34 protein-coding genes and 1 pseudogene are annotated in these 46,177 nt (G+C 67.7%); 17 read left to right on the top strand and 18 right to left on the bottom strand.

Annotation, left to right across the window (positions count from 1 at the left end):
• The 5 genes from AB0C16_RS36160 to AB0C16_RS36140 form a co-directional block, all read right to left on the bottom strand.
• A partial coding sequence (locus AB0C16_RS36160) for a type I polyketide synthase (RefSeq protein WP_357689947.1) occupies positions 1–6,777 on the bottom strand: 6,777 nt, incomplete at its 3' end.
• Between the two features lie 171 nt (positions 6,778–6,948).
• Positions 6,949–8,061, bottom strand: a complete 1,113-nt coding sequence (gene thiO, locus AB0C16_RS36155) for a glycine oxidase ThiO (protein ID WP_357689945.1) — start codon at positions 8,059–8,061, stop codon at positions 6,949–6,951.
• Positions 8,058–10,247: a type I polyketide synthase gene (locus AB0C16_RS36150; protein ID WP_357689943.1), complete on the bottom strand. Its 2,190-nt coding sequence runs from the start codon at positions 10,245–10,247 to the stop codon at positions 8,058–8,060. Before AB0C16_RS36150 ends, thiO begins: the two co-directional genes overlap by 4 nt.
• A complete protein-coding gene (locus AB0C16_RS36145; RefSeq protein WP_357689941.1) occupies positions 10,244–10,831 on the bottom strand; it encodes an FcoT family thioesterase in 588 nt (195 codons plus the stop codon). Before AB0C16_RS36145 ends, AB0C16_RS36150 begins: the two co-directional genes overlap by 4 nt.
• A gap of 77 nt (positions 10,832–10,908) precedes the next feature.
• Positions 10,909–12,501, bottom strand: coding sequence for an AMP-binding protein (locus tag AB0C16_RS36140; RefSeq protein WP_357689939.1), 1,593 nt, complete (start codon positions 12,499–12,501; stop codon positions 10,909–10,911).
• Positions 12,502–12,712: 211 nt separating this feature from the next.
• Here AB0C16_RS36140 and AB0C16_RS36135 point away from each other — a divergent pair, with 211 nt between their 5' ends.
• The gene (locus AB0C16_RS36135) at positions 12,713–13,660 is read left to right on the top strand and encodes an ACP S-malonyltransferase (protein ID WP_357689937.1); all 948 of its coding nucleotides are present in this window, start codon (positions 12,713–12,715) and stop codon (positions 13,658–13,660) included.
• A gap of 34 nt (positions 13,661–13,694) precedes the next feature.
• Here the strand turns inward: AB0C16_RS36135 and AB0C16_RS36130 are convergent, their stop codons facing one another.
• Complete coding sequence (locus AB0C16_RS36130; RefSeq protein ID WP_357689935.1) at positions 13,695–13,940, bottom strand: acyl carrier protein; 246 nt, start codon at positions 13,938–13,940, stop codon at positions 13,695–13,697.
• A 115-nt stretch (positions 13,941–14,055) separates the two neighbouring features.
• On the opposite strand from AB0C16_RS36130, the gene AB0C16_RS36125 reads away from it, so the two are divergent.
• Positions 14,056–15,561, top strand: a complete 1,506-nt coding sequence (locus tag AB0C16_RS36125) for an AMP-binding protein (RefSeq protein ID WP_357689933.1) — start codon at positions 14,056–14,058, stop codon at positions 15,559–15,561.
• Between the two features lie 58 nt (positions 15,562–15,619).
• Here AB0C16_RS36125 and AB0C16_RS36120 read toward each other — a convergent pair whose 3' ends face one another.
• From AB0C16_RS36120 to AB0C16_RS36100, 5 genes are all read right to left on the bottom strand, one after another.
• Positions 15,620–16,471 carry a metallophosphoesterase gene (locus AB0C16_RS36120; RefSeq protein WP_357689931.1) on the bottom strand — a complete coding sequence of 284 codons (852 nt, stop codon included), beginning with the start codon at positions 16,469–16,471 and terminating at the stop codon, positions 15,620–15,622.
• A 60-nt stretch (positions 16,472–16,531) separates the two neighbouring features.
• Complete coding sequence (locus AB0C16_RS36115; protein ID WP_357689929.1) at positions 16,532–17,218, bottom strand: 4'-phosphopantetheinyl transferase superfamily protein; 687 nt, start codon at positions 17,216–17,218, stop codon at positions 16,532–16,534.
• Positions 17,219–17,394: 176 nt separating this feature from the next.
• A complete protein-coding gene (gene prfH / locus AB0C16_RS36110; protein WP_357689927.1) occupies positions 17,395–18,084 on the bottom strand; it encodes a peptide chain release factor H in 690 nt (229 codons plus the stop codon).
• Entirely contained in the window at positions 18,081–19,220 is a 1,140-nt protein-coding gene (locus AB0C16_RS36105) for an RNA ligase RtcB family protein (protein ID WP_357689925.1), read from the bottom strand. The genes prfH and AB0C16_RS36105 overlap by 4 nt, the downstream gene beginning before the upstream one ends.
• Positions 19,221–19,465: 245 nt before the next feature.
• Complete coding sequence (locus AB0C16_RS36100; RefSeq protein WP_357689923.1) at positions 19,466–20,278, bottom strand: hypothetical protein; 813 nt, start codon at positions 20,276–20,278, stop codon at positions 19,466–19,468.
• A 310-nt stretch (positions 20,279–20,588) separates the two neighbouring features.
• Here AB0C16_RS36100 and AB0C16_RS36095 point away from each other — a divergent pair, with 310 nt between their 5' ends.
• Genes AB0C16_RS36095 through AB0C16_RS36075 form a run of 5 tightly spaced genes read left to right on the top strand, consistent with a single transcriptional unit; the run spans position 20,589 to position 25,351 of the window.
• On the top strand, positions 20,589–21,386 hold the full coding sequence (locus AB0C16_RS36095) for a trypsin-like peptidase domain-containing protein (RefSeq protein ID WP_357689921.1): 798 nt from the start codon (positions 20,589–20,591) through the stop codon (positions 21,384–21,386).
• A 25-nt stretch (positions 21,387–21,411) separates the two neighbouring features.
• Positions 21,412–22,401, top strand: a complete 990-nt coding sequence (locus tag AB0C16_RS36090) for a MoxR family ATPase (RefSeq protein WP_357689919.1) — start codon at positions 21,412–21,414, stop codon at positions 22,399–22,401.
• Between the two features lie 3 nt (positions 22,402–22,404).
• Positions 22,405–23,289 carry a DUF58 domain-containing protein gene (locus tag AB0C16_RS36085; protein WP_357689917.1) on the top strand — a complete coding sequence of 295 codons (885 nt, stop codon included), beginning with the start codon at positions 22,405–22,407 and terminating at the stop codon, positions 23,287–23,289.
• A 52-nt stretch (positions 23,290–23,341) separates the two neighbouring features.
• Positions 23,342–24,292, top strand: a complete 951-nt coding sequence (locus tag AB0C16_RS36080) for a VWA domain-containing protein (RefSeq protein ID WP_357689915.1) — start codon at positions 23,342–23,344, stop codon at positions 24,290–24,292.
• On the top strand, positions 24,293–25,351 hold the full coding sequence (locus tag AB0C16_RS36075) for a VWA domain-containing protein (RefSeq protein ID WP_357689913.1): 1,059 nt from the start codon (positions 24,293–24,295) through the stop codon (positions 25,349–25,351).
• 108 nt (positions 25,352–25,459) lie between these two features.
• Here AB0C16_RS36075 and AB0C16_RS36070 read toward each other — a convergent pair whose 3' ends face one another.
• Positions 25,460–26,824, bottom strand: coding sequence for a DUF1266 domain-containing protein (locus tag AB0C16_RS36070; protein WP_357689912.1), 1,365 nt, complete (start codon positions 26,822–26,824; stop codon positions 25,460–25,462).
• 79 nt (positions 26,825–26,903) lie between these two features.
• On the opposite strand from AB0C16_RS36070, the gene AB0C16_RS36065 reads away from it, so the two are divergent.
• Positions 26,904–27,182 (top strand): DivIVA domain-containing protein, encoded by a 279-nt coding sequence (locus tag AB0C16_RS36065; RefSeq protein ID WP_357689911.1) that lies wholly within the window; start codon positions 26,904–26,906, stop codon positions 27,180–27,182.
• Positions 27,183–27,417: 235 nt separating this feature from the next.
• Here AB0C16_RS36065 and AB0C16_RS36060 read toward each other — a convergent pair whose 3' ends face one another.
• The gene (locus tag AB0C16_RS36060; RefSeq protein WP_357689910.1) at positions 27,418–27,894 is read right to left on the bottom strand and encodes a hypothetical protein; all 477 of its coding nucleotides are present in this window, start codon (positions 27,892–27,894) and stop codon (positions 27,418–27,420) included.
• Positions 27,895–27,910: 16 nt separating this feature from the next.
• Positions 27,911–29,167, bottom strand: a complete 1,257-nt coding sequence (locus tag AB0C16_RS36055) for a helix-turn-helix transcriptional regulator (RefSeq protein WP_357689909.1) — start codon at positions 29,165–29,167, stop codon at positions 27,911–27,913.
• Positions 29,168–29,780: 613 nt separating this feature from the next.
• Between AB0C16_RS36055 and AB0C16_RS36050 the strand changes: the two genes are divergently transcribed.
• Together AB0C16_RS36050 and AB0C16_RS36045 are read left to right on the top strand one after the other, a co-directional pair.
• The gene (locus AB0C16_RS36050) at positions 29,781–30,356 is read left to right on the top strand and encodes a nucleoside-diphosphate kinase (RefSeq protein ID WP_357689908.1); all 576 of its coding nucleotides are present in this window, start codon (positions 29,781–29,783) and stop codon (positions 30,354–30,356) included.
• Between the two features lie 271 nt (positions 30,357–30,627).
• Positions 30,628–31,170 (top strand): 3'-5' exonuclease, encoded by a 543-nt coding sequence (locus AB0C16_RS36045; RefSeq protein ID WP_357689907.1) that lies wholly within the window; start codon positions 30,628–30,630, stop codon positions 31,168–31,170.
• A gap of 74 nt (positions 31,171–31,244) precedes the next feature.
• On the opposite strand, the gene AB0C16_RS36040 is transcribed toward AB0C16_RS36045, so the two are convergent.
• Positions 31,245–32,288 carry a saccharopine dehydrogenase NADP-binding domain-containing protein gene (locus tag AB0C16_RS36040; protein WP_357689906.1) on the bottom strand — a complete coding sequence of 348 codons (1,044 nt, stop codon included), beginning with the start codon at positions 32,286–32,288 and terminating at the stop codon, positions 31,245–31,247.
• A gap of 101 nt (positions 32,289–32,389) precedes the next feature.
• Between AB0C16_RS36040 and AB0C16_RS36035 the strand changes: the two genes are divergently transcribed.
• The 7 genes from AB0C16_RS36035 (at position 32,390) to AB0C16_RS36005 (ending at position 43,264) form a co-directional block, all read left to right on the top strand.
• The gene (locus AB0C16_RS36035; RefSeq protein WP_357689905.1) at positions 32,390–33,337 is read left to right on the top strand and encodes a helix-turn-helix domain-containing protein; all 948 of its coding nucleotides are present in this window, start codon (positions 32,390–32,392) and stop codon (positions 33,335–33,337) included.
• A gap of 451 nt (positions 33,338–33,788) precedes the next feature.
• A complete protein-coding gene (locus AB0C16_RS36030) occupies positions 33,789–36,110 on the top strand; it encodes a hypothetical protein (RefSeq protein ID WP_357689904.1) in 2,322 nt (773 codons plus the stop codon).
• Entirely contained in the window at positions 36,107–39,190 is a 3,084-nt protein-coding gene (locus tag AB0C16_RS36025) for a helicase C-terminal domain-containing protein (RefSeq protein WP_357689902.1), read from the top strand. Before AB0C16_RS36030 ends, AB0C16_RS36025 begins: the two co-directional genes overlap by 4 nt.
• Positions 39,190–40,908, top strand: a complete 1,719-nt coding sequence (locus AB0C16_RS36020; RefSeq protein ID WP_357689900.1) for a hypothetical protein — start codon at positions 39,190–39,192, stop codon at positions 40,906–40,908. Before AB0C16_RS36025 ends, AB0C16_RS36020 begins: the two co-directional genes overlap by 1 nt.
• A gap of 10 nt (positions 40,909–40,918) precedes the next feature.
• Positions 40,919–41,659 (top strand): phospholipase D-like domain-containing protein, encoded by a 741-nt coding sequence (locus AB0C16_RS36015; protein WP_357689898.1) that lies wholly within the window; start codon positions 40,919–40,921, stop codon positions 41,657–41,659.
• A gap of 89 nt (positions 41,660–41,748) precedes the next feature.
• Positions 41,749–42,825 carry a hypothetical protein gene (locus tag AB0C16_RS36010; RefSeq protein ID WP_357689896.1) on the top strand — a complete coding sequence of 359 codons (1,077 nt, stop codon included), beginning with the start codon at positions 41,749–41,751 and terminating at the stop codon, positions 42,823–42,825.
• A 16-nt stretch (positions 42,826–42,841) separates the two neighbouring features.
• Positions 42,842–43,264 carry a very short patch repair endonuclease gene (locus AB0C16_RS36005; RefSeq protein WP_357689894.1) on the top strand — a complete coding sequence of 141 codons (423 nt, stop codon included), beginning with the start codon at positions 42,842–42,844 and terminating at the stop codon, positions 43,262–43,264.
• Positions 43,265–43,945: 681 nt separating this feature from the next.
• Here AB0C16_RS36005 and AB0C16_RS36000 read toward each other — a convergent pair.
• The 3 genes and pseudogenes from AB0C16_RS36000 to AB0C16_RS35990 all read right to left on the bottom strand — a co-directional run.
• A complete protein-coding gene (locus AB0C16_RS36000) occupies positions 43,946–44,695 on the bottom strand; it encodes an HNH endonuclease signature motif containing protein (protein WP_357689892.1) in 750 nt (249 codons plus the stop codon).
• Between the two features lie 146 nt (positions 44,696–44,841).
• Complete coding sequence (locus tag AB0C16_RS35995; protein WP_357689949.1) at positions 44,842–46,002, bottom strand: ATP-binding protein; 1,161 nt, start codon at positions 46,000–46,002, stop codon at positions 44,842–44,844.
• 44 nt (positions 46,003–46,046) lie between these two features.
• Positions 46,047–46,177 (bottom strand): annotated as a pseudogene (locus AB0C16_RS35990) (IS5/IS1182 family transposase); the annotation flags it as partial.

The raw sequence follows: 46,177 nt of genomic DNA, 5'->3' as shown, positions 1-46,177 counted from the left end.
AAGCAGCGCCAGCCCGCGCGCGACGGTGTCATGGGCCCGCCCGGGCACCTCTCCTGATGCGACAGGATCACCGGGGAAGGCCACCACGACCTCGTCCGGCACCGCGGCGCCCGATGCCACCGCACGCCGGAGCGCCGCCAGGTCCGGATATCCGTCACCCGGGAGACCGGCCGCCTCAGCGCCCAAAACCGCACGTCTGGCGGGCGCTGCCGGGCCCGGCTCGACGGGTGTCCAGCGCACCTCATGGAGCGAGCCGCCAGCCGTGAGCGCGGACCGGTCGACGGGCAGCATGGTCAGCGCGCCGATCCAGGCCACGACCTCGCCCGTGACGGCGTCGGCTGCGACCACGGCCACCGTGTCGGCCCCGGTACGCGAGATCCGAACCCGCAGCGACGTCGCCGACGAGGCGCTCACCCACACGTCCGACCAGGAGAACGGCAGCCGGAGCACGCCGTCACCCGTGACCAGGACGGCATGCAGAGCGGCGTCGAGGAGCGACGGGTGTACACCGAAACCGCGGCCGTCCAGACCTTCGGGGAGGACCACTTCGGCGACAAGCTCATCCCCGTCTCGCCACAGCCCACGCAGTCCCTGGAAGCGGGGGCCGTAGGCGAAACCCGCCGCCGCCAGCCACTCGTACACGCCATCCAGGTCGACCGGCTCCGCCCCCTCGGGGAGATCCACGAAGGAAGGGACCTCCTTCTCGGCGCCGGCGAGCGTTCCTGACGCATGCCGTACCCACTCAGCGTCACCGCGGGCGTGGACGGTGATCGCCCGCCGCCCCGCCTCATCGGGGGCAGCCACGCTGACCTGCACCTCGACGGCCGTTGTGGCGGACAGGTGGAGCGGGCTGTGTAGCGTCAGCTCCTCGATGCGCGCGCAGCCGGCGCGTTCTCCCGCGTACCGGGCCAGCTCGACGAAGGCGGTGCCCGGGAGCGTCACGTCGTCCGCGATGACGTGGTCGTCCAGCCACGCATGGGTGCCGAGTGCCAGCTGCCCGGTGAGGACGAGGCTATGGCCGTCCACCAGCTCGACGCAGGTCCCGAGGAAGGGGTTCTCGCTCTTGACCGGTCGCGTCGACGCCGTCCCCTGGAGCCAGTAGCGGCTTCGTTGGAACGGGTAGGTGGGCAGGACAGCGAGCGTGGCGCTCCGCGGTGGCCGGAGGTCACGCCACCGGATGGAGTTGTCCGCGCTCGTGGTGTGCACGTCCGCCAGTGCGGTGAGGAGCGCTTGCGCTTCTGGCTGCCCCGCACGCATGGTCGCGGTCGCGGTGACGCCGCCGCCCGCTTGATGCGCGAGCGCGCTCAGGACGGCGTCCGGACCTACCTCAAGGTAGGTCGTGACCCCGTGCGTCTGGAGCGTCTGGAGCGTGTCGGCGAAGCGGACGGGTTGGCGGGCGTGCCGTACCCAGTAATCGGGCGACCCGAGGTCGTCGGCGGCGCGCCCGGTCACGTTGGAGATCACGGGAACGTGCGGCCGGTCGAACGTCAGCCCTTCCGCGACGGCGCGCAGGCCGTCCAGCGCAGGATCCATCAGGGGGGAGTGGAAGGCGTGGCTGACCTGCAGTCTGCGGGTCCTGCGGCCGAGCCCGGCGAAGTGCCCGGCGACGCGGGCGACGGCGGGTTCCGCGCCGGAGACCACCACGGAGTCCGGCGTGTTCACGGACGCGAGGGCGACCTCACCGCCAAGGTGCGGCATCACCTCCGCCTCCGTGGCCTGGACGGCGACCATGGCACCGCCCTCGGGCAGCGCGCCCATCAGCCGGCCGCGGGCCGCGACCAAGGCGGCGGCGTCGGCCAGGGACAGCACGCCCGCGACGTGGGCGGCCACGAGCTCGCCCAGCGAGTGACCGGCGAGGTAGTCGGCCTGCACGCCGAGAGAGGCGAGGTAGTCGTACAGGGCGGTTTCCAGGGCGAACAGCGCAGGCTGCGCATAACGGGTCTGGTTCAGCAACCCGGCGTCCTCGCCCCACATGACGTCGCGCAGCGGCCGGTCCAGATGCACGTCGAGGTGATCCACGATCTCGTCGAAGGCTGCGGCGAAGGCGGGGACGGCGTCGTAGAGCTCCTTGCCCATGCCCGGGTGCTGGGCGCCCTGGCCGGTGAACAGCAGGGCGAGCTTGCCTTCGCGGGCGGTGCCGTAGCGGAGCAGCGGGCTGGACTCGCCGCCGGCGAGTGCCTTGAGCCCGGCCAGCAGGTCGGTACGGCTCGCGCCGACGATGGCGGCGCGGTGGCCGAAGGTGGCCCGCCGGACCAGCGTGCGGTGTGCCTGCGCGGCGGTGATCTCGGGGCGGGCGGTCAGGTGGTCGGCCAGCTGCCGCGCTTGCTCGCGCACCGCCGTCTCGGTCTTCGCCGACAGCGGCCACACGGTCGGCAGGTCCTCGTCCAGGGCCGGCTCATCCTCGGTGGAAGGCGGCTCTTCGAGGATGAGATGCGCGTTGGTGCCGGAGATCCCGAACGACGACACGCCCGCCCGGCGCGTCCGCTCCCCGGCGGGCCACGCCACCTGCTCGGTGAGCAGCCGTACGGCGCCGCCGCGCCAGTCCACGTGTGGCGTCGGCTCGGTCACGTGCAGCGTCCGCGGCAGCATCTCATGCCGCATGGCCAGCACCATCTTGATGACGCCGCCCACCCCGGCGGCGGCCTGGGCGTGCCCGATGCCGGACTTCAGCGACCCCAGCCACAGCGGGCGATTCTCCGGCCGGTCGCGCCCGTAGGTCGCCAGCAGCGTTTCGGCTTCGATCGGGTCGCCCAGCGCGGTCCCCGTGCCGTGCGCCTCGACCGCGTCCACGTCCGTGGCCACGATCCCGGCGTTCGCCAGCGCCGCCTGGATGACGCGTTCCTGCGCGAGCCCGTTGGGAGCCATCAGGCCGTTGCTCGCCCCGTCCTGGTTGATGGCCGTCCCGCGGATGATCGCCAGCACCGGATGTCCGTTGGCCCGTGCGTCGGACAGCCGCTCAAGCACCAGCAGCCCGGCGCCCTCCGACCAGCTGGTGCCGTCGGCCGCGGCGGCGAACGCCTTGCACCGGCCGTCGGGCGCCAGTCCACGCTGCTGGCTGAACTCCACGAACAGGCCGGGCGTCGACATCACCGTGACGCCGCCGGCCAGGGCCATGCCGCACTCCCCCTGGTGGAGCGCCTGCGTGGCGAGGTGTAGCGCCACCAACGAGGACGAGCACGCGGTGTCGACCGTGATCGCCGGGCCCTCGAGCCCGAACGTGTAGGCCAGCCGGCCGGAGCCGACGCTGGCCGTGGTGCCGGTCAGCACGTACCCGGCCACCTCCTCCGGCGCGTCGTGCAGGCGCGGGCCGTACTCCTGGGACATCGCTCCGACGAACACGCCCGTCCGGCTCCCGCGCAGACCGCCGGGGTCGATCCCGGCCCGCTCGAAGGCCTCCCACGCGGTTTCCAGCAGCAGCCGCTGCTGAGGGTCCATCGCGGTCGCCTCGCGCGGACCGATCCCGAAGAAGCCCGCGTCGAACAGCTCGGCGCCCTCGACGAACCCGCCGAGCCGGACATAGGTCTTGCCGGCAACGCCCGGCTCCGGGTCGTAGAGCGCGGTCAGGTCCCACCCGCGCGTCGCCGGGAAGTCACCGATGGCGTCGCGTCCGGCCGCGACCAGCTCCCACAGTTGCTCGGGGCTGCTGACACCGCCGGGGAAGCGGCAGGCCATACCGACGATCGCGATGGGTTCCTCACCGGAGACCGTGCTTCGCGCCTGTCCGGGACCGGGGTCGCTGAGGATCGTGGAGCTCAGGAAGTCGGCCAGCGCGGCAGGGGTCGGGTGGTTGTAGATGATCGTGGCGGGCAGCCGCATGCCGGTCGCTCTGGCCAGCCTGTTGCGGAGTTCGACCGCGGCGGGGGAGTCGAAGCCGAGGTCGCGGAAGGTGAGCCGGAGGTCCACGGCTTCGGGGGTCACATGACCCAGAACGCCGGCGGCATGGGCGCGGACGAGATCGGAGACGGCAAGGCGGCGTTCCGCCTCGGTGAGGGCGGCCAGCCGCCGTCGCCACGAGGGCGTCTCTTCGTCGGCCGCTGGATCGGGCTCCTCCTGGCCGGCCGGCCTGGGTGCGGAGGCGCCGGCCGTGCTCGCGGCCCTGAGCCAGTGGCGCCGACGCTGGAAGGCGTAGGTCGGGAGGGCCTCCCGAGTACGGCGGGCGGCGGGGAAGGCGCTGCTCCACGAGATCGGCACGCCGCTCACGTGCAGCTCCGCGACCGCCTTGAGGAGCTGCTCCATACCTGGGGTGGCCCGGCGGAGGGTGCCCACGACGACCCCGGACGCGGCGACGTCCTCCAGCGTCTCCTGGATGGGCAGCGTGAGCACCGGATGGGCGCTGCTCTCGATGAACGTCCGATGCCCGTCAGCGGCCAGGGCGCGGACCGTCTCCTCGAAGCGCACGGGCTTGCGCAGGTTGGTGAACCAGTATCGGGCGTCGAGGGTCGCGGTGTCGACGCGGGTGCCGGTCACCGTCGAGTAGAAGGCGATGTCGCAGGAGCGCGGCGTGATGGGGGAGAGCTCTTCGAGCAGGCGTCCCTCAATCGTCTCGACCAGGGACGAGTGCGAGGCGTAATCGACCGCGATCCGCCGGGCGCGGACGCCGTGGGCCTGGCACGATTCGACGAGGGCGGCCACCGCCTCCGGAGTGCCGGAGACCACGGTGGCCGAAGGGCTGTTGACACCGGCGATGATCAGCCGGCCGTGCCACGTCGCGAGCCGTTCCTCGACCTGGGCGGCGGGCAGCGCGATCGAGGCCATGGCACCCGTGCCGGAGAGCGCGGTCAGGGCGCGGCTGCGCAGCGCGATGATGCGGGCCGCGTCATCCAGTCGCAGGCCGCCCGCGACGTGAGCCGCGGCGATCTCCCCCTGCGAGTGGCCGACGACCGCGTCCGGCTTGAGGCCCAGCGACTGCCACAGGCGGGCCAGGGAGACCGAGACGGCGAAGAGAAGTGGCTGGACCACGTCGACGCGGTCCAGCTCGGGCGCGCCAGGCGTGCCGCGCAGGACGTCGATCGGAGACCAGTCGACGTACCGGGCCAGGGCCTCGCAGCACTCGGCCAGCGCCGCGCGGAAGACCGGGCTGGAGTCGAGGAGATCGAGCGCCATCCCCGGCCACTGCGACCCCTGGCCGGGGAAGACCAGCACGGTCGCGCCGTGGTCGGCGGCGACGCCCTGGATCAGTCCCGGGGCGCTCTCGTCGTCGATGAGGGCCTGGAGGGACGCCAGCAGGGTCTCGCGGTCGGAGCCGAGGGCGACCGCCCGATGCTCGAACGCGGTCCGCGTGGTGGCGAGTGACCAGCCGATTCCTGCCGGGGTCGCCTCGTGGTGCTCTTCCAGGTGGGTGCTGAGCCGGCGGGCCTGGTCGCGCAGGGCGGCGGCCGTGCGTCCCGAGAGCGGCCACGGCACCGTGCGCACTTCCTCCGTGCGCGCTCCCTCCGTCGCGGAACCCGCCGGCTCGCCGAGCTCGGGGGCTTCGGGCGGCTCGCCGAGCACCACGTGACAGTTGGTCCCGCCCATGCCGAAGGAACTCACCCCGGCCACCAGCGGAAGCTCGGGACGGGGCCACGGTTCCAGCTCCCGCTGGACCCTGATGCGCCGCGCGGTGAAGTCGATCAACGGGTTCGGGGTGGCGAAGTTCAGGCTCGCGGGCAGCAGGCGGCGTCCGATGCTGAGCACGGCCTTGAGCACCCCGGCGATGCCGGCCGCGCCTTCCAAGTGCCCGATGTTGGTCTTGACGGAGCCGACGGCCACCGGAGAGTCTTCCGCCCGGCCGTCCCCCAGGGCCAGCCCCACCCCGGCCGCCTCGACGGGGTCGCCGACCTTGGTGCCGGTCCCGTGCAGCTCCACGTACTGGACGCGCGCGGGCTCCACGCCACCACGCGCGCAGGCCAGGCGGATCACCTCGGCCTGCGCGGCCGGGCTGGGCACCGTCAGGCCGTCCGTCGCGCCGTCGTTGTTGACCGCGCTACCGAGTATGACGCCGTGCACGGCGTCGCCGTCGGCGACGGCCCGCGACAGGAGCTTCAGTACGACGAGGCCGCCGCCCTCGCCGCGTACGTAGCCGTTGGCCCGGGCGTCGAAGGTGAAGCAGCGCCCGTCCGGCGAGAGCGCGCCGAGCCGCTCGACGGCGGTGTCGGCGTCGGGGTCGATGTTCAGCTGCACGCCGCCGGCAAGCGCGAGCGTCGCCTCGCCCCCGCGCAGGCTCTCCGCCGCCAGGTGCACGGCGACCAGCGACGAGGCCTGAGCGGCGTCCACGGTCATGCTCGGGCCGCGCAGTCCGAAAACGTAGGAGACGCGGTTGGCGATGATTCCGCGCTCCAGCCCGGCCAGGGTGTGCTGGGTCACCGCCGGGCCGCCGGCCTTGCGCAGCAGGGCGGCGTAGTCATCCGCGATCGCGCCGACGAAGACGCCGGTACGGCTGCCGCGGAGGCTCTCGGGAAAGATGCCGCCGTGTTCCAGCGCCTCCCACGCCAGCTCGAGCATGAGGCGCTGCTGCGGATCCATGGCCGCGGCCTCGCGCGGGGAGATGCCGAAGAACGCCGCGTCGAAGCCGTCGACGAGGTCGAGGAATCCGCCGCGGCGGAGGGCGGCGCCGTCCGGATGATCGCCGCCTGCCGGCCGATGGGCGGGGATCTCCGCGATCGCGCTCACCCCGTCACGGAGCAGCCGCCAGAAGGAGCCGAGATCCGGCGCCTTCGGGAAGCGGCAGGACATCCCGATGATCGCGACGGGTTCCTGACGCTCGGTCGGGTGAGAGGCGCGATCAAGATCGATTGTCATAGCGCCGAGAGTCTCCCTCGTCGTGAACCGTCTCTAGACGTGAGAGCTAGGCCCAGACCTGATCTGGCACCTGCCGCCGTGGCCTCACGATAGGGCGCGACCAGGTCGGCGGATACCGGTGTTCCGCGGCGCCGACCCCTTATGTGAAGGTGGGGATAGGGGTCCGGTTGTTCAGGAGAACCGCAGAGGCGAGAACGGCTTCACGAGCTCCGGCGTCTCTCCGGTGATCAGCATCTCGGTCATCGTGTCGGCGGTGATGGGGGCGAGCTGAACCCCGATGCGGAAGTGACCCGTGGCCAGGAGCAGGCCCCGCACCGCCGTGTGGCCGATCATCGGCAGGTCATCCGGCGAGCCGGGCCGCAGTCCGGCGCCGAACTCGGCGAAGGCGAGCCGTCCGGCACCGGGCAGCACGTGGCGGACCCTGCCCAGCAGCTCCGTCAACCCCGCCACGGTGGGCGTCGTGTCGTAGCCGGCCTCCTCGTAGGTGGCGCCGACGACCAGTTCGCCGTCGCTCCGCGGCACCAGATACACCGCTGAGCCGCCCACCGTGGCGCGTGTCGCCATGCCGAGCAGCGGGGGGCGCGCGTGCAGACGCAGGATCTGGCCCTTCACCGGGCGCACCTCCGGCACCGTCCCGGGAGGTAGGCCGCCGAGGCGATGCGTCCAGCAGCCGGCCGCCAGCACGACACGGTCCCCGCGCACGGTGTCCCCGCCCCGCAGGCGTACCCCGGTGGCGTGCCTGTCGAGGAGCACCTCGGTCACCTCGGCCTGCCGTACGTCGCCGCCGCGCCTCCGGATCGCCGCCAGCAACGCGGCGTTGAGCTGCCGCGGATTCACGGCCCCGTCGTCCGGCGCGAGCAGCCCGCCGGCCACCGACGGCGCCAGCGCCGGCTCCAGGTCACGGCACTGCTCGCTGCTCAGCGACTCGCACCGGATTTCGCGCGACCGCGCGAAGCGTCCCAGCGCGTCGAGCGCGGCGACGTCGTCGGCGGTGAACGCGACGTCCAGCAGGCCGTCGCCACGAAATCCCGCGCTCATGCCGGAGTCCTCCTCCAGCTCGGCGACGAACGAGCGGTATCGCTCCCGGGAGGCCAAGCACAGGCGCAACAACGGCTCGTCGTCGACCAACAGCTCGTTGAGCGGGGGCAGCATGCCCGCCGAGGCGTGCGAGGCTTTGCTCCCCGGCGCGGGATCCACGATCACCACGGTCAATCCGGCGGTCAGCGACCGCCACGCGGTGGCCAGACCGACGACTCCGGCCCCCACGATCACCACGTCCGTCATCCGCTCACCTCGTGGGGATCCGGCTCGGCCATCAGCAGCTGGTGCAGGTAGGTCGCCAGTTGGATCGGGGTCGGGTGGTCGAAGGCCAGCGTGGCGGGCAGCCGCAGCCCGGTCGCGGTGGCCAGCCGCCGCTTCAGCTCCAGCGTGGACAGCGAGTCGAAGCCGGCGGCGACGAAATCGCGGTCCGGCATCACGGCCTCGGCCGAGGCGTGCCCGAGCACGATCGCCACCTGCGCGCGCACGAACTCCGCCACGGTGGCCGCACGCTCGGCCGCGGGGACCAGGCGCAGCAGCTCACGCAGGTCTCCGGCCGCGCCGCCTCCGCCGCCTCCGACGCCTCCGCCCTGCTGCGCCGGGGACGGGTGCGCGAGGTCGGCCAGCAACGCGTGAAGCCCGGCCCCATTCGCCTGAAGCGCCTCCTCGTCGAGGCGTACCGGAACCAGGACGGCCTCGTCCCTGCCGCGCGCCGCGTCGAGGAGAGCCAGCCCCTGCGCTTCGGTGATGAGGGCGAGCCCAGAGCGTCTCATCCTGGCCACGTCCGTGGCCGAGACCGCGTCCATCATGCCGTCGCCCTCCCACGGGCCCCACGCCAGCGAGACCGCCGGCAGCCCGAGGACCTTGCGCCGGTGTGCGAGCCCGTCCAGGAAGGCGTTCGCCGCGGCGTAGTTGGCCTGTCCTGAGCCGCCCACCACGCCGGAAGCGGAGGAGAACAGCGCGAAGTCGCAGGCGTCGCGATCGCGGGTGACCTCGTGCAGGTTGAGGGCCGAGTCGATCTTGGCGCGGAGGACGCGCTCCAACCGGTGCGGGGTGAGCATGGCGATCGTCCCGTCCTGCACCATCCCGGCGGCGTGGATCACCGCGGTCAACGGCCGGTCGTCCGGGATCTCGCCGATCACCCGCGCCAGCGCCAGTCGGTCGGCGGCGTCACAGGCCACCACCTGGATGTCCGCGCCCAGCTCGCCCAGTTCGCTGACCAGTTCGGCGGCGCCGGGGGCGGCCGACCCGCTGCGGCTGAGGAGCAGCAGATGCCGTACGGCATGGCGGCGTACCAGGTGCCTGGCCACCACCCGGCCGAGCGCGCCCGTGCCACCGGTCACCAGGATCGTGCCGCGCGGATTCCAGCGGACTGCCGTGCCCTGACGCGCCGTGACGGGCGGGCAGCGGCTGAGCCGTGGCCGGAACAACAGGGAGTCCCGCACCGCCACCTGCGGCTCGCTCGATGCCACCGCCGACACCAGCGCCCGGCCCGAGGACTGGGCGTCGTCCAGGTCCACCAGGACGAACCGGCCGGGGTGCTCGGTCTGGGCGCTGCGGACCAGCCCCCACAGCGCCGCGCCGGACAGATCCGCCACATCCTCACCCGGGCGCGCGGCCACGGCACCCTGCGTGACCAGCACGAGCAGGCAGTCCGCCAGCCGCTCGTCGGCGAGCCATTCCTGCACCAGGATGAGCGCTCGCTGGAGGGCGCGTCGCACGCCGGCGGCCTCGTCGCCCTCGTCGGCGCCCGGCAGGGTGCAAGAGACGGCGACGACGTCGGGCACCCGCCGGCCGCGCCGTAACTCGGCGTCGAACGTGTGCAGCGACTGGTGGATCTCGATGGGGCGCCCGGCGGCCTTCAACGCGCCGGTGAGGCCCAGATGGTCGGTGCCGAGCAGGGCCCACTGACCGGCGGACGGCGTCGCCTCTGGTGTCGTGACGGCGCGCCAGGTGAGCCGCAGCAGCCGAGCATGATGGGCGGCGCCGAGCTCGTTGGTCAGCGGGCGCAGCGCCAGCGAGCCGATCGAGGCCACCGGCCTCCCGTCGCCGTCGAGCACCTGGATGGACAGCGCGCTGTCCCCGGACGGGGTGATGCGCACGCGCGCGGTTCGCGCACCCGGCGTGCGCACGCGTACGTTGCGCCAGGTGAACGGCAGCGGCGTGCTGTCGCCTTTCTCCAGGTGCGGGATCAACGCGGCGTGCAGCGCGGAGTCCAGCAGCGCGGGATGCAGGTGGAAGCCGGGCATTCCCGGCGCGTCCGCGTCGAGGCTCACCTCCGCCAGGATGTCGTCCCCGTCGCGCCACGCGGCGCGCAGCCCGCGGAACACCGGCCCATATCGCAGGCCGCGATCGTCGAGGCGGCGGTAGAGATCGCCGATGTCGACGGGTTCGGCGCCCGCCGGCGGCCAGGCGGCGGCCGGGTCGGTCATCGCCACCCGCCCGGGGGCTGCGGCGGGTTGACGATGGCGGCTGTGACCTCGCCCCGCGAGTCGCCCCCGAACTCGTCCCAGTAGCGGCACGTCGTGCGGATCACCACGAGGGGGTCGCGGATGTCGTTGCCGTCCCACTCCCCGACGTCGACCAGGCTGAGCTCGCCCTGGAAGTGCCGCCCGCGCATGGCCGTGCGGAACGCGCTGCGGAAGTCGGTAATGAGGATCTCGCCCAGCTGCCGGGTCCAGAAGTCGTCCATCGTCCACCGCGAGAACGGCTCGATCAATTTCTCTTTGATCGACTTGGCGACCAGGTAGTAGGCCATCTGGTTGTAGCAGATGTTGAACTCGACCGAATTGAAATGACCGGTGTCGTCGATATAGCAGGATTCCGAGATCTCGAGCGTGCAGGTGGCGGTGAGGCGGCCGCCTTCGTGCGGTTGTCCGTTCATCGTCACCGCGGCGGACTTCAAATACTCGCATTTCTTCGCCCGGTAGGGCGTCAGCACTCTGTGGAGCAGCTCAGGGTCGTTCGGATGCGCCACCGCCGGTGCATTCCCGGGCCCATCCGCCAGTTTCGTCATGCCGGCTCCCTCGGGCTAGGCCGTACCAGAGGGGACGGTAACATCGCGGAAAATGCCGCCCCACCCCTGAGCGACCCCTAAGAGAGGCTCAGCCGGGCCGCCAGGGCGTCCCTGTCGACCTTCCCGTTCGCCGTCGTGGGAACGTCCTCGACCACGTGCAGACCCCGCGGCACCATGTAGCCGGGCAGCGCGTCGGCACAGAAGGCGCGCAGCTCCATCGCGTTGAGCGGCGGCGCCTCGCGCTTCATGATCACGCACGCGGCGAGCTCGGCTTCGTCGCCGTCCTTCGGCAGGACCAGCGCGACGGCGGTGGCCACGCCGGGGAACTCGGCCAGACGGCGCTCCAGCTCGCCCAGCTCCACCCGGTTGCCGCGGATCTGCACCTGCGAGTCGCCACGGCCGCGGAAGTAGAGTTCGCCGTCCACGCCCCGGTGGGCCAGGTCGCCGGTGCGCAGCACCCGCCGTCCGGACTGGGGAGTGAACGGGTGCGGCACCAGCGCGGCACCAGTCGCCTCCGGATCGTCCCAGTAGGCGGTGAACAGGGCTGGACTGTCCAGATAGATCTCGCCGACCGTGCCCGGTTCCTCGACCGGCCCGCCGTCCGCGCCGATGAGCAACATCTCGGCGCCCGGGTGGGCGAAGCCGATGGACAGCCTGTCGAGATCCTCTGGCATTGGCCGCGGCACGTCGGTGAAGGAGCACGCCATCGACTCGGTCGCGCCATAGCAGTTGATGAGCCGGGTCTTCGGCCGCAAGCGCTGGAGCCGGCGCAGCTCCGCGAGCGGGAAGTCCTCGCCGGAGAACAGGACGCGCTCCAGCCGATCCAGGCCGGCCAGCAGGTCCGGCTCGTGCCTGAGCACGGGGCCCCAGATCGACGGCACGCCCTGGACGTGCGTCACCTCCGCGTCGCGCAGCAGGGCCAGGAAGAGCCGGGGCCAGTCCAGCCTGCTTCGCGGAATCGGCACGACTGTCGCGCCCTGCCCGAGGGTGAGGCCGATGCCGCCCAGGCAGAAGTCGAAGTGGAACGGCGAGGCGATGCCCACGCGGTCGTGGTCGGCGACTACCCCTTGGTGGAGCGTTCCGCGGTAGAACGCGATGTTCGCGCGGTGGTTCATCACCACGCCCTTGGGCCGGCCCGTCGTGCCGGAGGTGAAGATGATGTAGGCCGTGTCGGTGGCGAGCACCTCGCGGCGGCGCCGTACCCTCGGCTCCGGAGGGGACTCCAGCGCCAGCGCGCCCGCGGCGAACCTGGCCACGCCGACCTCGGGCGGCGTCTCGACACCCTGGCCGGGCAGGTCGTGGACGTACAGCGCCGGCCGTGCCGCGTCGATCACCGCCCGCACCCGCACCACCGGTATCTCGGGACTCACCGGGATGAACGGCAGGCCGAGCGTGGCGCAGGCCAGCAGCATCGCGATGGAGGACGCGGACGTCGTGGAGGCGACCACCACCCGGTCGCCAACGTCCAGCCCCAGGTCGGCGAGCTCCGCGGCGTAGGCGTCGGTGAGCCGCTCGAGCTCGCGGTAGGTGACGGTGCGCAGCTCGCCGTCAGCGTCGAGTTCCACGACCGCCGGATGATCGGGCTTGATCCTGGCCGTGGCCAGCATGAACCAGCGGAGGTTGTCAGCGAAACCGTCGGCGCGGGCCGTGCGCGGGAAATCCTTGCCCATCCGGCACTTCCAGACCTGGAGCGGGGGAGAGATGCAAGCATGCGTGAATTCATCGTATAACACGCCGGAATTCGGCCGGGCAAGCCTGGGCCCGCCGAATTTAGGGGGTATTAGGGGTTCTGGTCGCGCCGCCCCGCAAACAGACTGACCTCGGGAAAGCGGGATTCGCGCGCCACGGAATTCGCGCGCCACGGAAGGAGTGCGTCGAGAAATGCAGACCGACTCCCGAGAGGACTCCGCAATCATTTTCCCCGGAATCAGTCCGGCTCGTTTCGGGGAAACGGCGCGATTCCTGCTGATCGACCCCGTCGCCCGTCGCATGCTGGCCGAGGCGGACGAGGTCCTCGGCTATTCCTTGCTGGATCGCTACCGCGAGGCCGAGGGCGACTACTCGGAAGCGGCCAGGGTCGCGTTCCTGGTGAGCTGCCTGGCCCTGGCGCAGTGGGCGGGGGACACGCTCGGCATCCGGCCGCGGATGGTCGCCGGGCCGAGCTTCGGTGGCATCCCCGCCGCGGTCCATTCCGGCGCGCTCGGCTTCACCGATGCCGTCGCGCTGACCGCGTCGTGGGGGCGCGTGGTGGAGGAGTACTTCACGCGTGAGCACCGCGACGTCGTCACCGTCTCCGTGGCGCGGCTTCCCGAGGAGCGCCTGGCGCGCGTCCTGGAGGAGTTGGTGGGACGCGAGGAGTGGTACGGCACTGCGTGTTTCGTCGACTCGGACTTCCACCTCGTCTCCGTCCATGAGAGCAAGGTGGAGTGGCTGCAGGACCGGATGCGGGCCGAAGGCGGGCTGCCGCTGTCCATCATGCGCCCGCCGATGCATTCGAGCCGGTTCGGCAGCCTGCGCGAGACGATCGAACGTGAGCTCTTCGGCGACCTTAGCTTCGCCGAGCCGGTGATCCCGGTCGTCTCCGACCACGACGGCACGGTTCTGACCAGCGGTGCCCAGCTCCGGGAGCTGGTGCTCGACGCCGTCGTGCGGCCGGTCCGCTGGCCGGTGGTGGTCGACACGTTGCGCCGGGAGGGCATCCGCACCCTCTGCGTCTCGGGGCCCGACGCCATGTGGGGACGAGTGGCGTGCACGAGGAAGAACTTCGAGGTCGTGGCGGTCAAACCGAAGACCGCGCTTCAGCCGCGCCGCAGGTCGGCGCTGGTGTGAGGGTTGGGTGGGCCGGATCGGGGCAGGCCGCCCCTCAGTGGCCACGGTCCAGGTCGCCCAGGGTCTCCCACAGCACCCCGGGCGTCGCGAAGTGCTCAAGCCTCAGGGACTCGTTGGTGAAACGGACCTGGTAGGCGTCCTCCAGCACCGCGAGCAGCTCCACGGTGCCGATGGAGTCGAGCCCGAAGTCGCGCAGGCTGAGGTCGGGGGCGATCTCCGCGCCGGTCGGCAGGAAGGGCAGATGCTGCCGGAGAAGCCCTTCGAATCGCCCGTCCCACATGGCCGCTCCCTCGTCTCGCCGGCCCGGAGCCACCGCGCCCCGGTCGCCGACAACGTAGCCCCGCCCTTTCCGGCCGACAACCCTTATCCAGCCTCGCCGTAGAGGAGAGATGACCATGCCCCAGACGGCGGAACACGCGTTGTATGAGCGCTTCCTGCGAGGTCTCGCCCTCAGCCCGCGGCTGCCCGCGATGCGCGTCGGAGCCGACGTGCTCACCTACGAAGAAGCCTGCGAGCGTGCCCTGCGCCAGGCGGGCGCTCTGCTCGCCGCGTCGCCGTCGCCGCCGCGGGCGGTCTGCGTGCTCGCCGAGCGGGGTTTCTCCGCCTACGTCGGCATCCTCGCCGCCCTGTTCACCGGCGCGGCGGTCGTCCCTCTGCAGCCGGACTTCCCCGCGCTGCGCACCCGGCGCATGCTCGAGGACGCCGGGGTCTCCATCGTGGTGGCCGACGCGCGCGGCAAGGCGGCGCTGGCGGAGGCCGGGCTGGATCTGGCGGTGCTTGACGCCGACCGGTCACCGGCCGCCGGGGTGGCGCTCGACGCCCCGCAGCCGGTGGACGCGGGCGACGTCGCCTACATACTGTTCACCTCCGGGTCGACCGGCCGGCCCAAAGGCGTGCCGATCACCCACGGCAGCACCCATCACTACTTCCAGCTCATGGACAAGCGCTACGACTTCGCGCCGGACGACGTGTTCTCCCAGATCCTCGACCTGAACTTCGACTGCGCGATGTTCGAGCTGTTCTGCGCCTGGGGCGCGGGCGCGAGCGCGCTGGCCGTGCCACCGATCGCCTATCAGGACCTGCCGAAGTTCATCAACGAGTCCGGGATCACGGTGTGGTTCTCGACGCCCAGCGCGATCACGCTGGTGCGCCGCATGTCCGGCCTGGCCCCGGGCACCATGCCCGGGCTGAGGTGGAGCTTCTTCGCCGGAGAGGCGCTGCGGTGCTCCGACGCGGCGGACTGGCAGGCGGCGGCGCCCGGCTCGCACGTGGAGAACCTGTACGGACCTACCGAGCTCACCATTACGATCAGCCGGCATCGCTGGGATCCGGAGACCTCGCCGCGCCTCGGCGTCAACGGGATCGTCCCCATCGGTACGCTCCACGACGGACACGACCGGCTCCTGCTGGCCGACGAGGAGCAGGAGCACCCGGCCGAGGGGGAGCTGTGCATCACCGGGCCGCAGATGAGCCGTGGCTACCTGGACCCCGGCGACGACAAGGGCCGCTTCCTGGAGCGGTACGGCAGGATCTGGTACCGCACGGGCGATCGGGTGCGCCTCCTGCCCGGCGGCGACCTGGCGTACCTGGGGCGGCTGGACTCGCAGGTGCAGGTCCAGGGCTGGCGGGTGGAACTGGCGGAAGTCGATCACGCGGTGCGGGCCTGTGAGGGAGTGGAGGAAGCGGTGACCGTCACCAGGGAGACCGCCCGGGGGCTGGAACTGGTGGTGTTCTACACGGGCGACTCATCGCTCACCGCCGCAGCGCTGGCTCGCCAGGTGCGGACCGTCCTGCCCGCGGGCATGCTGCCCAAGGAATACCGGCACGTGGAGGTCATGCCGCTCAACCGGAACCGCAAGATCGACCGAGGGCGGCTGGCACGTGTGGCCGCTACCGGCTGACCAGGCGTGACTCAGCCGGGCAGAAGGAGGCCGGCAGGCTTTGCCGAGCGTCCTCCGATCACCGGGTGCGCTCCGGCTGGTGGGTGGGCAGGATTCGGCGGTAGCCGGGCTGGGTGCCGCGGGGACGCCATTCGCGTGGGTAGCCGACGGACACCTCTTCGAAGGGGACGCCGTCGTGGATGGTGGTGCGGGGGATGTGGAGGTGGCCGTAGATGGCGGCGGCGGCGTGGTAGCGCCGGTGCCAGTCGGCGGTCAGGTGGGTGCCGCACCATAGGGCGAACTCCGGGTAGCGCAGCACACGGGTCGGGTCGCGGAGCAAGGGATAGTGGTTGATCAGGATGGTGGGTGGGCCGTCGGCCACTGCGGCGAGTCGGGTGGCGGTGTGGTGGACCCGGGCCTGACACCAGGCAACCCGGCTGGGGTAGGGGTCGGGGTGGAGGAGGAATTCGTCGGAGCAGACCACGCCGACGTCGTAGGCGCGGGCAAGTGCGGCTTCCTTGGTGAAGGTGCCGTCGGGGCGGAAGGTGTAGTCGTACAGCAGGAAGAGCGGTGCTACGGTGACCGGCCCGCCCGGGCCGTCCCAGAGCAGGTAAGGGTCTTCGGGGGTTGTCACGCCCAGGCCGCGGCAGAGGGTGATCAGGTGCTCGTAGCGGGCTTGGCCGCGTAGTTGCACGGGGTCGTCTGGCGGAGTCCACAGCTCGTGGTTGCCCGGCGTCCACACCACTTTGGCGAAGCGGGAGCTGAGCAGGCGCAGCGCCCATTCGATGTCCGCCACGTACTCGCCGACGTCTCCGGCCACCAGCAGCCAGTCACCGCTCGAACGGGGATGCAACCCCTCCACGAGCTGCCGGTTCTCGGCATACCGCACATGCAGATCGCTGATGGCCAGCAGGCTCGGCGGGGAACTCATAGGATGATCATAGGTTTGGGCCCGGTCGGGTGTCCCCTCCGGGGAAAAGGATAGGGGGCCTCAGCCGGGCAGGACACAGATGGCGGTCACGACCAGCCCATGGGAGACCGTCCACCGGCCCGTGAAGCCGGCCACCGGTCCTGCTACCAGCAGCCGAGCGTTGAAGGTGCGCTGGTCGGGCTGCACGGTGAGGGTGACGTCCTCGAATCCGAGCCAACGCTGGGTGAGCGGGAACCAGGCCTTGTAGACCGACTCCTTGGCGCTGAACAGCAGCCGGTCCCAGGAGACCCGCGGATCGGCCCGCGCCAGCTCGGCGATCCAGACCCGCTCGGCCGCGTCGGACACCGTGGTCAGCACCCCGTCGGGCAGCGCGCTGTTGGGCTCGGCGTCGATGCCGAGCGCGAGCACCTCGCTCCTCCGGGCGACGGCGCACGCACGGTACCCCTCGCAGTGGGTCATGCTGCCCACGATCCCCGAGGGCCAGATCGGCGCGCCGCGCAGACCGGGGAGGATGGGGGCTGGTGGCAGGCCTAGCTTGCCGAGGGCGATGCGGGCGCAGGCCCGGACGGTGGTGAACTCCCTGCGTCGTTTGTCCACCGCCCTGGTGAGCAGCGCCTCCTCCTCAGGAAAGAGCGTGGCGGCAGGGCCGTCGGCGAAGGCCTCGACCCCGACCACGCCAGGCAGAACTTCCTCGATCACCGGGGTGCGCTCCGGCCGGTGGGTGGGCAGGCTCGGCGGGGGACTCACGGGGTGATCGTAACCTTGCCTTGAACGTCCCGAGTAGAGCGCTCAATGCACTGTTGGTACGGCCATCGTCACCCTCGTGAAGGCAGGCTCAGCGCTTGCCGGTGTTGGGCGGGGCTTCGCAGGGTGCGGACATGGACAGCGCGTGCGCGCCGCCGGCGCGTGCATGGCGAACGATCTCAGGGCTTCCCGGTTCCTTGATCACGGCGCTGTACGCGTGGACTCCGTCGCCGCCGGCGAGTCTGCTCCTGCTTCGACGGTTCTGGACGTTCGACACGGGTGGGGTCTCCGCGTACGAGCTCATCGTGGATGCGCCAGCGGGCGGTGGTGACGGCGCGCGCCGCCGCCTCGTCGTCGTGCTCGATGCGCTCTCGCAGCAGCCGCATGGCGATGCGGCGGTTGAGGCTGAACTGCCGCTCGGTGTCGACCACGACGACGATGCCCGTGGGCCGGTGGGTCGCCCGTACCGCCGTGCTGGCCTTGTTCCGGTGCTGACCGCCGGGGCCGCCGGTGCGGCAGGCGACGATGTCGACATCTGCTTCCGCGAACGTGGTGAGTGAGGTGTCGACCTGGCACGGTTGGGCGATGGCGTACCAGTTCTTCCGGCCGGTGTCGGCCCGGTATGGGCTGGGGGCCTGCCAGCACAGAGTTCCGGTCCACGAGGCGGCGAACGCTTCGGCGCCGGCTCCTGCGATCTGGATGAGGACCGATCGGTAGGTGCCGGGCCGGTCACCGGGCACGGTCTGGGCGCGATGGGTCTGCAGATTCTGCCGGGTGGCGTCGGTTTCCAGGCGGTGCAGCAGCCGGGCCAGCGCCCAGGAACACTCCTGCGGGCCACGTCCGGCGGACAGGAGCAGGTGCACGCTCACGGCCGTCCTCTCTTACGGCGCTGGTCCCTTCTGGGCCTGGACCCGAGGTTGGCCGTCTTGTAGGTGACCAGAGGGACCGTGGTGGCCACGGGCGTGGCCAGGTCATGCTCGACGAGGTCGGCGATCACCTGCTCGATGTGCTTGTAGGCCGTCGGCGCCTCCTCGAAGAGTAACTGGCGGTCACCGCACACCACCAGCGACCCCATCGGGGTGCGGCGCAGCTCCTCGACCGTGTGCTTGGCCCGGCCCCGGCGCAAGGCGTCCGCACGCGACATCTTGCGGCCCGCACCGTGCGCCACGGAATGGCCGGCGTCCGGCCCGGCGTGGGCGGCCACGAGGTAGGAATGGGTGCCTCGCGTACCGGCGATGAGCACGTCACGGCCGTCACCCGGCGCCGCCCCCTTGCGGTGCAGGTAGATCCCGTCGCGGACCTCGACCAGGTTGTGGCACTGGTCGACGACCGGCTCGGCGGGCTCCGTCCCCAGAGCGTGGGCGACCCGGGCGGCCATCAGCCGCCGGTTGAGCGACCCCCACCGTACGGCGTCGTCGTGCATCGCCAGGTAGGCGCCGGGATCAGGGGCGGGGCCCGCGCCGTGCACCGCGGTGTGCGCCCGCAGGATCCGTTCGCCCAGCCCGCGGGAACCGCTGTGGACGATGAGGACCAGGTCGCCGGCGGCCAGCCCGAGACGGCTCGCGTGGTCCGGCTCGAAGACGGTCCCGATCCGCGCCAGCTCGACGAAGTGGTTGCCCCGGCCGACCGTCCCGAGGCCCTCGACGTGACCGGCGGGAATGTCGCCCTGCACAACGGCCCAGGCCGGGTCGTCGGCGTCCCGCTCAGGGTCCAGCGCGCGATCGAGATCGGGGAACCGGGCGGCGAGCTTGGCGGGGTCGGCGCGCTTGAGCTTGATGGGGAACACGGCGATGCCGCAACCGATGTCGGAGCCCACCAGGAACGGGTACAGCGTGGTCGACGCCATGGCGGCGCCGATGGGGGCACCCTTGCCGGGGTGCAGGTCCGGCATGGCGGCGACGTGCATCATGCCGTCGAGGGCGGCCACCTGGTGACACTGCGCGAGGGCGTCGGACTCGATCCAGCTTGTGGGAGAGGCGAACACGGTCACGGTGGCCGAACCCATCGGCAGGGAGTGTTGCTGAGACAAAGACGCTCTCTTCGCTGAACAGGGTGTGGACGGGCGGCATCACGGCGCGAGCCGGCGCCGTGGCATCTCGGATCAGGGGGTGTTGTCCGTTAGAGCATCATGGACACCACGTTCCCGGACGCCCGTCACGCGAGGCAAACGGTTTTCGGTCGTGCGGGCCCGCATGCCCGCACGCACCCTCGACCCGGCTGCCTGGTCTGGTTCCCCAACGATCGTGCTGATCACTTGATGACGGTGTAGGCGGTCGGAGCGGTGATCGTCTGGGATCCGCCCCACTCGTAGAAGCGGATGTCGACGGCCATGGACAGACCGTCTACCGGCTCAGGCTCGACGGAGACCAGAGGGCCGGACGCCTGGACGCGGTGCGGCAGCCCGTCGGAGCCGATCCACAACGACCAGGGGTTCTCCCGGTCGTCCCGCAGGGCCGCCGGGACCACAGTCAGAGGAAGGGCGAGCAGATCCTTGCCGGCGGCCTGGTTGAGTCGCTCGCTGGTGATGACACCGCTGTGCCGTACGGTCCCCGCCCCGGCGGAGGGGTCGGCCGGCGCTGCCGAGACGGACGCGGCGAGCAGCGCCTTGGCAACCCCGGGCTGGAGCACGTCCACGAGGCAGCCGATGTAGGACGGCACGTTGCAGGCAGCGCTGGTGGCCATGCGAGGCACCCGTGACCAAGGCGGCTGGTCGTCGTTGAGGGAACTGTCGGAGTAGACGTGGCCTCCAGCCTGGATCGTGTGCAGAACCCATGACCCGCCCACGTCGAGCGGCGACTCGAGGACGAGGTCCGCCTCGTTCACTCCCGACGGGCTCAGCCGCAGCACGCCGCTCTGGTGGAAGGTCGCTCCCTCGGGTGTGTCACTTGATCGGACGGTGAGCTCGACGTCCACGCGTACTGTGGACCGCCGGGCGAACTCGCGGTCGAGCGCCGCGGCGGCATCGGTGGCGGGGGCCCCCGCGATCTGCGCCACATCGGCGGATGGTCGAGCACAGGCAGTGAGCGCCAGTACGGTGGCGAGCGCGACGAGGCATCTGTTCATCCCGTCTTCTCCGGATTCTTCAGATAAGTCCCACTCTGTTGGATGCGTCGGAGCATCACAGATCGATGCCGGATGGGACGCGCTCGCGTGACACTGCTTTCGGCACGCTCACCCAAGCTCGCTCAGGCACTCCGTCGGCGCTGCCCGGCAAGACCCAGCTGCAAGCGCTGTTCGAGCAGGCCCAACGCGAGCCCAGGCGAGAGCCCCAAGAGATGGTCGCCCGGCTCTGTGGGCTGCGGGGATTCGGTTCTCATGGAGTTCTCAGGCGGGCTTTATAGCACTCTTCGCTGAGATTTATGACTATGGGGCGATGGAGCGCGTGCCGCAGGAGGCTGGTGCGGCCGAGGCTCGGGGAGCCGTGGCCGGGAGAGCTCGGCGGTTCGTCGTCGGGGGCGGCGCGCTGGTCGTCGTGGCGGTGCTGGCGTACTGGCTGGGAAGCAGCGGTGGGAACGGCGAAGGGGCCGCACCCGGGCCGAGCGCGACACCGACGCCCAGTGCGGCGCTCACGGTGGCCGAGGTCTTCAAGAGGGTCGGGCCGTCGGTGGTGGTCATCCAGGCCGGGCGGTCGCTCGGAACCGGGGTGATCGCGGCCGAGGACGGCACGATTCTGACGGCGCACCACGTCGTCAAAAGCGCCGTCAAAGACACGAAGGACGTCAACCTGACGTTCGCCGACGGCACCAAGACGAAGGCCGCTGTCGTGTCGTCGAATCCCACGCGCGACGTCGCGACCCTCAAGCCCGCGGAGCTGCCGGAGATCGTCGTCCCGGCGACGCTCGGCGGCGCCGTGGCCGTGGGCGCGCCCGTCGTGGCGATCGGCAATCCGCTGGGCCTGACCTACAGCGTCTCCACCGGCGTCGTGTCGGGCCTGAACCGGACCGTCGATGACGGCGACCTGAGCGGGCTCATCCAGTTCGACGCCTCCGTCAACCCGGGCAGCTCCGGCGGTCCACTGCTGGACGCTCGCGGCCTGGTCATCGGGATCGTCGTCTCGATCGCCGACCCGGGAGGCGACGAGGCGTTCGCCGGCATCGCGTTCGCGGTGCCGATCGGCGCGGCCCTGGGCAGCGAAGGCGACGGCCCGCCGGGCGACGGGCCCGAGATCTGATCGAAGCCTCACGAGAAGGAAGACCATGACCTCGACCAAGTCCCCCGAGCCGGCTCATCCGCTCGAACAGGTGCTGTTCGAGGTCAAACGCACGATCGTCGGGCAGGACGTCCTGCTGGAGCGCATGGCCGTCGCGCTGATCGCCGACGGTCACCTGCTCGTCGAGGGCGTGCCGGGCCTGGCCAAGACGCTCGCGGTGAGGTCGCTGGCCGCCGCGATCGCCGGGAGTTTCCAGCGCGTCCAGTTCACCCCCGACCTGGTGCCCGCCGACCTCGTGGGCACGCGGGTCTACCACCAGCACTCCGGGGAGTTCCGAACCGAGCTCGGCCCGGTGTTCGCGAACCTGCTGCTGGCCGACGAGATCAACCGCGCCCCCGCCAAGGTGCAGAGCGCCCTGCTGGAAGTGATGCAGGAACATCAGGTGACGATCGGCCGTGAGACGTTCCGGGTGCCCGAGCCGTTCCTGGTCATGGCGACGGAGAACCCGATCGAGTCGGAGGGCACCTACCCGCTGCCCGAAGCGCAGGTCGACCGTTTCATGATGAAGGTGGTCGTCGACTATCCGACGCAGGCCGAAGAGCAGGCGATCGTCGACCGGGCGCTGCGTCCGCCGGAGCCGCCACAGCCGATGGTGACGGCCGAGGACCTGATCGCGATGCGGGCCCGCGCCCAGGAGGTGTACGTCGACCCGGCGATCGTCGACTACGCGGTACGGCTGGTCGCCGTGACGCGTTCCCCCGCGACGGCCGGGCTCGGCGAGCTGGAACGGTACGTCACCTACGGGGCGAGCCCGCGGGCGTCCATCGCGCTCGTCACGGGCGCCCGGGCGCTGGCGTTCCTGCGCGGCCGCGACTACGTCCTGCCGCACGACCTGTCCGAGCTCGCGCTCGACGTGCTGCGCCACCGCCTCGTGCTGTCCTACGAGGCCCTCGCGGACGACGTCGACGCCGACACGATCATCACCAGGGTGCTCGGGGCCGTCCGGGCGCCCGACGTCGTCCTGCAGAACCGCTGAGCCATGACCACCGCCCCCGAGAGACTCCTGCTCCGCCTGGAGTGGAAGGTCGTCCGCAGGCTCGACGGCCGGCTCCAGGGCGCCCACCGCACCGCGCACCGCGGCTCCGGGATCGACTTCACCGGCGTGCGTGCCTACAGCGACGGCGACGACGCCCGGCACATCGACTGGAACGTGACCGCACGGCTGGACGAGCCGCACCTGCGCGTGTTCACCGAGGACCGCGAGCTGACGGTGTGGCTCGTGCTCGACCGGTCGGCCTCGATGGCGGCCGGCCGGCCGGGGCGCGGCAAGCACGACGTACTGGCCGAGCTCGCGCTCGTCCTCGCTCGGCTGTTCGGCCGGGGCGGCAACCGCGTCGGCGCCCTGCTGTTCGACACCGGGACGCCGCGCGTCGTGCCGCCCGGCACCTCCCGGCGGCACGCGCTGCGGATCGGCGCCGAGCTGGAACGCACCGCCGAGGCGCGCGGCGGCACCACCACCGACCTGGCGGAGATGCTCGACGCGGCCGGACGGCTCGCGCGCCGCCGCGCACTCATCGTCGTGCTGTCGGACTTCATCGGCGACGGCGACTGGGAGCGCTCGCTCCAGCGCCTGGCCCGGCGGCACGAGGTAGTCGCCCTGCGGATCGTGGACACCGCCGACGACGTGCTGCCCGAAGTCGGGCTGATCGTGGTCGAGGACGCCGAGACCGGTGAGCAGCTCGTCGTCGACTCCGCCGACCCGCTCTTGCGGGTCCGCTTCCGCGCCGCCGTCGACGCCCGCGACGCCCGGCTCGCGGCGGGCATGCGCCGGGCCGGGGTGCCCGTCCACCGCATCGACACCGACCGCGATCTGGCCGAGGCGCTCGTCGAGGTCGTCGCCCGAACCCGGGACCGGTCGTCATGACCGAGCTTGTCGAGGTCATCCATAGACACATGAGGCCGGCGAAGGAGGCCTCATGACCCTGTCCTCCCCGTTGCTGCTGGCCGTCGGACTGCTCGTCACGGCGGCGCTCGCCTGGGCGGCCGTCGTCTCGGCGCGCCGCCGGACGGCCGCGCTCGCCGCGGCCGGCGTCGCCGTGCCGGGCGGCCGCCGGGCGTACCTCGGAGTCGGCCTGACGATCGCCGGCGTGGGGATACTCGCGATCGCCACCGCCGGACCGGCGGCCATGGTGCCGGTCCCGCGGACCGCGGGCACCGTCATCCTCGCCATCGACGTCTCCAACAGCATGGGTGCCGACGACGTCGCGCCCACCCGGCTGGCGGCAGCGCAGCGGGCGGCCCGCGCGTTCGTGGCGGCGCAGCCCGACAGCGTCGACATCGGCGTCGTCGCGTTCGAGCGGGGCGCGCTCACCACCGCACGGCCCGACGCCGACCACTCCATCGCGCTCGCGGCCATCGACCGGCTGAAGATCACCGGCGGCACCTCGCTGGGGACGGCCATCACGGCCTCGCTGACGGCGATCACCGGCAAGCCGGTGGCCGTCGGCCGCGACGGCGCCGCGCCCGACATCGGCTACTGGCCGTCGGCGACGATCGTGATGTTCTCCGACGGCCAGAACCAGGGCGGCGACGTCGAACGGGCCGCCGCCGTGGCCCAGCGGGCGGGCGTCCACATCCACACCGTCGGGGTCGGCACCACGGCCGGGGCGACGGTGAAGGTCGACGGCTACCTCCTGCAGACCTCGCTCGAGGAGGACACCCTCACCTTGATCGCGCAGACCACCGGCGGCGCCTACCACCCCGCCTCCGACACCGCGCGGCTCGACGGGGTCGCCGACACGATCGATCTGCGGCTCACCGTCTCCGACGAGCCGCTGCCCCTGGCCGGCGGGCTGATCGGGCTCGCCCTCGCGCTGCTCACCGCGGGAGCCGCGCTCACCGTGCTCCGGTCTGGACGGGTGATCTGAATGTCGTTCTCATGGCCGTGGGCGCTGCTGTCAGTCCTGATCATCCCGCTGCTCTTCGCCATCCGCGAGTGGGCGCGGCGCCGCCGCCGGCGGGCCGCCGTGCGCGTCACCTCGATCGCGCTCGTACGCAGCGCCTTGCCCAGCCGTACGCGCTGGACGCGGAAGATCCCCGCGGCACTGTTCACTGCCGGGCTCGCGCTGCTCGCGGTCGGTGCCGCGCGACCGCAGGCGTCGGTGCCGGTGCCGACGACGTCGGCGACGATCCTGCTCGCGCTCGACACCTCCGGCTCCATGTGCTCCACGGACGTCGACCCCAACCGCATCACCGCCGCCAAGAAAGCCGCCGCCGAGTTCATCGAGTCGCAGCGGGGCGGGCCGCGCATCGGCCTGGTCACCTTCGCGGGCACCGCGGGTCTGCTCGTCCCTCCCACCGACGACACCACATTGTTGATCGAGGCGCTGGACGGCCTCACCGTGGCCCGCGGCACCGCGATCGGGCAGGCCATGCTCACCTCGATCGACGCGATCGCGGAGGTCGACCCGTCGGTTGCCCCCACCGGAGCGAACCCCGGCGGCGGGGAAGGCTACGCCGGTGCCGCGATCGTCGTGCTCACCGACGGTGCCAACACCCAGGGCGTCGACCCGCAGGCCGCCGCCCAGGAGGCGGCCCTGCGCCGGGTCCGCGTCTTCACCATCGGCTTCGGCACCACGAACCCGGCCCCGATGGTCTGCGACAACTCACAGTTCGACGGCCGCGGCTTCGGCGGCTGGGGCGGTGGCGGCTTCGGCAGCCGCGGCCGATTCGACAGCGGCCGCAACCCCCGCACCATCGACGAGCCCGCACTCAAACAGATAGCCCGAACCACCGGCGGCTCCTACCACCGCGCCGAGAACGCCGACCAGCTCCAACGCGCCCTCGACGCCCTCCCCGGCAGCTTCACCGTCATCCACCAACGGGTCGACACAGCCGCCGCCTTCGCCGCCGGCGGCGCCATCCTCATCACCGCGGCCCTGTCCCTCTCCCTCTGGTGGAACCGCCCCCGGACCCCGACCCGCTGACGGAGCATGTAGCCGAGACTGCCTCAGCCGCCAGAACAACCGCTCAAGGGGTGCCTCGCCGACAAAGCCACTCGGATGATGTCTTCCTGCCGCAGGGGAGTCGAAGGCTCACTGCTTGAAGGGGATGTTGAGCCAAGGGCTGTTCGGATCGGTCGTCAGGATCCGGTGCGCGTTGAGCATCTCCCCGTACCAGTCACCGAACTCCTCCTCGTCGAAATGGAGGCAACGGCCCAGAATGTAGGCGGCCGAGAAGTCTTCCCATGAACGGTAGTTGATCCCGCTGAGCCGTCCGGCGCGGAGAACCGCCTGTTCGGCCTCGGCCAGATCGCAGTAACGGGCGCCGAGTCCCCAGCGGGCCATCTTCGAAGCGCGCCCGTAGTCCCACGCCTCCACCCCGTGAACGAATCCGCCCTCGGCGAGCAGTCCGTCCGCACGGAATCGCGCCTCGTACCGTGTGATCCGTCCGATGAGCCGTTGCGCGCCCGCGACCTGGGCCTCCGTCTCGGAGCCGCTATGGGGGGCCGTGCCACCGCCGGGGACGGTGCCGTTCTCCGTGTCGCGGTTTCGTATGACTCGCGAGGTCACCTGGCGCCAGTGGTCCACCTCGACCCTGCCACCGAAGTCGCGCGCGAGCACGCTGCGAATCCCCAGGACGAGCCCCCAGAACGGGCTGCTCGTCCGGCCGTCGAGAAGCGCCTCCATGGCACTCAGCCACTCTTCGCGGCTGCTGATGCCCCACCACTCCTTGAGGCGTTTCCTCTCGCGTACGTAGCCGGTGCCGTGCCAGCCCATCGCGTTCCAGAGCGAGGCGTTTTTCACACAGAGCAGCGCCCCGCAGGCGAGACCGTGCGCGACCGGGCCGTGCAGCGGCCCTCCGGCCCACAGCGTGCGCAGTTCGTTACGGCGAGGGAAGGTCATCCGATCGGCATGCCGGCGCCACGCCATTCGATGGGCGGCCGTCGCGGGGAAGAACGCCTCGCACGGGCTGCCGGGGTTGATGGCCAGCCACTCGTCGCCCTGAGGCCAGTTCCGGGCGAGTTCGCCAAGATCGTCCTGGAAGAAGATCGGGTCCGGCGCGGGCGCCGGAAGCATCCCGTCGGTGAGGAACACCAGCATCTTGGTGCCGGAGTGCGGACCCCAGTACGTGGGCGTGTAGCTGACCCAGCCGGTCCGGGAATCGGCCCGGGCGGGGGACATCGCGTGATAGAGGTTCGCGGTGGCGAGGACGTCGAAGTATGCGGCCCAGTCACCCCGCGTCTTGGCTTCGTACAGACCGCGTTCGATGTCGGTGGGCGCCTGCCATGCGGGGACGGGCGGCACCGCTCTCCCCTCGTCCGCCAGAAGATCAGGACTCATGCCCTTCCACGTCCCATGCCGCAAAACACTACAACCGCCCCATGCGAATCTGGGCGAGCCCTGCTGGGCCGAGCCTGTCATCACGATGGCGCGCAGCGGCTCGATAGGTTGGCCCACAAGGTGTAGATGTGAAGCACAACTCCACCTTCGATGTGATCTATTGAGGAGTGCGCCGATACGTGGCAGCCTCGGCCTCATGGAAGAACCGGTGGAGCAGGGGCTAGGTGAGTTCTTCGGGGCACCGTCGCAGAGATATGAGTTCGAGGTGGTCATGCGCGGCTATGACCGCCACCCGGTGAACGAGCTGTTCGACCGGATTCAGAAGACCTTCGACGGCACCGCCGACGAACTCGAACGGGTCACTCCAGATGTCATCCGCACCGCCAAGTTCAACGTCGTCTTCCGCGGCTACCATCGCCAACAGGTCCGCGAGGCACTACTCGACTGCATCCGGCGGTTGCAGCCACCGGCCTGAGGTCGCAACGCTTTGCGGTGAGTGGCCTCGGGAAATGCCATCGAGATCATCTCTGTATGTTCCCGTTGTGAACCACAAAGGTCGCGGGTTCGTGGTTCGAAGTTCATCTACTTCGTCACGGTCGGATCGCCATAGATGGCCAGGAGCGAGGTCCACATCATCCGAGGCGAACTCCCGTAGGCTCAGCCGCGGGGACGTGATCGCTATTCGGTTCATGCGGTGGTGACCTTTGCGATCAGCGTGTTGCGCCTTCAGGCCAGAACACCCGGATGGGCAGGCCGCGCTTGCGTGCAGCGGCTACTACATCGGCGGTTCCTCCGTACCCCCTCGCGGGGAGGCCATCCCATACCGCCCACAGGGTGTCGGCGTTGTCGAGCATGAGTTCCGAGGCGGTTTGGTGCGATTCGGAGGTGGATTCGACGAAGTTGAGTTCGTGGATCCGGCTCGCGCGCCGATACAGCTCGTCGTAGGTAGGCCAGTGCTGGGCCGACAGCGCTTGCCGGTACTTCGTCGCGGGCACGACGACCTCGAGTTGCCCGCCGCAGTCGAGTACGGCGCGAGCTCCGATCACATCCGCGCCGTCTGCCAAACACGACAAACCCACCACGGGCTCGTCGAGCTTGGCGAGTGCGGCGCGGATGTCGGCGTTGACGTGCTGCTCGATGGCGGGGGAGAGGTTTCGGTGGCCGGATATCGCGATGCGGAGCGTCATGGTCGGATCGTCACCTTTAGCCGATCGTGGCCGTCATCAATCGCCGGTCGAATGCCTGCACACTCGGCAGTAGAGGTCCCTGATAGGACTTACGGAATCGGCGCGCGGCTTGAATGACCCGCTCGGAGCCGTACATCACGCCGGTGCTGAGTGCCATGGAAGCGAGGTTGAACGCCTCGTCGAACTCTGCCTCCATCCGGCGGATCGAGGCGATCTCCAGCAGCAACGTGGCGCGCTGCTTCTGGGCCGGCTGGATGGCGTTCAAAGACTCGGCGAACGCTTCCAGCGCCTCGGCTGGGCGGGCGAGGCGTACGGCGCAGAGCGCACGGAAGCCCGCGAGTTTGGTCATGGTGAAGGGAAACACCCAAGGCCACGGTGGTGCGGCTGCTTGTTCGCTGGCTCTTACGGCGCGATGGGCCTCGGCCAGAGCTGAGTGGCAGGAACGCTCATCGCGGGCGGTCGCATGGGCCAGCGCTTCCAGGCAGGACAGCCACGCACGGGCGGTTAGCGGTGGCCGGTCGCCTATGACCGTGCGGGCTCGGGCGAGAAGACGCAGTCCCAGCAGGGGATCCTCATCCAGCTCGAACTGGGCAAGGCTCCCCGTCATGTACGCGGTGAGCAGGCCATGTTGGGCTCGACATGCGGTATCGATGGCCATGCGGTAATAGGTGCGGGCGGTGCCGGTGTCGGCCATGTCCGCGTGCAGCCAGGCGGCGAATCCGGCGGCCTCGGCGAGCGACCCGAGCAGCTCAGCCCGGTTCGAGCCATCGGTTGAGCGTGCCAGAACTGATCGTGTCACTCCGATGTGCGCTACCGCTCCGGGCGCCAATTCCCGTGCCGGCGTGGTCGCCTCCAAGCGACGGTGCAGGCCGGTCACCGCGGTGAGCGTCGCAGCGGTCGTGTCGTCTGCCTCGATGCGACGAGGAAGACGTGCGGATGGGACGACGGCGAGTGCCGCAGTGGCAGCGGCCGCCTTCCCGAACTCTCGGCGGTTCGTTTCGTCACCTTCTCCAGTGCCGAGCCGAATCAGGTGTATCGGCACCCCGACCCTGTGGCATATGTCGCGGACCTGGTCCACGTTGAGCGCCCGGCCACGAAGGACACGAGACACCCACGTTTGTCCATATCCCAGCACGTCGGCGAGCTGTTCCTGGGTCCACCGGCGGTAGGCGAGGATCTCTCGGAGTATCCCGGCCATGTCGCAGGTGGCCAGGGCGGCGGCCACGGCGGGCTGGTCCCAGAAGCTTGGGGGGAAGGGCTCTGGGGTCGCCATGAGGCTAGGTTACGCCGCACGTTGCGTTCCGGTTCAGTCCTCTTTGGCATAGGGCCAGTCCACAGCGGACTACGGGCTTCTACCAGGTCAAGCAGCCGATCATGCTCGCATCGTGACGATCTCCAGTCTCCGCAGCAGTCCCTCTTCCTCGGAAGCGGGACTGGCCAGTGCGACAGTCAGCCGACTTCAGACACAGCTTCGCGAGGCTCATCGCATCGCGGCCGATGCCAACCACGGAGATGGCATTGCCCTGCTGTCCGTGTGGAAGGACCTCGTTTGCTGGACTGACGGGCGCCTGTGCTGGTGGTGGACTGGTCGAACGTCTGGGCGAAATCGTCGCATCTACGCCTACGCACACGCGGGCGACATCGTGACGGCCGCCCACCGCATAGCCCAGCGGTACGCCGAACTTCGCGCCGCAGAGCTTCCCACCTTCCCTTGCACCCTCGCCAACATGCCGTGATTCGAGGCCCCTGGTGACCAGCGACGTCCTCCCCGCCGTACCTCCCGGAGACAAGCTCGGCGCAATTGAGGCAGGTGCTGCCCACTGCGTCAGCGCCGGCATCGTCTCCTCAGCGATCGCACGCGCCCACAACGACAGCATCGGGGCTAAGTGCTGGCCGAACCGGATGCCGCAGGTGGCGCCATGAGCGCGCGCACGGCCGACGGTACGAATCTCAGGCCGCCACGCGGGCGGGACTACTGGACGGTCGTCATGTGCAAGCCCGACGCCACGGATCGCAGGCTCGTCAGGCCGATCCTCAAATGGATCGCCGGCACCGTGACCATCGTCCAAATCCGGGAAGTGGTGGTCACCACGCAGCAGATCCTCGCGCACTACGCCGACATGTTGGAGCTGCAGCACCGCTTTCCGTTCGACGTCCGCGCCGACCTGATCGACCACTATGTCGGCTCGACCGTGACAGTGGCACTCGCCCGCGGCTACACGAACGACACCGCGCAGCGCGTACGGGACCTGCTCGGCCACTACGACCCGTCCCGCGCGCCGTCCACCACGATTCGTGGCTACTACGGCGACGACAGCGCCGAGAAAGCCGCCGCCGAGGGGCGGTTCATCCGCAACCTCGTCCACGCCAGCGACAACTCCGCCGATGCCGCAGCCGACTTCATGATCTGGTTCGGCGAACCGTACCGGCACATCCTGAGCCGGGAGGCGTACGCACGATGACCAAACCCATCTTGCGCACGGCCGCGCCCTGGAAGGCTACGAGCTGAGTGCGAAGATCAGGCGCTGCTCGACGGCGCTCGCGAACGGCTGGCGTCCGCCGCCCGCCACGAAGACGACTGACCCGACTTCTGGAGCACCGAATGCAAGACCAGACGTGGATGGTCGCCGAGCTCGTCGCACTCGACCTCGAAGGCACGGGCGCGCAGGACCGCCAGGACGAGGCGATCCTGGAGATCGCGGTTGTCCCTCTGGCCGAGGGCCGCGCCCCGACATGGGCGCGGCCTGGGACAGCGTCATCAACCCCGGCCGCTGGATACGGCCCCGCCCGTGGATCTCGCCTGGCCTCTCCGGCGCAGACCTCACCCATGCCCCCAGCCTTGACGCGCTGCGCGGCACCATCGCCGAGAAGCTGCACGGTCGCATCCTGGTCGGTCACAACATCGGCGTGGACTGGCGGCTCATCCACCTGCGCCTGCCCGAAATCAACCCCGCCGGACTCATCGACACGGCCCGCCTCGTCGGCCATCTGCGGCCGGACATCAAGCGGTGGAAGCTGACCGGCCTGCTCGCTCAGTACGGGCTGGAAGACGTGGTGAAGGCGTTGGTCCCGGACGGGCAGCCTCACCGGGCGCTGTGGGACGCGGCAGGCGCCGCCCTGCTCCTGGCCGAGTTGGTCGGCCGGCTTCCTGACCAGGAAGGCACCAGCCTGGCGACCCTCACACGCATAGCCGGTCTGCCCCACCAGCCCGAACGGGAAAACGACGATCAGCTCGCCCTTGATCTGCAGCCAGACCCCCAAGGGAAACCCTGGTAGAAGCCACAAAGATCAGTTACACCGAAGACTTCGACCGCACTGACCACGGTCTGGATCCCGGCACGGGTCGCCGGTCAGCCGCGTGTGTCGACCGGGACGTGCAGCGAGAGGTGCGAGGACAGGGCGCGGAGGAAGTCCGGGGCGTCGAAGACCGCGCCCGCGGAGGCGACGCCGGTGGTCCTGGTCCGGCCGGTGAGGATGCGGTCGACGGCCTCCACCGCGAGCGGCGCGCTGATGGCGTAGATGTCCTGACCGGCGGCGACCACGCGGCGTTCCGTGCCGCCGGAACGGACGAGGACGTCGACGACGAAGGTCTGCGCGGAGCGGCCGCGCTCGTCGACGGCGGTCGGTGCCGAGGCGTCAGGAGCGGACAGGTCCGCGGCCGCCTTGGCGGCCATGTAGGTGCGCACCTCCGGGACGGCCAGGTGGCTGGGAACGGTGACGACGTCGGCCATGGTGAACTCTCCGATGACGCTCTGGGGGCCGAGCGGAGCCGGGAAGGGCCACTCCAGGGTCGGCAGAGCGTCATCGTGGTACTCCAGCCGTCCGCCGGTGTAGCGGACCCGGCGGCCACCCCGTCGCTGTCCCGAGACCACGCCCGAAGCGAGCGTTCCGGCAGTGGGGTGCCAACTGCTCAGGCCGTAGGCGATGTGCGCCTCGTCCGCCGCCGTCCAGTCGCCCATCGCGGTGGTGACCAACAGGTCTCCGAGGCCGCCGTAGAAGGCCATCGCCGGGACCACCACGGTGCCCGCGGCGCGGGCGCGCTCCGCGAAGTGCGCGAACGTGTCAAGGTTCGCCTCGATCTCGGCCGCCACGTCGACATACGGGATGCCGGCGTGCAGCGCCGCCTCGACCAGCGGGGCGGCGGTCGTGGCGAAGGGCCCGGCGCAGTTGATCACGGCGGCCGCGCCGTTCAGCGCGCGGTCGAGCGAGGCCGGATCGTCGACCGACGCCTGCCGCGCCTCGAGCCCCGGCCGGGCCTGCGCCAGCGCCAGCAGCTTGTCCTGGTCGCGACCGAGGAGCAGCGGGACGTATCCACGCTCGCGCAACTCCGCGACCACGAACCGCCCGGTGTGCCCGTAGGCGCCGAACACCGCAACAATCCGACCCGATCCCATGCCTGCTCCCGCGTGCTCGAAGTGATTCAGTGCGTAAATCCTGTCCCGTTGGCCCATCGGCGCCCAGTGTCCGAAACGACATGACCCGTACAATTTCCGACATGAGCTCTTTCCTGCGCTCCGTCGCGGTCGCCGCTACCGACGGGATGCTGCACTTCGAGCTGGCCCTGGCCTACGAGGTATTCGGCTCCGCCCCGGCCGCCCTGTCAGGCCCCTGGTACGACGTCAGGGTGTGCGGCACGCACGCCGTCCGGGTCGGCCGGTTCCTCATGGAGCCGGACTGCGGGCTCGACCGGCTGGCGCACGCCGACACCGTGATCGTTCCCGCCTTGGCCGACGTCGACGAGGACCCGCCGGCCGACCTGGTCGAGGCGGTGCGCGCGGCCCACGAGTCGGGCGCGCGGGTGGTCTCCCTGTGCACGGGCGTGTTCGTGCTCGCCGCCGCCGGCCTGCTGGACGGGCTGCGCGCAACCACCCACTGGGCCCACACTGAGGAACTGGCCACGCGCTATCCCCGGGTGAAGGTCGACCCGGACGTGCTCTACGTCGACAACGGCAGCGTGCTCACGTCCGCGGGCAAGGCCGCAGCGATGGACCTGTGCCTGCACGTGGTCCGCCGCGACCACGGCTCGGCGATCGCCAACGTGGTCGCCCGCCGTCTGGTCGTGCCGCCCCACCGGGCCGGTGGCCAGGCCCAGTTCGTCACCACACCGGTGCCCGCCCAGGACGGCCATCCCCTGGCCGAGCTGCTCCCCTGGGTGATGCGGCGGCTGGACCAGCCGCTCACCGTGGAGGACCTGGCCCGCCAGGCGAACATGAGCTCGCGCCACCTGGCCCGCCACTTCCGCTCGGTAACCGGCACCACCCCGCTGCAGTGGCTGCTGACGCAGCGGATCCGCCGCGCGCAGGAGTTGCTGGAGAGTACGGACGACAGCGTCGACACCATCGCTTCGGCCGCGGGCATGGGCACGGCGACGACACTACGCCGCCACTTCCACCGCACGATCGGCGTACCGCCAGATGCCTACCGCCGCACGTTCCGGGCGTGAGGCCGCGGTCCTCGGCGCCCAGGCACAATCAGGAACCGCAGCACCTGCTTTAGGAGAGTGGAGGCTATTCAGCTTTCCCAGGTGTCATGACCTGCGCAAATAGCCTACCTGACGTGTGGGACTTGCAAGATCATCCCGTGCATGTCCCCAACCCCGATCGCGAGAGCAACCACGTCATCCGGTGGCAAGCCGACCCGGAGCGCAGGGCCGCTAGGCCCGAGCACCGGAAGCGGTGCGGCAGAAATTACACCTGGCCACATGTCCTAATTTTCTGTTTTGTGGTCAATTTGTGCGCGCTGTTCCAGCGGAGTTGGGTCACCTTTTGTCGCGTTCCGGCACTCGGAGGACAAGAATTCTCCGGAATCGCGAGATTCGGCCCACAGCGGCCCGCTCAGTTTGTAGATTTCCGGTACGAGGTTGTGGCCATCGACCGCGGTGAGGAGGGCGAAATTTGGAGACCTGGGACAGTGTACTCATCCGGTCTCAGGCGCCGACGAGCCTGGTGGGGATCGCTCGTCAGGGCAGACTTGCTCGCGACTACGGTAACGGTCCAAAGGCTGTCGTGCTCTCCGAAGTGGATGAGACAGCCTTGGCACTTATCGATCTTGCAGCAGGACATCGCAAGAACCTCGCGCTTGTGTACCCCGCACCTGCTGGGGAGGTCTCTGTTCTACTAGCGGTACAGCTTCTCCTACAGCGATTTCAGCGGCACGAACCTTCGCCTGCGATTGGCATCGTGACCACGGACACCACCCGTGCTGCGCATACCTGGGATCGGCTCAGCATCACGACCCATGGCGAGCACGTGAAGTTATCGGAGGTGTTCGCCTGTTTCCGTGCAGGGCCGAACGGCGAGGCGCCGCACGGCGGGCGACGTGTCCGCGGGTTGATCGTAGGGGAACGATGTGCCGGTTGGGACGTCGACGCCCTCATCGAAGATCACCTCGCCGGTGTGGTGCAGGGCGGCCTCAAGGGTCCGTCTGTCGAACTCTACGCGGATCCTCTCGACCCGCGTCTTGAGTCAGCGGCAGCTCGAGGCGTACTCGTCTGGGGCTGGCCGGAGTCCGAACTTACTTGCGGGCAGGCCGGAACTCCCATCTCGGAAGATCAGACGCCCTTCTCTGTCGCGCATGAACGCCTTCGTACCCTCGCGGAGGGGGTGTCCGTGGCGGTGGAGATTTCACGTCATGATGAGGCGGAAATAGCGATTAAGCGTGCTCGAGAGGACTTACGGGTTCTTCGTGAACTCGCGGGTTCCCATCCAGCCCGGAACATAAGGAAAGGGCTGAGTGTTGCGTGGCATCATCTGTCCACGCTCACGGCATTGCCCTGCCGCCCTTCGGATTTCGATCGGTTCGCGGGCCTGCCTCCGATAGGGGCACGGAAGACGAGCACCTTCGCTGCTGAGGTCGTGGCTTGGGCTCGTACTCTTGAAGGGGATCTCTCCGAGATTGCAACGCTATTAGCTGGTGATCTCGATGAGCTCCGGGCGGCTCTGGATTTAGGCCACCCATTCCTCCACTCGCTCACAAAGGTTGCCGAACAGGGCCCGGAAAGCGTTGCCATAGTCAAGACGCGCACAGCAGCCCGCGCACTTGCCTTCAGTCTTTGCGGGGACCCAAATGCAGGGGATCTGAAGGTGGGCAGTCTGTCCATCGTTGGGATGAGCAAGCTCCACAGGTCCGGGAGCTACGATCGCGCGATCATCGTGGGAGTGCCCGCCAAGTGGGACTGGCACCGCGTGGATTCCGGGCTCGCGAGGAACGTTCGAGTGCTAGTCCTTGGCCGAGAGGATGGTCGAGTATGCGGCAAGGTTGGACGGGCTTTGGAACGTTACCGTGAACACTGGGGAAGCCCTGCGGTTCGAGGCGAGACATGGCGTGCTCTCGTCCACTGTGAACCACCACCAGCGCCGCCCTACCGGCCCAGGCCAGACAGGTTGATCGTCCTGGACGACATAGACGAGTTCGTTCAAGACGCTGACCCGTTCGACGCTCTGGGCTCCCTGTCCCAATTTGAACCGCTACGGATAGGCGAGGAAGGCGTCGAAGAGAGTTTGGCGGTACCGAACGAGCATGGAGACTGGATTGCTGAGGTTCCTGCTGTCCGCGTGGAGACGGACCTCGGCAGCATCATGCTGGAGGTCGGCAAGCGGGTTGAAGTCCGAGACGCTAGGACCGTAACGGAGTACCAACCTGAGCGGCTCGTCCCCGGGATGCGTTTGCTCATCGGCCGCAAAGCGGGTCGGCTCGGCCTTCTCGAAGCGCTGGAAGAACGCCTTCACGGCCAGCGACCAGATCTCGTTGTCGGCCGTCTCCTGATCGATGACTTCCACCAGCGGATCCGTGCCAGTGTCCGGGAGACAGACCTCACCTGTCCAGCACTGCACGAGAAGCTGGAGAGGCTTGGCTGCGACAAGGGGATCGCGGCTGTGCGAGGTTGGGTCTCCGGTGCCTCTACCCTCGCCCCGCGTGACCTATCCGATCTCCGTCACTTGAACAACGTCCTTGGTCTGGCATTGAGCGATACCCGTCTCAAGGAGCTCTTCGCAGCGGTACGGCGATGGCGAGGTTTCCGGCGGTCAGCTGGACGAGCGCTCGCCGAAGCCGCCCGCGCCTCGACGGTGACGCCTCATCACGCCCAGACGGACGACTACACCGGTCTCTCCATCGCCGACTTGAGAGAGGCTGTGATCGAGGCGAACGTCATCCGGGTCGCTCCTTGTCCTATTCCCACACCGCTCACCGAAATCGGGCATTTAGAGACGTCATGACATATAGATTGCAGAATGAGGATGGCGAGAAGTTCGTTCGCTGGCTCCTGAACCGAGTAATTCATGATGCTCGGGGGGATAATCGTGACTCTCTTGAGGTTGCCCCCGTAGGACGATTCTGGCTCGGAAGACTCGCTCCTGAGATTCGAGTAGAGAAGAGCAAACTCGGCAAACGCACCGCACGCATTGAGCCCTGCGAGGCGGGGTTTCGCCTACGGCTCAACGAACTCGACGGACGCCCGATCAAATGCCGCGCGCAGGCCGTCGCCTGGAGAAAGGTCGAAACCGAGCGTAAAGATCCAAACGCCGAGCGCTGGCATAAGTCAGATCCAGTGGCGGTCGAGGTCGATCTTCAAACGCCACGTACTCTCGATGAGATCCAGAGCGCTGGCCGGAAGGAGTTCGAGGCCGGCTTCACCCGCGTGGGCGCGAGTGGCCTGGCATGTGAGATACGGGCGGAGCTAGAGCGCGGGAAGCAGGGGCCAGAGCTGGTTATCACCTTAGTGAACGTTTCCTCGGAGGAACTTGAGGGCTGGGACACGACTGTCTATGAAGCCCGATTGGAAGCCAGCGTCGGCCCCACAGAGAGGTTCGTGCTGGACGACCTCGACGACTCTTTCCGCTACGACAGAACAGTCGCGGCGTACGGGGTGAACAGCGGGGTCGAGGATGACTCGGGCATCGTGTTCCGAACCACGGACGTCGCATCCTATGACCAGCCCCGACCTGAATTCTGGGACCATGACTTCGCTGGAGCATCGCCGGGCCTCGCCTTCGCAACGCTCGCCGAGGATCCGATTCCGGCGATGCGCCGCCTGGTCGCCGCACTGGAACGCTGGGGAGACCGCTTCTGGTCGGAAGAGACGCTGGAGCACAGAGCTGCCCAGGAGAACTGGAGCATCAGCATGAAGGCCTTCGCCTTCGCCGAATCCAAGGAGTTCTCCACGGAGCTCGACAGAATCAGGCAAGGGCTGCACATACTGGAGAACGATCCGAACCTGCTCCGGGCCTTCAAATTGGCCAACCGCTCGTTCTGCGAGTCTCCGGTAGTCAAGCACACAGGGTGGCGCACCTTCCAGCTCGGCTTCTTTCTTTGTAACATCGCATCTCTTGCTCCGAGCACAGCCGAGCGCGAACGCGAGTTCGTCGATACCCTCTGGTTTCCCACTGGAGGCGGTAAGACCGAAACCTACTTGCTCTTCGTGCTCGTCGCCGCCTTCCATGACCGACTCCGGGGGAAGATCCAGGGCATCACGTCATGGGCGCGGTTCCCCCTACGAATGCTGTCGCTTCAGCAGACTCAGCGTTTCATGGACGTCATTGCAGCCGCGGAACTCGTCCGTCGCCGAGAGAACATCCCCGGTCACAAGTTCTCCGTCGGCTTCCTTGTTGGAAAGCAGGGGACCCCCAACAAGATCCCTTCCATAGCCAGGCCTGGAGACCCGAACCCGGACGACCCATCTATGCCCGGCCGTTACCGGGTTCTACTGAGGTGTCCCTTCTGCGGGTCTGAGCAGCTTGAGATGGAGTTTGACAGGACTCAATGGATCCTAAACCACCGATGCAGGAACGCGGGCTGTGTCTGGGGAAACCAGCCATTGCCGTTCAGGATCGTAGACGACGAGATCTACCGCACGCTCCCGACCGTCGTGCTAGGCACGTTGGACAAAGCCGCAAGCGTCTCTTGGTCAGCCCAGATACGTGGATTTTATGGGGCGCCGTACGGAACCTGCCCTGACAAACATGGATTCACCTACGCGCCCCGGTCTGGCACGGAGGGTTGCCTCTACCCCGGGTGCAACAAAAAGCCCCGTCCACTGTCGCAAGATGAAAAGCTGTTCGCTCCTACGATCCGTATGCAGGACGAACTCCACCTACTCAGAGACAGTCTGGGAGCCGTCGACTCCCACTATGAGGCGCTCCTCGACGGCCTGCAGGCGCAGTTTGGGGAAAGTCCGAAGATCATCACTTCATCAGCGACACTGGTCGGTCACGAACGCCAGACGGAGATGCTCTATCGCAGGGCCGGCCGGACCTTCCCCTTGCCAGGTCCACGAGCTGGCCATTCATTCTGGCTCCAGCACAGCGATACTCTGGCCCGCTGCTTCGCTGGGCTCGCTCCTCGCGGCGTTACCCTTGAGTACGCCACTGACCAGCTCTGCGAGTCCCTCCAGGAAGCTGTTCGAAAGGCCGTTGAGCATCCGGAACAGGTCGCCGAGGAGCTTTCCCTCGAACCTGAGCGCCTCCCCGCGCTGATCAGTGCATACGGCACCGATGTCGTCTATGGCACGACACTGAAGGACGTCGAGGCCGCCGCGCGATCGTTCGAGTCCCAGATCCGGATCAGTCCGGTCCGCGCCGCCACGTTGACTGGACGAACCCCCCTAGAGGACGTGCGGGGAGTCCTTGCCTGCCTGAACGACCCTGAAAACGACTTCTACGAACGGATTCACCTGATCGCTGCCTCATCGATGCTTTCCCACGGCGTGGACATCGAACGACTGAATGTCATGGTGATGTTGGGATTGCCGCTGTCGACGGCGGAGTTCATCCAGACCACATCTCGGGTGGGCCGACGGTACCCGGGACTAGTGATCGTGCTCCACAAGATCGGCAGGGAGCGGGATGCAGCCGTCTTTAGATCCTTTCCCTCCTTCGCCCGTCACGCCGAACGGTTGATCGACCCGGTTCCTATCACCGCCAAGAGCAGGCGGGTCCTGGAACTCACCTTCGCTGGCCTCATCATGGGCAGAATATTAGGCATCCATGAGCCGGCCGCCCTCGCCGCTGGGCTCAAGCAGCTCACCACTGCCGGATTCACAAAAAAGGCCTTCGCCCAACTTCCGGTGCTTGAGGAAGAGGAACTCAAGGAACTCATCAGAATGCTCAGTTTCACAGGGGCTCTTGACAGCCATCTCCGGCAAGATCTGCGCAACTACGTCAGGGAATTTTTCCGAGCGCTCAATGATCCGGCTGTGAACGTGAACTTTACGAATGAACTGCTCGAGCCCCATCCTCCGATGAGCTCGCTTCGGGACGTTGAGAAACAAGCGCCAATCTATTCAAGAGGAGGACAGTAGTGAGAGTCGAACGAGGCGCGTCACAGATCCTCTTCGGGCTCCTCCCCGGACAAACTGTGGACCTTGAGGGACGTATCTGGAAGGTCGCCAAGTGGTCCGATCCTGTCGTTGTCACTATCGACCAAGCGACCGTCAGATCGGTCCTTCTCCAGGCAGCTTTTCCTTGGACCCAGAACGGCAAGGACGATGGCCTGGCTCAACAGCTCCATGCAAGAATCCCGATCGAGATCGTGCGGCTCAACGAGGACAGAGGCGTGTTGGTCGAGCCGTTCCCGAAGCAATGGCGCTGCAAATCATGCAATCGCATCACACAACAGGGCCCAGGTGACCGATGTAAATGCGGCGCGGTCAAGAACTGGGCACAGATACAGTTCGTCGCCTTTCACGGCTGTGGCGCCTCCAAGGAGCCATACATCAAGCGCTGCCCTCAGCACAACGCCGTCTCGGTCCGTTTGCCCGGTACCGAGTCCGCTAGAGAGCTCTTCTTCTACTGCCCTGAGTGCCCGAAGTTCCAGCAGTACGGATTTCCCTTCCAGCGGTGCGAGTGCTCGTCTGACGACAACAAGAATGCCCAGATGAGCATCAACGTCCACCGAGCAGGACAGGTGTTCTCACCTCAGTTCGCCGTTGTAGTAAACCCTCCCGACCCCGCGGATGCAGCTCGTGCCCGCGCGACGGGCGGCGGCGCAAAAGCACTTGAATGGGTGCTCAACGGAATGCAGGAGTCCAATCCGGCTGCAGGCCGCCAGACGCCGGCAGAACTCACAGCCGCGCTCAAACAGGGCTTCCCCGGCCTGTCCGATAAAACCTTGAACGACATGGTCGAGCGGGCCGTCAACAGCGGTGAAATGGCTGCCTCGGATACCCCACCACTCGATCTACCGCAAGCTGTCCTTGAGCTGGCGCAGGAAGAAGCACTCAATCTATCCTCCGCGGTCCTCACGGGGCGGGTCCGGGTCAGTGACATGGTGGATGCTGCCGGCCCGCCTCTGAGAAGCTTGTACGAAGGCAGATACCACGATGCAGTCGCCGAGGCCCAGCTGGCCGGGGTGGATCTTCTGACCAATTTCCCAGTCGCGACGTTGGCCTACGGCTTCACTCGGGGCGACAGCACGCCGGGCGAGTCCCGACTCGTCACTTTCAAGGAACGCGGCCATACGAGGGCGTATGCGTCTCTAACCAGGACTGAAGCTCTGCTTTTTCAGATGGACCCCGTCGCCATCCATCGTTACCTCATCGCCGCCCGATGCCGCTTGCTGGCTCCGTCCGACGATGCTCGGAATGCTCGGATCGACATCCTCCGGAACGTCACCATGCCGACCCCTGTTCAGGAGGACCCTCAACAGCTCGGTCGTGAGCTTCTCACAGTTCTCCATTCCTACGCCCATCGTACAATCAGGAAATTGTCGACCTTCGCCGGAATCGAGCGCGACTCGCTCGCGGAATACCTTCTGCCCCATCATCTGTCGTTCGTTGTCTACGCTGTGGCAAGAGGCGACTTCGTCCTTGGCGGCCTCCAGGCATGTTTCGAGACGAACCTCCATCGTGTCCTGGAGGAAATTGCGGAAGGCGAGTCGCGATGCCCGCTCGATCCAGGCTGCCGCAGTGGCGGCGGCGCATGCATGGCATGTCTACACCTCGGCGAACCTTCATGTCGCTGGTACAACCGCTTCCTCGATAGATCGGCCCTGTTCGGCCGGCCCGGCTTGCTGAGTTAGCGGCAGTGACATGGACGATACCGAACTGGTGGGCGGCGCGCTCTTCGAGGCACGCGACCCTATGGCTGCTGCTGCGGTCCTGGCCAAGGCGCTCAACGGTCAGCGAGCTACACGAGCCGACATGCGCGCCGTCGATCTGGACCCTGATCTTTTCGAGATCATTCGACGACGCCTGGGTGACGATCCTGTCCGTATCGAACGTGCCTGTCTCTCAGGCTCGGCTTGGGCACGAGGACTGCAATCCGCTCAGCAGGCCGACCCATGGGAACTCGTCGCGACACTTCCCAGCCATGTCGGGCTCCCGCGAGGTCTGAGACACACCACGGGTGAAACTCTGATACAGCTGATCAATGCAGCAAAGGATCACGTGAAAGCGGTCGCACCCTACATGACACACGGTGGGCTCGACCATCTGTGTCCCGGCTTCGCCGCCGCAACGAAACGCGGCGTAAAGATCGAGATCCTAATTCCCAGCGGCAACTCACCCCCTACGGAGACTTTCACCAAGATGCTGGAGACCATACGAGAGGAGGGCGACCCAAGTCGCATTCGAGTGGCCAATTTCCGCAACGATGCACCATGGGCCCATCTTAAAGTTCTCACCGCAGACTCGAAGGCTGCCTATGTGGGCAGCGCGAACTTCACGGGATCCGGAATGAGGGGGCGGAATCTTGAAATGGGCGTACTTGTGAGAGGAGCGCAAGTCGTTGCGATTGAGCATGTTCTGGAAACTTTTAAGAATCGTGCCTGATTCGGCTGTTCATGTCATAGCGCCTGCGAATTCGACCTAATGATGTGTGCACAACTCGACGGTGTCACTCAAGGTCGGCGGGTCACCGCATGCGCGGCGGGACGACGTCGGTCACTGGCAACATCAGCTCCTGCCTTGATGACGGAAATGAAGACATTGCTCACGTTGAGCTGGGCAAAGTGATCGCCAATCTCCGGGTCGATGCACCGTGTATGCAACAAGAAGGCGCGATGCAGCCCCTGTCCTGCCGGCGTCTGGCGGATCGTAGAGCCCGGGGGTCCCGACCGCGTCCCGGTACGTCTAAGGTCAACATCATCATGTACGGACCCAGCATCCTCACTCGCTTCCTCACCGGGGAACGCCGCCCGGACCGCCACGGCAACACATGGCAGTACCACCCCCGATCAGACCGTCACTCGAAGGTCGCTTGCTGGGGTGTCGCTCTGGACCTACTCGCGTCTTCGTCACTGCTGCGCGATCATGCCCAGCAGACAAAGGTCATTATCGGCGTCAATCACACGATGCGGGACTACGCTACCGGGCGGAAGAAGGACCTGGATCTCGTGATCGCCCGGCCCGAGGGGGCGATCCCGGCCAAAACCAAGACGTTCGCGAGCCTCGCGGCAAAGTATGGGATCACGTTGACCAGTGAGGAAAGAGGGGTGCTCGACCAGCTCCCTCCGCTGTACGTCGCCCCTGTCAGTGCAGTCCTGATCGCTCTGGAGGCTAAGGCGTGCATGACTGAGCACGTCAAGGCGTTGCCGAGGCTGTACGATGAGCTGAATTCGTCCCACCTCTGCGTACACGGCGCGTCCAGCAAGGCGCTTGCCATAGCCTATGTGCAGGTAAATGCCGCAGACGGATTCATCTCGCCGCTGGTTAACAACCTCGCCACCGCCATCGAGGACGCTAAAGTGACCCCGCACAAGCAGCCAGAGTGCACGAGTCGCGTTCTTCAAAAGGTCGCAGAGATACCTCGCCGGTCAGCCTCATCCGATAACGGGTTCGACGGTGTCGGTGTCACGGTTCTGAAGATGCGTAATGATGGCAGTCCGGTCGATGTGCTTGAAAGCGCACCCGCGCCTCAGCCCAATGAGCAGTTCCACTACGGAAGCATGATTATAAGGATGGCCAACGAGTACGACGCCACATTCGCCCGCATCTGAGCACTCGGGAGGGGACATGAAGCCTACAAGGCCTCCCGCTAGCTCTCCGGAGGTCACTGCTCGACTGAGCGGACAAGTCCGTAAGAACACGGGGCTTGAGATGACCCTACGCCGCGTCCTGCACGCGCGAGGGCTACGCTACAGGCTCCATGTCCCAGTTTCTGGAAGACCGAGACGAACCGTCGACATCACTTTCCCGCGGCAACGGGTCGCGGTTTTCCTCGATGGCTGTTTTTGGCACGGGTGCCCTGATCACGGGAGTATCCCGAAATCCAACAGTGCTTGGTGGCTCGACAAGCTAGACCGCAATCGCCAACGCGATGCGGACACGAACGCTCACCTTCGCGCCCATGGATGGACTGTGCTCCGCTTCTGGGAGCACGAAGACGTGATGACAGCCGCTGATGTCATCGAGAGCGTTGTACGGCGACCTTCCTAGACTTTGCTGCGATGAATGCTAATCGATGCGCTCGAAAGCACTCGCCTTATACTCGCTAAACGTGGACACGGGTACAGCAACCTCACACAGGCCTCCCTTGATCGTGGCCCTCAAGGCTGCGGAATTCGCACTCGGCTAACCTTCCTGATCTGGTCGCTACATTCACGGCCGAATCTGTTCAATCAGAAATTGCGGTGCCTAACCCCCATCCCACGCGGGGTAGGTCGCCTGGCCTTCGCCGCTGAGCCTCATGGCAGCCCGTTCGACCGCTCCGCGAAGATCACCATCACCGAGCATTCCATCCCGGCTTTGCTGAAGGGGGCCTCCGCGCGGCAACACCGAGGTTGTCGTCTCGCGGGAACAATTCGGTGGTTTCCGTCCTGGCTTCTCAGCCGCGGTCCGGCGGTGCGGCGCTTCTGGCCAGCACCATGGTGCCTCGACGAGTTGGGGGCGAGCAATCCTGGATCGCACAGCCCACAAGAGTGAGCGGGCAGTTCCCTCTCACAGCAACACGACCAAGTCGAAGACTCGACAGCCTTCCTGGCCAGACCGGCTCGTCAGGCCGTTGCACGGCGTGCATTTACGAGCCAGTACCCACGTAGTCGATGCTGGTGGCCTAATGGGTTTCAAGGAGGCTGCATTCCGAGGTGACGGTAGGGCCTTTCACTAGTGTAGAAACGCCTAGAGTAGCGCACTGCCGCCACCCGCTAGACGGTCGAATCCGCCGGCGCAATACCAGTCATTGGCGGCTAGAGCTTCATACATCGCACCCTTCCAGCTGTTCAGAGTGTCCGCCTGTGCACTCCATGACTGGGCCGCAAGGTACGTGCGGACGGTAGATTCACCTACAGCGTCTAGGATCTGCCGAAGCAGCGATCGAACGCTGGATAATTCAGTAATTGCGTGATAAGAATATAATTCTCCTAATCGGAAAGTCGCGAAGTGATGGCGAACTCGTTCTTCAAGAGTGGCCGACCAATCCGAGGGAGCTTCTACAAAAAAGCGTACAACGGCAGGGGCACCTTCGATAACCTGGCAGCGTAGCCAGCGACTCACCGAGACATCTTCAAAATACGGATTAAGCGTTTGATCGCTTTCGCTGCTCGGGCGGCCGTCTAGCTTAAATCGATTGCAGTCATAGCATGCTGGGATCAGATTTAGCGGCACGACTGAAAGAGCCGCGAATTTTGCGCGCGGTAAATGGTGATCCAAGGTGGCTACCTGGCGCACGCCACACAGCGGACATACGCCATGAGGTGCGGCGAGTTTTATTCGATCATATACGGCCCGACCCGATGATCCAGCCTTGGCCATTCGCTGTTCGTACAGTCCTTTCGTGAGGTTCTCCGATGTAATTTCTAGGGCGACCCCCAGTCCTTCTTCCTCCGGCTGGAAATCCTTGGGATCTAGAATATGCAGCGAGCCCTGCACCGCACATTCTTCGTACCGCTTTGCTGCCTTCTCTATGAGATCTCCAGCCTTTATAAAATTTTCCTTGAGGTCCGTATCCTTGATCTTCGCTAGGCATGATAAGTACGCAGTCTTCGCGGATATCGAAGGGCGAGGGACTGGCCACATTAGCGTATGCCCTCCGCAGCTTTCACTGCCAACAAGATACGGATAACGCCTTGGGCTTCGCCGCCAAGCTTCCCCTCGAATCTCGCCATCGCTTCTTGGAAGGTATCAACTTCAGCTGCCACCCTGCGAAGTTCCGCGTGATACCCAGACTGGGTCACTTCAAGTCCAAATACCTCATGAGTCAAAACGCCTACGTTCTCCCCGAACGTTTCGATCTGAGGACGATCAGCAGCGGATTGTTCTCCGCTACGCCTAAGTTTCCACACGCATTCTCGGGGAACCTCCTGAAGAACGACAGGCGAGTGCGTTGCAATGATCGCGACACCGTTTCGGTCTGTCAGGAGCTGCGAAAGTGCGCGCATGAAGGCAGCGAGCAAAGGTGGATGCAAGTGAGACTCTGGCTCATCGAATAGAATGAGTGATCGTTCACGCAGCGCTTCGACTAGGCGAGTCAGCGTTAGTAGGACGATTTTGTGGCCGGAGCTGGATCGCTGGAATAGATGGGAGAGCTCTCTATCGATCGAGCCCCAAAGGTCATCGTCGGTGTTTTCCGCATTCTCGGAGTCGACCACTGAGAGTATGTCGAGATCTCGAAATATTGGATCCGCTTCAAGCGCCTGGATCGCCCGCTTCCACCTCGCGCGCAGTGCTGCGCTACGCATGCAAGAGTCAACGCTATTAAGAAAATCATCGGACAGTTCCGCGATGGCTTTCGGGTTTGTGCTCCTTGAGGCCACCCTTCCAAGTCCGATGTATGAAACCGGGACTTGTGGCCTTTCGAGAGAGAAAAGTGTGTTGGCGTCATTGTCCTCGAAGGCACCCATGGCTGGCAAGAACGGATCGAAAGCACTAAAGCTTACAAAGATGACATTGGAGAAGGGGATATGGCCGCCCTCGGCATCGGCGTCGAGATCAAGGAACGTTCCTGGCTCTGTTTTGCCTTGATCGTCAAGTGGAGTGAGTGCGGCGGACATGCCCTTCAGGAGCGTGGTTTTCCCAACCCCGTTACTTCCGATTAAGACATGTATGTTAGTCGATGGTTGACTTTGGGTGCGGACTTCGAAAGACAAATCTAGCGCTTCGCCGGAGCCCTGCTCGCCAGTCGCTGGCCTGATGTAGCGGAACTGATAGTTGGTCAGCCTAGCCCCTCCACGAGCCATTCGGCGGAACTGCACCTCTGCCGTAGACTGAACCTTTTTCATCCTCAGGTGCCCTGGGCAACTCGGTGGTTCTGAAGGACGGCGATGGCCTTACAGAGGTGGCCGGCCTTGGAAGGGCTGCAGCGTAGCTTTCGGAGGATCTTCCAGCTCTTCAGCTGGGCGTTCGCGCGTTCGC

Source organism: Nonomuraea sp. NPDC048916, from assembly GCF_040649575.1.
Taxonomy (GTDB): Bacteria; Actinomycetota; Actinomycetes; order Streptosporangiales; family Streptosporangiaceae; genus Nonomuraea.
The sequence above is the reverse complement of the archived record's forward strand: the minus strand, read 5'-3'. Positions and strand labels throughout refer to the sequence as shown.

What these genes read in the sequence shown, in the direction of transcription:
- AB0C16_RS35995 (WP_357689949.1), bottom strand. Translation starts at nt 46,002, where the DNA reads ATGGCTCGTGGAGGGGCTAGGCTGACCAACTATCAGTTCCGCTACATC.
- AB0C16_RS36145 (WP_357689941.1), bottom strand. Translation starts at nt 10,831, where the DNA reads ATGACGAAACTGGCGGATGGGCCCGGGAATGCACCGGCGGTGGCGCAT.
- AB0C16_RS36045 (WP_357689907.1), top strand. Translation starts at nt 30,628, where the DNA reads ATGGGCGCGGCCTGGGACAGCGTCATCAACCCCGGCCGCTGGATACGG.
- AB0C16_RS36055 (WP_357689909.1), bottom strand. Translation starts at nt 29,167, where the DNA reads ATGGCGACCCCAGAGCCCTTCCCCCCAAGCTTCTGGGACCAGCCCGCC.
- AB0C16_RS36130 (WP_357689935.1), bottom strand. Translation starts at nt 13,940, where the DNA reads ATGTGGGACGGGCGATTCGAAGGGCTTCTCCGGCAGCATCTGCCCTTC.
- AB0C16_RS36065 (WP_357689911.1), top strand. Translation starts at nt 26,904, where the DNA reads ATGGAAGAACCGGTGGAGCAGGGGCTAGGTGAGTTCTTCGGGGCACCG.
- AB0C16_RS36100 (WP_357689923.1), bottom strand. Translation starts at nt 20,278, where the DNA reads ATGAACAGATGCCTCGTCGCGCTCGCCACCGTACTGGCGCTCACTGCC.
- thiO (WP_357689945.1), bottom strand. Translation starts at nt 8,061, where the DNA reads ATGACGGACGTGGTGATCGTGGGGGCCGGAGTCGTCGGTCTGGCCACC.
- AB0C16_RS36140 (WP_357689939.1), bottom strand. Translation starts at nt 12,501, where the DNA reads ATGGGCAAGGATTTCCCGCGCACGGCCCGCGCCGACGGTTTCGCTGAC.
- AB0C16_RS36060 (WP_357689910.1), bottom strand. Translation starts at nt 27,894, where the DNA reads ATGACGCTCCGCATCGCGATATCCGGCCACCGAAACCTCTCCCCCGCC.
- AB0C16_RS36025 (WP_357689902.1), top strand. Translation starts at nt 36,107, where the DNA reads ATGACATATAGATTGCAGAATGAGGATGGCGAGAAGTTCGTTCGCTGG.
- AB0C16_RS36080 (WP_357689915.1), top strand. Translation starts at nt 23,342, where the DNA reads ATGACCCTGTCCTCCCCGTTGCTGCTGGCCGTCGGACTGCTCGTCACG.
- AB0C16_RS36120 (WP_357689931.1), bottom strand. Translation starts at nt 16,471, where the DNA reads ATGAGTTCCCCGCCGAGCCTGCTGGCCATCAGCGATCTGCATGTGCGG.
- AB0C16_RS36010 (WP_357689896.1), top strand. Translation starts at nt 41,749, where the DNA reads ATGCGCGGCGGGACGACGTCGGTCACTGGCAACATCAGCTCCTGCCTT.
- AB0C16_RS36040 (WP_357689906.1), bottom strand. Translation starts at nt 32,288, where the DNA reads ATGGGATCGGGTCGGATTGTTGCGGTGTTCGGCGCCTACGGGCACACC.
- AB0C16_RS36135 (WP_357689937.1), top strand. Translation starts at nt 12,713, where the DNA reads ATGCAGACCGACTCCCGAGAGGACTCCGCAATCATTTTCCCCGGAATC.
- AB0C16_RS36125 (WP_357689933.1), top strand. Translation starts at nt 14,056, where the DNA reads ATGCCCCAGACGGCGGAACACGCGTTGTATGAGCGCTTCCTGCGAGGT.
- AB0C16_RS36035 (WP_357689905.1), top strand. Translation starts at nt 32,390, where the DNA reads ATGAGCTCTTTCCTGCGCTCCGTCGCGGTCGCCGCTACCGACGGGATG.
- AB0C16_RS36075 (WP_357689913.1), top strand. Translation starts at nt 24,293, where the DNA reads ATGTCGTTCTCATGGCCGTGGGCGCTGCTGTCAGTCCTGATCATCCCG.
- AB0C16_RS36005 (WP_357689894.1), top strand. Translation starts at nt 42,842, where the DNA reads ATGAAGCCTACAAGGCCTCCCGCTAGCTCTCCGGAGGTCACTGCTCGA.
- AB0C16_RS36105 (WP_357689925.1), bottom strand. Translation starts at nt 19,220, where the DNA reads ATGGGTTCGGCCACCGTGACCGTGTTCGCCTCTCCCACAAGCTGGATC.
- AB0C16_RS36015 (WP_357689898.1), top strand. Translation starts at nt 40,919, where the DNA reads ATGGACGATACCGAACTGGTGGGCGGCGCGCTCTTCGAGGCACGCGAC.
- AB0C16_RS36090 (WP_357689919.1), top strand. Translation starts at nt 21,412, where the DNA reads ATGACCTCGACCAAGTCCCCCGAGCCGGCTCATCCGCTCGAACAGGTG.
- AB0C16_RS36150 (WP_357689943.1), bottom strand. Translation starts at nt 10,247, where the DNA reads ATGACCGACCCGGCCGCCGCCTGGCCGCCGGCGGGCGCCGAACCCGTC.
- AB0C16_RS36095 (WP_357689921.1), top strand. Translation starts at nt 20,589, where the DNA reads ATGGAGCGCGTGCCGCAGGAGGCTGGTGCGGCCGAGGCTCGGGGAGCC.
- AB0C16_RS36085 (WP_357689917.1), top strand. Translation starts at nt 22,405, where the DNA reads ATGACCACCGCCCCCGAGAGACTCCTGCTCCGCCTGGAGTGGAAGGTC.